Raw genomic sequence first — 46,422 nt, forward strand, 5'->3', positions numbered from 1 at the left:
ACCAAGATCGTCAACTCGGTCGGTGACGTCGTGACCAATCTCGACGGCCGTACGACGGCCAACGAAGGCGATATCAAGAAGCTCTCGAACGACATCGGCAGCGGTACGGTCGGCCTCGTCCAGCAAGCCGCCAAGGATGACAACATCACCGTCGGCGCGAAAACCGGCGGCCGCGCCGTCGACTTCACCGGCTCGGACGGCACGCGCAAGCTCACGGGCGTCGCGGCGGGCGACGTGTCGGCAACCAGCACCGAAGCCATCAACGGTGCGCAACTGCATGGCGCGTCGGACAGCGTCGCCTCGGCCATCGGCGGCGGTGCAACGGTGAACCCGGACGGTTCGATCTCCGCCCCGTCCTTCACCGTCGGCGACGGCAGCGGCGGCACGAAGATCGTCAACTCGGTCGGCGATGTCGTCACCAACCTCGACGGCCGCATGACGACCAACGAAGGCGGCCTGAAGAAGCTCTCCGAGCAGCTCGAAAACGGCTCGCTCGGCCTGGTCCAGCAAAACCCGGCCGGCACGATCACCGTCGGCGCGCTGGCCGGCGGCACGTCCGTGAACTTCACCGGCGCCGATGGCGCACGCGTGCTGTCCGGCGTCGCCAACGGCGTGGACGACGACGACGTCGTAACCGTGTCGCAGCTCCGCGCGACCGGCCTGATCGACTACACGGGCAAGGAAGTCGGCGCGGTCACCTACGACTCGGGCCTGAATTTCGACACCGTGACGTTCGCCGGCACGTTCGGCACGAAGCTGCAGCGCGTGGCCGCCGGCGAGATCAGCGCGACGAGCATGGACGCCGTCAACGGCAGCCAGTTGTTCGATTTGCAGGAGCAGTTCGCGAAGCAGTACGGCGACCTGAGCGGCCAGCTCGGCGACCTGTCGAGCCGCTTCGGCGACCTGTCCGATCGCCTCGGCGATCTCGAGGCGAACCCCGGCACGGGCGGCCCCGGCACGGGCGACGGCTCGACCGTCGTCGGCGAGGGCGCGGTGGCGTCGGGCGAGAACAGCTCGGCGATCGGCGACAGCGCGCTCGCATCGGGCGAAAACGCATCGGCGGTCGGTCAGGGCGCGATCGCATCGGGCAACAACGGCTCGGCCATCGGCCAGGGCTCGGTTGCATCGGGCGAGAACGGCTCGGCACTCGGTCAAGGCGCGGTCGCGTCGGGCGAAAACGGCACGGCGCTGGGCCAGGGCTCGGCGGCATCGGGCGCGAACGGCACGGCCGTCGGCCAGGGCGCGGTCGCATCGGGCGAGAACAGCACGTCGCTCGGCCAGGGCGCGTCGGCCACCGGCAGCGGCTCGGTCGCGATCGGCCAGGGTTCGGTCGCGACGGAAGCCAACACCGTTTCGTTCGGCGACGGCACGGCAGAAGGCAACCGCCGGCTCGTCAACATCGCGGACGGCATCAACGCGTCCGACGCGGCAACGAAGGGGCAGCTCGACCGTGCGATGGAATCGGTCGACGCACGCTTCAACGACACGAACCGCGCGATCAACGACGTCGCGAAGAACGCGTACGCCGGTATCGCGGCCGCGATGGCGATGCCGAACATGACGCCGTCGCAGCCGGGCAAGACGGTCGTCGCGGTCGGCGCCGCGAACTTCAAGAGCGGCTCGGCGATTGCCGCCGGCGCCACCTATCGGTCGCGCAACGGCAACTGGCTGGTGAACGGCGCGACGTCGATCACGTCGGTCGGCGATGTGGGGGTGCGTGCCCAGGTCGGCTACGAGTTCTGACCGGCGCGCTCCGCGCAAGCGGAGCGTCGACCCGAAGCGGAAGGGCGCGAGCCCTTCCGCTGTTCGGCCGACGGCCAGTGGCGATTCATCCGAGTCACCACCGGCCGTCGGCGCGACGGGATCGCGTCCGGCCAGCCGTTTCGCCGCGACCGATCGCGCCCCGCGCCGGCCCCAATCCGCGTCAACGACGCCGAGCGCGTGCCGTCAGGCACCGCGCAACGCGCGAGAAACCCATGAACAGAACCTTTCCCATTCGCATCGCGATCGCCGACGATCATCCGGCGGTCGTCATCGGCGCCCGCTACGAGCTGTCGGCGACGAACACCGTCGCGGTCGTCGCGACCGCGCACAACTCGACGGAACTGATGGACGCGCTGTCGAACCATCCGTGCGACGTGCTGGTGTCCGACTACGCGATGCCGGGCACCGAATACGGCGACGGCCTCGCGATGTTCACGACCATCCTCAAGCGCTTTCCCGGCTTGAAGATCGTCGTGATGACGATGATGGAAAACGCGGTGGCGCTGCGCGCGCTGATCGATATCGGCATCGCATGCATCGTCAGCAAGTCGGACATGCCCAATCACCTGACGATGGCGATTCACGCGGCCTATACGAACGGCCGCTACCTGTCGCCGTCGATGGACCGGATCCTGCGCAATACGGGCAGCGTCGGCGGCCGGGCGCCCGCGCTGTCGGTGCGCGAGGTCGAGGTGATCCGCCTCTTTTCGTCGGGGCTGTCGGTCAACGAGATCGCCGACAAGCTGAACCGCAGCAAGAAGACGATCAGCACGCAGAAAAGCTCGGCCATGCAGAAGCTCGGCATCGAGCGCGACGTCGACCTGGTGCGCTATGCGATCGCGTGCGGGCTCGTCACCGACTACGGCTACGCGCCGCCCGCGCGCGGCGATGAAGCAGGCGGCTGAAACCGCCGCCGTGACCTGAAACGAAAAACCCCGGCAGCCGCGAGGCGCCGGGGTTTCGGTGCGCCGGTACGATCCGGCGCGTACACCTTCCTGCATGGCCGCCATCCCGCGCGGCCGGCATCGTCGCGCGTGCCGTCAAGCCGGATCGACGCTGCCTTCCTCTTTCGTGTCGCCGCCCCGCCCTTCGCTGGCCGACGCGGCGACGATCCCGTGCTCGATCGCGTAACGCAGCAGGTCGATGTCCTTCTCGATCCCGAGCTTTTCCATCGCGCGCGCCTTCTGCGTGCTGATCGTCTTCTTGCTGCGGCTGAGCTTGTCGGCGATCTCGTTGACGGTGAGGCCCGACGCATAGAGCCGCACGACTTCGAGCTCGCGGTCGCTGAGGTCGCGCTTCTGGTCGGCCGCGCGGGCGCTCGAATGCGACGTGAGCGTGCGCACGACCTTCTCGACCGACGGCGAGAAATACGTGCCGCCCGTCGCGGCCGCGTGAATCGCGGGAATCAGGTGATCGATCGTGTCGGACTTGCTGACGATGCACTCGATGCCGAGCCGCGTCAGCGCGCCGATCACGGCCGGGTTGTCGAGCATGGTCAGCACGACCAGCTTCACGGCCGGGTGATTGCGCTGGAGATAGGAGAACAGCGTGATGCCGTCGCCGTGCGCGCTGCCGGGCATCGCATAGTCGGACACCACGACGTCGCACACACCGGCCTCGACGAGCCGGATCAGCTCGGTCGAATTGACGGCCTTGCCGGTCAACTGGATCGTCGGCACCGACGACAGGCCGTGCTCGACGCCGACCAGCATCGCCGGGTGGTCGTCGGCCAGTACCACGCGTATCAGATAGCTTCCCATAGTCGTCCAGATGTGCGCGGCAATCGTCGCGGCCGGCTCGCCGCCTGGCGGGCGGCGACGGCGCGCATCGCGGCGTCGTGGATCGTAATTGGGCGCTATCTTCGCATGAAACCGGGGCGGCAACCATGGATCGCGCGGCGGGCCGCAGCCCGGGCCGGGCGCCGGCACGAAAAAAGCCGCCGGCGCATCGAGCGCCGGCGGCTTCGAACTTCTTCCGGGGACAGCAGGCCGGCATCAGCCGGTCATGCCGCCCCAGCCTTACTGCGCGTCGATCCGGACCTCGACGCGGCGGTTCTGCGCGCGGCCTTCGGCCGTCGCGTTGGACGCGACCGGCTCGGCGGCACCCTGGCCCTGCGACACGAACGACTGCGCCTTCAGGCCGTTGGCGCTCAGGTAGTTCATCGCGTTGCGCGCGCGCGAAGCCGACAGCGCGAGGTTGTGCGTCGCGCTGCCCGTCGAATCGGTGAAGCCGGTGACCGTCACGCGACGGAATTCGACGCCGCGATTGACCTCGATGAACCGGTCGAGATTGCTGCGCGCCTGCGGCGTCAACACCGCGCTGTCGAGCGCGAAATTCGCATCGCCCTGCAGCAGCACCTGGCGCTGCGGGACCGGCGCGGGCCGCGGCTGCGGCTGCGGTTGTGCGACCGGCGCCGCCACCGGGGCCGGCTGCGGCTTGCCGCACATGAACGTGATTTCGCGCGGGTCCTTCATCGGCGCACGGCTGTACACGCGGTCGATCATCTCGAGCGGCGTGAAGCCCTTGCCCTGGCAGAATTCTTCCGCCGCGCGGGCACACGCGTTCGCGCTGCCCAGCAGCCCGTCGCAGCTCACGCGGAACACGTTGTCCGGCTTGCCGGGAATCGACACCGCACGGATGTCGTAAGTGACGCCCGATTGCGTCGTGCACGCACCGAGCGCCATTGCGATCGCGCCGATCGACGCGGCGCGCAACAACAAGGTTTTCATGGTCATGATGAAACGCCCGCCACGAAGGCGGGCGCGTAAAAAAGTTGAATGAGGGAAGTCGGGGCGGGCGGGGCAAGCTGCTGCCCCGCCCGGCGCGTTACCACTGATACGAAGCGCCCACGCCGACCGTATTGCCGCCGCTCGACATACCTACGCCGGCCTTCATCTTCAGGTTCTGCGTGATGCGGGCTTCGCCGCCGAACGCCACCGCCTGATAGCCCTTGTAGGTCGCGCCGCCGATACCGAACGAAATCGTCTTGCCCGGATCGACGCCCGGAATCATCGTCAGCGCGGTGGCCGCGGCGATACCCGAGTACGCGTTACGCGACAGGTCGTTGACCTGGCCCTGCATGCCGCCCATGGCCCGGTCGAGCTGACCCTTCGTCGCGACGTCGGTCGCGTTCACACCATCCGACACGTTCGAGATCGTGCGGGTCCGGTCGATCGAGCCGACCGACACGGTGTCGTCGCTGTACGCGGTCGAACCGGCACCCAGCGCGACCGAGTTCGAACCCGACGCGTTCGCGCCCGAGCCGATCGCGACCGACTGGTTGCCCGATGCGTTCGAGCCGCTGCCGATCGACGTGGCGCCTTCGGCCGCGCTCTTCGCGCCGGAGCCGATCGCGACGCCGTTGCTCTGCGACGCACCCGCGTTCGAACCGATCACCGTGGCGTTGTTCGCGCCCGTGCCGATCGTCGCGCCCGAACCGGCGGCCGTGTTGCCCGTACCCGCGCCTGCGTTGGCCGGCGTCGTGCTGCCCGTGCCCACATCGGTGCCGGCGAAGTAGTCGTTACCCGAACCACCGTTGCCCGGACCACCGCTGCCCGGCGGCCGCTGCTCGAGATCGCCGACACGATCGTCGAGACCGCCGATACGGTCGCTCAGCTCGCTCAACTGGCCGAAGTTCACCGCGTCGTACTGGCTCGCGCCGTCCGCCACGTTCGTCAGTCGCACCGGCGCCGCGCCCGTGCCGCCCAGCGTCACCGAACCGTAGTTCGGCGTGCCGTCGCGGTTCAGGTCGTAACGCACCGCGAGCGAATCGGTCGCGCCGTACTGCGCTGCCGCCTGCACGGCTTCGGCCACGGTCTTGTACTTGCTGCCGTTCACCTCGATCGACGTATCCGCGAGCTTGCCGTCGGCATCGACCGTCGTCCCGCCGCCGATCACGTCCGCCACGCTCTGCGCGGTGCCGTGCAGCTGCGAACCGTTGACCGCGTCGACGCTCGTCGCGCTCACCGCGCCCGCCGCCACGCCGGTCAGCACGCGGTTGCCCGCCGTGCCCGCGAAGTTCACGGTCGTGCCGTCCGTGTCCTTCGCGACCGTGATGTCGCGCGTCGTATCGTCCTGCTGAACCAGGCCGATCGAACCGTGGACGAGGCTGTTCGAGATGTTCTCGATCGCATCGCCGACGTTGTCGAACGTCTTGTCGCTGACCTTATACGACGGGTTCGTCACGTTGCCGTCCGCGTCGACGCTCGCGCCGCCGCCGAGCGACTTCGCGACGCTCTGCGACACGCCGTGCAGCTGCGCGCCGTTGATCGCGTCCGTGCTGGTGGCCGATACCGCGCCCGCCTTCACGTTCGAGATCGTCGTGCCGTTCGCGCCGGCCAGCGTGACCTGGTCGAAGTTCGCCGAGCCGTCGGCATTCTTGCCGTACGTCACCGCGAGCGAAGCCAGACCCGCACCCGGGTTGGTCGGATCGACCGGCGCCACCAGGCCTGCGTCCTGCAGCTGACCCAGGTTGATCGCGTCGTGACGGTCCGTACCGTCGGCAACGTTCTTCAGTGCAACCGGAGCCGTCGCGCCCGCGCCGCCCAGCGTCACCGAACCCATGTTCGGCGTGCCGTCCGCATTACGGTCGTACGTCACCGCCGCGATCGACTGACCCGTGACCGGATCGACCAGACCCGATTCGGCAAGCTGCTTGTTGATCACGGTGATGTTTTCCGTGTTCGTCACCGTACGGCCATCGAGGTTCGACAGCGCATCGCCCACGTTGTTGTACGCGACCGACTTCGACGCATCGGCCGGATCGGCCAGCGAGTACGTCGGGTTCGTCACCTTGCCGTCCGCGCCCACCGTCGAGCCGCCGCCCAGCGAATCGGCGACGCTCTGCGCGGTGCCGTGCAGCTGCGCACCGTTGATCGCGTCCGTGCTGGTGGCCGTGACCGCGCCCGCCTTCACGTTCGTCAGCGTCGTGCCGTCCGTGCCCTTCAGCGTGACCACGTCCTGCGTCGCGCTGTCGTATGCCACGGCGAGCGACGTCAGCCCCTTGCCCGGATTCGTCGGATCGACCGGTGCAACCAGGCCCGCGTCCTGCAACTGGCCGAGGTTGATCGCGTCGTTGCGGTCCGTGCCGTCGGCGACGTTCTTCAGTGCGACCGGCGTCGTGGCGCCCGCACCGCCCAGCGTCACGGCATCCTTCGCCGCGCTGTCGTACGTCACCGCCATCGACGTCAGCTTGCCCGAGCCGTCTTCGCCCACCAGGCCGGCGTTCTTCAACTGGCCGAGGTTCAGCGCATCGCCGTCGTCCGTCGCGTCCGCGACGTTCTTCAACTGCGTCGGACCCGTGCCGTTGCCGAGCGTCACCGAACCGTAGTTCGGCGTGCCGTCCGGGTTACGGTCGTACGTCACCGCGGCAATCGACTTGCCCGTCGACGGATCGATCAGGCCCGCGTCCTTCAACTGCGAAACGTTCACCGCGTCCATGTCGGCCACACCGGCCTTCACGTTCGACAGCGTCGTGCCGTCCGTACCCTTCAGCGTGACGACATCCTTCGCCACGCCGTCGTACGCGACGGCCAGCGACGTCAAGCCCGCACCCGGGTTGGACGGATCGACCGGCGCAACCAGGCCCGCGTCCTGCAACTGGCCGACGTTGATCGCGTCGTGACGGTCCGTACCGTCGGCAACGTTCTTCAGTGCCACCGGCGCCGCTGCGCCCGTGCCGCCCAACGTGACCGTGTCCTTCGCTGCACCGTCGTACGTCACTGCCATCGACGTCAGGTTGCCCGCGCCGTCGTCGCCGACCAGACCGGCGTTCTTCAACTGGCCGAGGTTCAACGCATCGCCGTCGTCCTTCGCGTCCGCGACGTTCTTCAGCGCCACAGGCGTGGTTGCGCCCGCGCCGCCCAGCGTCACGCTGTCCTTTGCCGCGCTGTCGTATGTCACTGCCGCAATCGGCTTGCCCGTCGACGGATCGATCAGGCCCGCGTCCTTCAGTTGCGAGACGTTCACCGCGTCCATGTCGGCCACGCCGGCCTTCACGTTCGACAGCGTCGTGCCGTCCACGCCGGCCAGCGTCACCTTGTCGCGTGCCGCGCCGTCGTACGTCACCGCCATCGACGTCAGGTTGCCCGCGCCGTCGTCGCCGACCAGACCGGCGTTCTTCAACTGGCCGAGGTTCAGCGCGTCGCCGTCGTCCTTTGCGTCCGCGACGTTCTTCAGCGCCACAGGCGTCGGTGCGCCCGCACCACCCAGCGTCACGGTGTCCTTCGCCGCGCTGTCGTACGCCACGGCCAGCGGATTGCCACCGCTGTTCTTGTCGAGCGCGCCGAGGGCATCACCCACGTTGTGGTAATCCTGGCCGCCGACCGAGTACGTCGGGTCGGTGATCGAACCATCCGCGCCGACGCCCGCGCCGCCGCCGATCTTGTCCGCGACGCTCTGCGACACCGTGAACAGCTGCGAGCCGTTGACTGCGTCGTGGCTCGTCGCGTTCACCGCACCGGCTGCGACGTTGTGGATCGCGACCGGCACGCCGGCGTTGCCCAGCGTCACGCTGTTCTTCGCCGCGCCGTCGTACACCACCGCCAGCGATTCGCCCGTCGTCGGGTCGATCACGCCGCCCTTCTCCAGCGAATCCTTCAGGTCGCCGAGGTTCTGGTTCGTCGCGAACAGCTGCGAACCGTTGACCGCGTCCTTGCTGTCTGCGGCGAGCACGCCATCGGCCACGTTGTGCAATGCGACCGGCGTGGTCGCGCCTGTGCCACCCAGCGTCACGCTGTCCTTCGCCGTGCCGTCGTACGTCACCGCCATCGACGTCAGGTTGCCCGAGCCGTCGTCGCCGACCAGACCGGCATCCTTCAGTTGGCCGAGGTTCAGTGCATCGCCGTCATCCGTCGCATCCGCGACGTTCTTCAGCTGCGTCGGACCCGTGCCGTTACCGAGCGTCACCGAGCCGTAGTTCGGCGTGCCGTCCGCGTTACGGTCGTACGTCACCGCCGCGATCGCCTTGCCCGTCGACGGATCGATCAGGCCCGAATCCTTCAGCTGCGAGACGTTCACCGCGTCCATGTCGGCCACACCGGCCTTCACGTTCGACAGCGTCGTGCCACCGGCACCAGCCAGCGTGACCACGTCCTTCGCCGTGCCGTCATACGTCACGGCGAGCGTCGTCAGGCCCGCACCCGGGTTCGTCGGATCGACCGGCGCCACCAGACCCGCGTCCTGCAACTGGCCGAGGTTGATCGCGTCGTGACGGTCCGTGCCGTCGGCGACGTTCTTCAGCGCCACCGGAGCCGTCGCGCCCGCGCCGCCCAGCGTCACCGAACCCATGTTCGGCGTGCCGTCCGTATTACGGTCGTACGTCACAGCCGCGATCGACTGACCCGTGACCGGATCGACCAGACCCGAGTCAGCAAGCTGCTTGTTGATCACGGTGATGTTTTGCGTGTTCGTCACCGTACGGCCGTCGAGGTTCGACAGCGCATCGCCCACGTTGTTGTACGCGACCGACTTCGATGCATCGGCCGGATCGGCCAGCGAGTACGTCGGGTTCGTCACCTTGCCGTCCGCGCCCACCGTCGAGCCGCCGCCGAGCGAATCCGTCACGCCCTTCAGCTGGCCGACGTTCACCGCATCGGTCGTTTGCGTACCTGCCGCGACGTTGACGATCTGGCGTTCCGCGCCTGCACGGCCGACCGACAGCGCGTTCGCACGATCCGAGAACGCGTTCGCGCCGAGCGCGATGCTGTTGGCCGCGCCTGCGGTTGCGTTCGCGCCGAGCGCCATCGCGCCTTCGACGCTGCGCGCGACGTTCGCACCCGTACCGATCGCGACCGCGTTGGTCGCGCCGGCCCGCACGTTCGCGGCGTTACCGACCGCGATCGAGCCGTCGCCGATCGCCTGCGCACCGTTGTTACCCACTGCCAGCGCGTATTCGCCGTTCGCCTGCGCGTTCGCCCCCAGCGCGACGGCTTGCGTGCCGTTCGTCTGGACGTTCGAACCCACGGCGACCGAGTAGTCCTGGCCGGCGCCGGTCTGCGCGAAGCTGCCGATCGCGACCGAGTTGTTCGAACCCGCGCCGCTCTGGAGGCCCACGGCCACCGCGTTGGCGCCGCTCGCCGCCGTCGACGAGCCGATCGCGGCCGCCGTGGCCTTGGTCGGGTCCGCGCCGTTCAGCGAAGCGACGTTGTTGCCCTGCAGGCCTTCGATCGCGACCAGCGGGTCGCTGACGTCCATCGGCTGCATCGAGCGCGCGCTCACCTCGTCGATCGCGGCCTTCGTCTTCTTGTCGAGTTCCGACGAGAAGGTGTCGATGGCCTGCTGCGTCTTCGACGTCACCGACGTCGACAGGGTATTCAGCGCCGCGTACAGCTGGCCGCCGTTGACGGCGTCCGTGCTCTGGAATGCGACGTCGCCGTCCGCCACGTTGACGACCTTGCGTTCACGGCCCACGTCGCCAACCGACACGACGTTGTTCTGGTTCGCGACCGAGTTGTAGCCGATCGCGACCGAGCCGTTGCCGGTCACGCGTGCGCCGCTGCCGAGCGCCAGCGAGTTCGCGCTGGTGGCACGGGCGTCGGAACCGATCGCGACAGCCAGCGCGCCGCTTGCGACCGCAGGCGTGCCCGTGAACGGGTCGGCATTGACCTTGACGAAGCGCAGGTTGCCGCCCGACATCCGGTCTTCGAGGTCCGACAGGCCCGTGTTCAATTGCTTGACGTTGACCGCGTCGAGGTCGTCGACGCCCGTCGCGACGTTCTTGATCTGCGTCGGGCCTGCGCCGTTGCCGAGCGTCACCGTGCCGTAGTTCGGCGTGCCGTCCGGATTACGGTCGTACGTCACCGCGGCGATGGACTTGCCCGTCGACGGATCGATCAGGCCCGAGTCCTTCAGTTGCGAGACGTTCACCGCGTCCATGTCGGCCACGCCAGCCTTCACGTTCGACAGCGTCGTGCCGTTCGTGCCGGCCAGCGTCACGGTGTCCTTTACATTGCTGTCGTACACCACGGCCAGCGATTCGCCCGTGACCGGGTCGATGACGCCGCCCTTCCCGAGCGAATCTTCGAGATCACCCACGCGCGTGTTCGTCGCGAACAGTTGCGAACCGTTCACCGCGTCCTTGCTCGTCGCCGAAAGAACCCCGTCCGCCACGTTGTGCAGCGCCACCGGTGCGGTCGCGCCCACGCCGCCCAGCGTCACGCTGTCCTTCGTCGTGCCGTCATACGTCACTGCGAGCGACGTGAGGTTGCCCGAACCGTCGTCGCCGACCAGGCCTGCGTCCTTCAATTGACCGAGGTTCAGCGCGTCGTGATCATCCGTCGCGTCCGCGACGTTCTTGACTTGCGTCGGACCTGCGCCGTTGCCGAGCGTCACCGTGCCGTAGTTCGGCGTGCCGTCCGCATTACGGTCGTACGTCACCGCGGCGATCGACTTTCCGTCGTCCCCGATCAGGCCCGAACCCTTCAGCTGCGAAACGTTCACCGCGTCCATGTCGGCCACACCGGCCTTCACGTTCGACAGCGTCGTGCCGCTGGCGCCAGCCAGCGTAACCGTGTCCTTCGTGTTGCTGTCGTACACCACCGCCAGCGATTCGCCCGTTACCGGGTCGATGACGCCGCCCTTCCCGAGCGAATCTTCGAGGTCGCCAACACGCGTGTTCGTTGCGAACAGTTGCGAGCCGTTCACCGCGTCCTTGCTGTCGGCAGCAAGCACACCGTCCGCTACGTTATGAATGGCGACCGGCGTCGCGCCGTCACCCAGCGTGACTGCGGTCTTCGTCGCATCGTCATACGTCACTGCGAGCGACGTGAGGTTGCCAGCGCCATCGTCACCGACCAGACCGGCGTCCTTCAATTGACCGAGGTTCAGTGCATCGTGGTCGTCCGTCGCGTCCGCGACGTTCTTGACTTGCGTCGGGCCCGTGCCGTTGCCAAGCGTCACCGTGCCGTAGTTCGGCGTGCCGTCCGCATTACGGTCGTACGTCACCGCGGCGATCGACTTGCCGTCGTCTCCGATCAGACCCGAACCCTTCAATTGCGAGACGTTCACCGCGTCCATGTCAGCCACACCGGCCTTCACGTTCGACAGCGTCGTGCCGCTGGCGCCGGCCAGCGTGGCCGTGTCCTTCGTCGCATCGTCGTACGTCACCGCGAGCGACGTCAGGTTGCCCGCGCCGTCGTCGCCGACGAGGCCCGCGTTCTTCAGCTGGCCGAGGTTCAGTGCATCGTGATCGTCCTTCGCGTCCGCGACGTTCTTCAGCGCGACGGGCGCCGTCGCAGCCGTACCGCCCAGCGTCACGGTGCTCTTGGTCGCATCGTCGTAAATGACCGCATTGGGATTGCCGATACCGCTCGCGGCCAGCGCATCAAGCGCATCGCCGACGTTGTGATAGTCGGTTCCGCCAACGTTGTAGGTCGGATTCGTGATGCTGCCGTTTGCACCGACGGCCGCGCCGCCGCCGAGCGCCTTCGTCACGCCCGTCAGTTGGCTCACGTTGACCGCGTCGGTCGCGCCCGTACCGGCGGCCAGGTTCACGATGCGCCGTTGCGTCGTGGCATTACCCACCGAAACGGTATTCTGTTGGTTGGCCAGCGACCCGTCGCCCAATGCGACGCCGAACTGGGCGGTCACCGAAGCGCCGTCGCCCAGCGCGACGCCGCGCTGCGTGGTGGTTGCGCCACGCCCGATGGCAATCGCGCCACCGGCAGCCGCATTCTGAGTCGATGCGCCATCACCCAACGCCAACTGCCCGAAACCGCCCGACGTATTGGCCCGCGCGCCAATCGCAATATTGGTCTGCCCTGCGGCGGTAGCCGTGTTGCGCGCGATCGCGCCATCGCCGATTGCGATCGAACTCGCGCCCGTCGCGTTCGCGGCGGTCGTGCCGCGTGCCGCGACGTAAGGATTGGCCGCGTTCGAGATCGCCGTATTCAATTGCCCGACGTTCACGGCGTCCGTGTTGGCCGTACCGGCGGCCAGGTTCGTAATGCGTCGTTGGGTCGTCGTGGAGCCGACGGAAACGGTGTTGTCGGCGTTCGCGATACTCCCCGTGCCCAGTGCGACCGAATTGCGGCCGCTTGCCTGCGAACTTGAACCCAGCGCCACACCTGCCGTCCCTGCGGCCGAGCTGCCGTATCCGAATGCCACGCCAGCGCCACCGCCCATCGCGCTCGCGTTCGCACCCAGCACCGTCGCGCCGGAGCCTGCGTGTCGCGCGTTCGTCCCGATCATGATCGAGTCCGTACCGCCGGCGGCAGCACCGTTGCCGATCGCGATCGATGAATTGGCGCCCGTCACACCACCGGTCGTGACCGATGCGTTCGGGCCGATCGCGATCGAGTTCGTGGTGGCCGCATTTGCCCCCGTAGCCGTGCTGTTGATTCGCACGTACGGGTTGCTTGCGGTCGCAGCGGAAGCAATCGCGGAATTCAGCTGGTTGAGGTTGACCGCATCGGTCCCGGCCGTACCCGCGGCCAGCCCCGTGATGCGGTGGTTCGTCATGTTGACGTTGTTGTTGAAATCGGCGGGACCCATGATGTGAACCCCCGCTCCGCCGAGCAGGGAAAGGTGGCCGTCCCGACTGCCCTGGATACCGGCCTCCGTCCCCGCGCTCCCGCGTGAGCCCGTTGACGTGCCGTTCGCCGTGGCGTTGTTGTAAAGCATGAACGAAGTCGTCCTGTTGCCGAATACGGGGTTCGCTACTCCGCACGACGTCAACGCAGTGCCGGAGCTATTGCCACCGCCAAAAGACGTACCGGGTCTCGATGACCCGGACGGTGAACACAATGACAGAGATCCGTTGCCGTTCGATGCAGCCTGCGCCATCGCATCGACAGACACGGTCCCGCCCCCGACCCCGGCCATCACCGCGACAGCCGCCGTCACCGACGAGCGCATCGTCGAGTTCGCTTTCGATTTGGTGCGCATCCGCGCCGTTTCGGGCGCCGCCGCCCATGTGCCCGTCGTCGCGTTCCAGACGGTCCGATATGACTTGTTCACGTTGATAGCCCCTGTAGAAGAGAAGTGGGAAGGACGAACCTCGTCCACAGTTGCCAATGTATTGATCGCCTGTCATTTCGATAATCAGACGGCTGGACGTGCGATGACTTATTTTGTAGGCCCAGTCCTAACATGACGTTGCTTGACAATCGGTCATGCAAAACACGCCCCGACGCACCGTTCGCTTGATCGATTCCGTTTGACACATCCGCGCGTCAGGCCTTATATACGCAGCGCGCAACCGATTGCATGAATAGGACTGGTCCTATCCATCGCGCGCGAGTGTTTCGGACTGCCCTACATACAGGCCCGTCCGCTATCCCGATAATTTTCCCGTTCCCCGAGCCGGCAACGCATTGCGCTGCCATCAGCATGGCTCGCGGATATCGTCCGCGTCCCGGCCTCGCCGCGGCTCTTGCCGCGCGCGCCGTGCGTGTCTCACGATTTGCGCATTGATTCACCGGTCTTCGTCTCATGCCCATCCGCCATCTCTTCGCGTCCCACACGGACGCCAGCGCGCCGTTCGCGTCGATCGACGACGACGCGCGCGACCTGAGCCTGCTGAACCGGTATCAGCGCTTCACGCTGTACGGCGGCGCGGTCGTGCTGTCGCTCGTGATCCTGATCACCGCCGGCATCCTGCTGGTCGGCTCGGTGCGCGACTACATCGCAGAGCGGCGCGACCTGTTCATCACGCACAAGGCGCTCGTGCAGCTCGAAATGGACGCGAAGCAGGCGTCGATGCGCCGCGCGGTGATCAACGCCGAGCTGTTGTGGAACGGCCATCCGCCACATGCGTGGGAAGCGTCCGACGCGCTGCGCAAGGACGGCCACGTGCTGCTCGCGCCGATGCGCGGCGTGAGCGAGATCTTCCTGGCCGCGTCACCCGCCGCGCTGGCCGACAACGAAACGGATCGCTACGTGCAACTGATGGAGCGCCAGACGATTTCCGTCGCGGCCGCCGAGCGCCAGACCGGGCGCGCGGTGCGCGGCTACGCGTACAGCCCAGACCGCAACGTGATCGCGATCACGCCGCCGCCGTCGATGCCATATCACGACGTGCTCGCGCGCATCGGCGTGCCGGACACGCACGCGCTGATCCAGCACCTCGCGTTCGACGTCGCCGACTGGTCCGATCCGGCGATCGCACGCTACTGGCGCCTGTCGCGCCGGATCGCGTGGCAGGCGCCGGCGATCGATCCGCTGACCGGCAAAACGGTGTTCCGTCTGGTTGAACCCGCGTTCGACGGGCAGAAGCATTTCATGACGTTCGTCAGCGACTTCGACGTCGACGTGATCGCCGACCGGATGAAGCACGCGCCCGACGATGCGGTCGCGATGCTGATCGACGAGAACGGCCGCGTGCTGCTGCACGTCGATCGCACCGGCGACGCGGAAGACGGCGCCGCGCTGATGAAACACGCGCTCGCCGAAGGCACGTGGCGCCGTGGCCTCGTGAATTTCGACGAAAGCTACCGGCACGGCGTGTTCACGATCACCGACCGGATCTCGGATACCGGTTACGCGATCGTCTATGCGTATTCGTGGCACACGATCGCCTATGCGATCTGGTCGACGATGCTGCGCGAATTCGGCACGACCGCGACCATCCTGATCGTGCTGTGGACGCTCGTGATCGCATTCGACCTGCGAGTGTTCGCGCCGCTGTTCCGCCGCTCGCGCCGCGTGTTCGAAAGCGAGCGGATGAGCCGCACGATCGTCGCGACCGCGCCGTTCGGCATCGGCCTCGTCGCGCCCGACACGCACCAGGTGCTGCTGCGCAACCGGATGCTCGAGCTGTACGAGCGCGAGGCCGGCGACCCGCCGCTGCACGAACGGCTGCTGGCGCGCTACCGCGAGCATGCGGATGCGTCGCCGGTCCAGCTCGACGTCGAACTGCCGGTGACGCTCGACGACGGCCGCGCACGCGACCTGCTCGTCAATTTCGTACGCGTCCGCTACAAGGGCAAGGACGCGCTGCTGTGCAGTTTCTCCGACATCACGACGCGCGCCGATGCGGAGCGCGCGCTCGACAGCGCGAACCGCGCGAAATCGACGTTCCTCGCGACGATCAGCCACGAGATCCGCACGCCGCTGAACGCGATGCTCGGCAATCTCGAATTGCTCGACAAGGCGCCCGACCCGAGCCGCCAGAAACCGCGGCTGCATGCGGTCACGTCGGCCGCACGGATGCTGCTCGACATGCTGAACAACGTGCTCGACATGACGAAGATCGAGGCCGACCGGATGACGCTCGAAGCGACCGGTTTCCGGATCGACGAACTGATGCGCGACGTGGCGGATCTGTTCGAGCCGGTGGCCGGCGCGAAGGGCATCGCGCTGAGGATCGACGTCGATCCGGCGGTCACGCATACGTATCTCGGCGACCCGATGCGCGTGCGGCAGATCGTCGTGAACCTGGTCAGCAACGCGATCAAGTTCACCGACCGCGGCGCGGTGGCGTTGTCGGTGTCGGCGCCGTCCGGTGGCGACGCGACGCCCGTGACGATCCGCGTCAGCGATTCGGGCATCGGCATGACGGCCGATCAGCTGGCGCACGTGTTCGAGCCGTTCGCGCAGGCCGACGAGTCGATCGCGCGCCGCTTCGGCGGCACGGGCATCGGCCTCGCGCTGAGTTACAAGCTCGCGGAATCGATGGGCGGGCGCATCGAGGCGAACAGCGTGCCGGGCGTCGGGTCGACCTTCGTCGTCACGTTGCCGCTGCCGCTCGACCGTCAGCCGGGCGCCGCTCAGGCGCTTTCGGGCGAGGATGCGCCGAACGTACGCGTGCTGTTCGTCGACGACAACCCGGTCAACCGTTCGCTCGTCCACGATCAGCTGGACGTACTCGGCTATCAGGCCGATATCGCATCGAATGTCGCGGAAGCGCTCGACCTGGTGGATCGTCACGACTACGCGGTCGTGCTCACCGATCTGAACATGCCGGGCCTCGACGGCTACGCGTTCGCCCGCGTGCTGCGCGAACGCGGCCGCGTGCAGCCGATCCTGGCAGTGACCGCGCATGCCGAACCGGACGAGTTGCGGCTGGCGTGGGAAGCGGGTATCGACGAGATCGTCACGAAGCCGACGTCGCTGAAATCGCTCGAACAGGCGATCACGAAGTACGCGGGGACGTGGCGGCGGCCGGTGTATCCGCCCGCGCCGCCACGCGCGCCCGGTCCGTTGCCGAAAGACCTGCACACGGTGCTCGTCGATGCGACGCGGCGTTCGAGCGCGACTATCGCGCGGGCGTTGCAGGACGGCGACCTGAAGGTCGCGCGATCGGAGATTCACAGCATGCGCGGGGCGTTCGCGATGATCGGCGAGCGGGAGATTTCGGGGCTCTGCGCATCGATGGAAGCGCTCGCGCTGGCGGGGGATGCGGCGGCGTTCGCGCGGGAGTTCGAGCGCTATCGGCAGAGCGCGAACGAGATCCTCATGCGGCGTGCGGCAGGCTGATCGAAACCGTCGATTGAAACGATTTCTGACATATCGACGATGAAACGATGGTGCGTTCGGCCAATGCGAATGGCCCGGAACCGTTATGCAGCAAGCATTCGACGCGTTGACCGGATGGTCAATGCCAATGAATTCGTACGTGACTGGTGCCTGACGCCGGATGTTCTCGGCTACAGTGGCTGCACGTTTTCGCGAAGACTTTCGCGTCATTTCGACATGCCAAGCATGTGATGGAGCGACGATCGAAATCCGCTGCGAAAACGAGCGCGGCCCGCAGGTGAAAACAGCACCTGCGGGCCGCTGACCACAACCAACTCCACACAGGAGAGTTAATCATGGCTGGCGCGAATCATAACGCACCGACGTATTTCCGCGATCGTTTTGTCTCCCCTCGATCGTCTCTTCAATCCCGCCGTATCGTTCCGCACCTCCGGCTCGCAGACATGGCGCCGCCTGTCATGCATCTGTGGATGAAATTGTCCGGCCGCTGGATCGAAGCAGCAGGCTTCGATCCCGAGCAGCGCCTGCGAATCGAGGTGTCCCATCAGCGGCTGGTGATCACGCCGATCGACGATGCGGACTGCGATCCTAGCATGCAAGAAGGATTCCCCGATATCGATCCGGCGGCGATGCGACAGCAGCTGCGACTTTCGGTCACGACGGAGGAAGCGTAATGAACCACGATGCCTCGAACCCATACCCCGACGACGTGCCGGACGATTTCGACTACTACGACGTCGGTGAACTGGCGGCCAAGTCCGTACTCGTACTGAAACTCAACGCATTGATGGCGTCGCGCGGCCTGACCGAAGAAGAGGCTGCGGCGCTCACCGAAATGGCGCGGCCAGTCGTCACCCCCGAGCAGCGCGAGCGGCTCCGGAACGTGACGCTGGATCAACTGATGCTGACGCTGGCGTCGTTCGGCCAGCATGTGGAGATCGTGGTGAAGCCGGCGGGGGAATTCGGGCCGGCGGGGATTACGGTTTCGGTCTGACGGCCTGCGACGCAGGCTTAAAGAAGTGTGTGGCGGCCGGAAGCGCCTCGGCGCTCGCATGAGGCAGCGTTAGGAGTAGGTGCTATCAAACACATAGCATGACGACGGCCGGGCCCAACGGCCGCCGCCGAAGCGGCTCCGGCGCCACACTCGATCAATTTAACGTGGCGGATTGTTACAGCCAATCAGACCAGGCTGATTTTGAAAACCGGCTGACGTATCAGCAACGCTGGCCGGACATGATTGCTTCGATGCTCATTGGCCCGAATTCCGAATGGGTGTATCAACTTTCCAGTAGAGGGGTGTTTCGCGATGCCATTTAAGCAACCCACTGGCGGCCGTACAACGGCGACGAAATCGAACAGGCAACATGTTGATTCAAAGAGATGGGAAGCGGCCTACGGCGACATCAAGAATTCTCTCGATCAATTCGATGTGCCCGAACTACGCCGACTGATCGGTAAAGGGATGGAAACCAACATCGTCTTACGGATCGCAACCGACTTTCCGCATGAACCGATCGAGACGTTATTCGTAGGCCCGAGACTCCCATATTCGACGACCCTGCGCAGTATCGTCGAAATGGAGCACCTCTCTCCCGAGGAATCGGATCGCATCGCACGCACGATTTACATATTTGGCCAAGCGATTGACGTGTTCGAAAGCAAGGGGCTTGCCGCCGCATGGATGCAACTGCCGCGCGCAATGCTCTCCGGTTTGCGCCCGCTGGATATGCTGGATACACAAACGGGATTTGAGCGCATGCGCGATCTGCTGACGCGGATCGCTCATGGCGTCAGTGCCTGACTCCCGCACGCTCAATCAAACGAAAACATGAATCGTAGAGAACATCCTCACGGCACGGACAATGTGCTCGCCGATCTGCATTTCGACGACGCCAAGGAACTGACCACCAAGGCCGCGCTCGCGCTCAAACTCAACGACCTGATCGATAAGCGAGGCCTGAGTCAAATGGAAACGGCAGCAATCACGGGTATGACGCAGCCGAAGATGTCGCAGATCCGCCGCTATAAGCTCCAGAACATTTCGCTCGAGCGATTGATGGAGGCGCTGGTGTCACTGGACCAGCATGCGGAAATCGTCGTTCTGCCCGCAGGGCGCACGCGTTTGGCGGGCATCACGGTAGTCGGCTGAAGAAGCATGCGGCGACGTGATGCGCGCAACGCTCACATCACGCATCGCTTCACCCGTTGAGCTGGACGCGACGCTAACCGCAGCACGCTTCAGGCTCGGTCACGCAAACGAGATAATGAGCTTCTTTCCGCATGCTGCAGCGTATTTGCGCAGCGTCGAAAACGACGGTGAATGTTTCTCGCTCGACAGCGAGGCCTCAAGCCTGGATACGGCGGATGTCGTGGTTCCCATTCGCTCAGCGACTTGCGCTTGCGTCAAGCCCGCTTCTTTACGCGCATCGAGCAATGCGCGAAGCGCGGTAAATTCTTCTTCCAGCGCGTCGTACTCTGCCTTGATGACCGGGTCAGAGAGCAAACGAGCGGTATCTTCGGCAGTGTGCCGGACAGGTACATACCGATCCTCGTTCGCACGTGCGGGGCGAGCCTTAGCCATTACTTTGTACCTCCTTCATTCGCCGACGGGCGATACGCAATTCGTCTTCAGGCGTTTCCTGCGTCTTCTTGACGAACGAATGCAGGATGACGAGTTCGTATCGAACCTGTACGCAATAAAACACGCGTCCGATACCTTCACGACCTCGCGGGCGCAATTCAAACAATCCTGCCCCCATTGCGCGCGAACGTGGCATCCGTAGATCGGCACCGTGTTCCTCCATGGTTTCGAGCAGACGAAGGTAGCTCGCAAGAATGCCCTTGGGCAACGCAAACACATCACGCTTCACACGCTCGTCGTAGTACAGGATCGTCCAGTTCTTCATCGTCATATTAGCAAATATGCTAACACCCATCAAGCCAGTGAAGTGCCTCCGGCCAACGAGCTGCACGCGCGTGGCCACCCTGCGTGTATTGCGACTTCTACGACAACGCAACATGCCTGCCATCGGCTCCAGAGCCTTGATCGGAACCTTCTTGTCCGACCAGGCGAGCAAGACGTCCGGCCTCTATCCGTCAAGTCATCCTCTACACGCTTCCTTCAGACTTTAGGGCGACGTCTTCGCGATTCGCTAGCTAGCCGAACGATCTACCCTCCTACGCCACGCCGCACGCGCTCGACAAAAAGAAAAAACCGCCGCCGTCACAAACGGCAGCGGCTACCCCGGCGAATCACCCGATCCACCGTCTTCCTGATACACCCGCTTACTGCTGAATCGTCGCCTGCCCGGCCAGCTTGTCCACCAGCGCCGTCATCGCACGCTGCTGCGCTTGCGCTTCGAGCTGCTGACGCAACACGTTCTTCGCCGCCTCGAAGGTCGGCACGACCGTCGCGCGCTTCTCGTCGAGTTTCACGATCGCGAACGCGTTACCGACGCGGATCGGACCCGCGACAGCACCCGGCTGCAGCGACGTAATCGCCTGCGCGAGCGGCAACGGCAAACCGCCCGTCTTCCCTTCGGCCACCGGCGTACGCAACTCGACCCACTGCGCGACACCGCCGTTCGGCGTCGTGTTGTACTTCTTCGCCACCGCGTCGAACGCCGCGCCCTGCTTCAGCTCCGCGACCAGCGCGTTCACTTCGGCCGGATCGGCCACGGCGATCACGTCCGCGCGATATTCGAACTGCGCGGCATTCGCGACGACGTCGTCGTAACGCGCCTTCACCTGCGCATCGGTCACCGCTTGCGGGTGCACGTTGTCACGCAGGTAGAGATCCGTCGCCGCGACCGTGCGCGCACGCATCACGACGCGGTTCACTTCGGGGCGGCTGCCGTAGTTGGCCTTTTCCGCCGCCTGCTCGACCAGTTGCTGGGCGATCAGCTCGCGCCTGGCCTGCTCGCGCAGCGCCGGCGTATCGGCCTGACCCCATTGATGAATCAGGACGTCCACGTCGCTGCGCGCGATGGGGGTGTCGTTGACGACCGCTTCGACGCCCGACGGCAGCGGCGTTTCGGTTTTCGTGCCTGCGGCGCGCGCGACGGGGGCGCCGCAGGCGCACGCGAGTGCGATCAGGGTGGAAACAATGGAAATGTGATGCTTCTTCATGACGATTCCTTCATCGATGGAGGGAGGTGCCGCACGCGAGGGCGGCCGTGAGGAGATGCGGCAGCTTCACCGCGGGCAGCCGACCGGGTCGGTGCCAGACAGGCCGCGCGCGCGATCGCGTCGCGGCCGGACCTGAAGCGCGAACCGGTCGAACCGGCCGCGCGTTGCCGTGCAGGGTCACCGCCGTCGGCGAGACACGGGTGACCGACGGAGGGAAAGACAGAGATGAATGCCCTGCGCTCGCATGAGGCAGCGTTCTCCCAACCTGCGACCCGAATGGGGCAGACGCGACCGAGCCCACCGGTCGCCGCAAGGCATTCATGTCTTTCGATCCAGACCGGCCGCGCAAGCAACGGCGTTCGCTTCGGCCGCTCGCGGAGAAAAATACGCCGCCCGACGAACGGGCAGCGCGTCCAACGAAGCATGGCTTCGGATACGAGGTATCGGGCGCGTACCATGCAGCCGCCCGACCTTCGCATTGTCGAAGCGCATACCGCGTCCGCACAATCAGTCTGGTCCTATTCCGCACGACGTCACCGTTGAATCGTCGACGTCTCGCGCACGTTCATCGTCACGGCGAGCGGCGGAAATGCAGCGACGCTGCGCATCGCGCCATAAAACTTGTTCATCGCGACGTCGATCCCGTAGTTCGGCAGCGTGCGGCCGAGCCCGTGCGAGAACAGCGTCTCCGGTTGCAGCGGAAAGCACTGATCGAGCAGGAAGCGCGCACCGGCCGGCGAGATCGTGTACGCGCAGATCCCGTAGAACTCGAGCAGGTCCATCACGAGCACTGGGCCGCGGTCGGTGCGGAAATCGTCGACGGACTGCACGAGCGCCGCTTCGTCGAAGCGCATCGTCACCGGCGTGCGGCTGTTGAAGATCGCACCGCGCAGGATCGAATCGAAGTTGTAGCCCCACGCGACGAAGTCGTAACGGCCGGCATGCGCGGCAAGAAACTGCATCGCCGTCTCGTCGAAGTCCGGGCGGAAGATCGCGTCGTCCTCGACGATCGTGACCAGCTCGTTGCCTGCGGCGATGTCGGTCCACAGGCGATGCGTGGTCATCGCGATGCCGATCGCGCCGCGTGTGTACGGCAGCGCCGGCGCGAACAGGCCGCTTCGTGCGATATCGTCATCCGACAGCGCCCGGCCGTCGACTGCGTCGACGAATTCGAATGCGAGCGCCGGATGGTTTGCACGAAACGTCTCGCGGCGGCCACGCTCGCCGCGCAGCGAAATCACGCGAAGCGTCTTGCAGACGGTCGGCGCATCGATCGCAGGAACACTTGCGGAAGCCATGGCCGCGTCGGTTCGGTCGGTAACGGGCATCGACATCGTCACCACCCCGTCACGATCGAAATGCCGAACACGATGCCGACGACGATACCGATCGTCCGCCCCTGCAGCATCGGCTTCAATGCCGCCGGCTCGTAGAACGGATCGACCACATCCTTGCGGTTGCGCCATGCGGTAACGAGCGGCGGCACGAGCAGCAGCATCGCCATCAGCAATGCGGTCGCCATCGTCACGACCATGCCGCTCGACGACCAGCGCGTGCCGAACTCGACCGCCACATGGACCATCCCGACCGTGGCCGCGCTCGCGACCATTCCGATCACCGTGCCTTTCACCAGAAAATCCGCTGCGCTCATCGTCAGTACTCCCTGTCTGATTGTTGCCGAACGACGTCGGCCGGAATACTGCGTATTACAAAGATCGCCGGGCGCGATCTCTATCAGACGGGTCTTATTACCGAACGCCAAACCCAAAAATAGGACTGGGACTACAAACGTGACGAAGCACGCGTTCGGCTCCCGTTGTATCGCACAGTGCGATCGATTCGGACTGGTCTTATTCAGTTGCCGGATGCGGATCCATACAGTGGATGTCAAGCCGGCGCCACGCTGCTTGTACCCCACACACAAGCCGCCGGCGCCTCACGACGAACCCGCCACCGGCCGCTGCCTCGACAGGCGGCCGGCCCTTCGGAGCCCCGACATGCAGATCACGCCCCACGACACGCCCACGCTCGACCACACCGACGACACGATGCTCGCCACGCCGGCCGATGCCGCCTCGCTCGATATCGACGACGACGCCGTGGCCACCGCCACGCAAACGCTGATCGATCGCGGTGACACCGCACGCGCCGCCCGACTGGCCGCCGCGCATTGGGACCTGCGCCCGAAATCGCCCGCAGCGGCATTCAACTGCGGCTACGCGATGCAGATGGCGGGACGTCACGCGGATGCGATCGCGCCCTATCGCCGCACGCTCGAACTCGCGCCTGCGTGGCCGTCGCTGAAGAACAATCTCGCGCTCGCGATCCGCCTCACGGGCGGCGATCCCGAGGTGGAATTCGCGCTCATCGAAGGCGCGCTCGACGACGACCCGGGCGACGCACGCGCGTGGACCAATGCGGTCATCACGCGCATCGACCGTTTCGATCTCGACGGCGCACTGCGCGCAGCCACCCGCGCGGTCACGCTGGCGCCCGACAGCGCGCTGGCCGTCAACAACGCGGCGACGGCCATGAAGGAAGCGCAATGGTGGGGCCAGGCCGAACAACACGCGCAACGCGCCGTCGAACTCGCGCCGCACAACCTGACCTATCGCCACAACCTGTCGCTGCTCCAGCTCGCGCGCGGCGATTTCGCGGCGGGCTGGGCCAACTACGAAGCGCGCTGGGAGGGCTCGGCCGAGCTGCGCGGCAACCTGCCGGCGTTTGCCGGCCCGCGCTGGCGCGGCGAGTCGCTGAAAGGCAAGACGCTGCTCCTGTGGGGAGAACAGGGCCTCGGCGACGCGCTGCAGTTCTGCCGCTACGTGCCGCTGCTCGCGGAACGCGTGCATCGCGAAGGCGGCCGGATCGTATGGAATGCGTTTCCTGTGATGGGCGACCTGTTCGGGCGCAGCCTGGCGCGGCACGTCGACGTGTTCGACACCAGCATGCGCATCGAGGATCTGCCCGCGTTCGACGTCGAGCTGCCGCTGATGAGCATTCCGGGCATGCTCGGCCTCGACGGCGATGCGCTCGCCACGACGGCGCCATACCTCCACGCCGATGCGGCCGCCACCGACGCGTGGCGCACGGCGCTCGCGGGCGAACGGCGGCTGAAGGTCGGTCTCGCGTGGACCGGCAGCCTCTCGCACCAGCGCAACCGCTTTCGCCGCGTGGGCCTTGAGCGTTATGCCGAAGCATTCGGCCACCTGCAGCAGAACGTCGCGTTCTACTCGCTGCAACCGGGCGCGCAGCACGACATCGAAGCCGCCCGCTCGGCAGGCTTCGTCGTGAACGACTGCACACGCGACTGGCGAACGATCGACGACACCGCCGCCTTCGTCGGCGCGCTCGATCTCGTGATCACCGTCTGCACGTCGGCCGCGCACCTGAGCGGCGCGCTCGGCCAGCGCACGTGGGTACTGCTCGACGCGAACCCGCACTGGGTCTGGCAGCACGATCGCCGCGACAGCCTGTTCTACCCGAGTGCATCGCTGTATCGGCAGAAGACGTTCGCGGACTGGCAGCCGGTCATGGACGCCGTCGCCGCCGATCTTCGCCACCTGGCCGGCTGACGGTCGCCCCCGACAGGAGATTCGTGATGGACTACAACCTCTGCATCGTCCGCCCGCGCGGCTACGCGCACGCCGGCGCCTTCACCGAACTCGCCGAAGTGATCGCGTACGGGCTCGAGGATCTCGGCCACGCGGTTCACTTCAACGAGAACAGCATGATGTCCGACGCACGGAACATCCTGATCGGCTGCCATCTCGCCGATCCGCGCGTGACCGAGCATGTGCCGGACGACACGATCGTCGTCAACACCGAGCAGCTGCATGTCGACGAGCAAGCGTGGAACCAGAACATCTATCGCTGGGCGTCGCGATACGAAACCTGGGATTACAGCGCACGCAACCTCGCGAAACTGCGCGGCCTCGGCATCGGGCATGCGCGCTATCTGAAGCTTGGCTTCCATCCGAAGCTGCGGCGCATTCCGGATGACGTCGAGCAGGATATCGACGTGCTGTTCTACGGCACGATCGGCCCGCGCCGCGCGGCGATCCTCGATGCGTTGCAGGCGTGCGGGCTGAACGTCGGAATCGTCAGCGGCGGCATCTACGGCGCCGAACGCGACGCCTTCATCGCGCGGGCGAAGGTCGTGCTGAACCTGCATCACTACGCGTCGCATATTTTTGAAGTCGTGCGCGCGTTCTATCTGATGACGAACGGCAAGGCGATCGTCGGCGAGGTGTCGCCGACGACGTCGGTCGATCCCGATTACGCCACCGGTTTCCGCGCGGCGCCGTATGACGGACTGGTGGATGCCTGCGTCCAGCTGGTGCACGATACCGCGCAGCGCCGCCGGCTCGAAGCGGCCGCGCTGGATACGATCGGACGGATACCGCAGGCGAAGTCGCTCGCGCCGCTGCTGTCGTGGGAGCCGGTGGCGGCATGACGGTGCGGCGGCGAGGCGACCACGCCGCCGTTACGCCTTCTTCTTCCCCCTCAACACGAACGCCGCCGCCGTACACCCGATCATCGCGATTCCCGCGATCAGGAACGTATCGCTGTACGCCATCAGCAGCGCCTCGCGCATCACCCGCTGGTTCACGAGCCCGAGCGCCAGCTCCTGCACGCCGGAGATCGACCCGCCGGGCAGCACGTCCGCGCGCGGCGCATGCACGCGGGAAAGCAGCCGCGCAAGCATCGCCATGCGCTCCTGGAACGCTTCGGAGAACGGCGTGACCGCCTCGCCGATGCGCATCGCGTGCAGCTTCTGCCGCTCGACGACGATCTGGCTCATCACCGCGATGCCGATCGCGCCGCCGACGTTGCGGACCATGTTGAACACGCCGGACGCGGAGCCGAGCTGCGCCTTCTCGATCCCGTCGACGGCCATCACGGCCAGCGCGATCACGACGAACGACTGCCCGATCCCGCGCACGATCAGCGACGGGACGATCACGTTCGACGCCGCATCGGCGTCGAGATGGATGTTCATCAGGCAGCCGGCCGCGACCAGCACGAAGCCGAGCACGATCGTCGTGCGCGGGCTGGTGCGGCGCATCAGCGGCGGCGTCAGGAACGACATCGCGAACTGCACGAGCCCGTACGGAATCATCGCGAGGCCGATGTCGCGCGCGCTGTAGCCGTGCAGCTCGGCAAAGTAGTTCGGCACGAGGAACACCACGCCGAACACCACCGCGCCGAACAGGAACTGCATCAGGCTCGCGATCCCGAAGTTGTACTGGCCGAGCAGCCGCAGGTTGATGAACGGCTCCTTGCGCCGCAGCTCGATCGCGACGAACGCCGCCAGCCCGAGCGCCGCGACGATCGACAGCTCGACGATCAGATCCGACGCGAACCAGTCCTTGCGCCCGCCTTCCTCCAGCACGATCTGCAGCGCGCTCAGGCCGACCGCCATCGTCGCGATGCCGAACCAGTCGGCCCGCCTGAGCATCCCGAGCTGCACCGGCACGGGCCGGATCGCCCAGCCGATCGCCGCGACCAGCGCGATCGCCGGTGGAATCTGCAGATAGAAGATCCAGCGCCACGAATACATGTCCGTCAGCCACCCGCCGACCGACGGCCCCGCCGCCTGCGCGACGTTGTTCGCGATCGCGAACAGCGCCATCCCGAGCGGATGTTTCGACGGCGGCAATTCGGTGACGATCAGCTGGAACGACAGCGGGATCAGCACGCCGCCGAACGCGCCCTGCAGCGCCCGCGCGATGATCATCGTCGAGATGCTCGGCGCGACCGAGCACGCGAGCGAGAACGCGAGAAAGCCGGTCGCGCCGACCAGCAGCACGCGTCGCGCGGAAAACACCTGCACGAGCCAGCCGGTGAGCGGAATCACGACGATCTCCGCGACCAGGTACGCGGTGGTGATCCACGAGCCTTCCTCGAAGCTCGCGCCGAGCGAGCCGCGGATGTCGGGCAGCGACGCATTGGTCACGTGCACGTTCATGCCGGCCATGAAACAGCCGAACACGCCGCCGAGCACGGCGACCCACGCGCGCAGCGAAACGGTGTCTTCGTGCGCGGCCTGCGCGGTCGTCGTGCTCACGTGCCGGCCCCCTGCGTGCCGCGCGTGTCGACGCGCGCGATCACCGACATCCCGGGCCGCAGCACGACGCCGGCCGGCGGCGCATCGACGCGGATCTTCACCGGGATGCGCTGCACGATCTTCGTGAAGTTGCCGGTCGCGTTGTCAGGAGGCAGCAGCGCGAACTGCGCGCCCGAGCCCGGCGCGAGGCCGATCACGCGGCCGTGCAGCGTATGGCCCGAATAGGTGTCGACGTCGATCTGGACGGGCTGGCCGTCGTGCATCGCGCCCAACTGCGTTTCCTTGAAGTTCGCCACCACGTACACGTCGCTCAGCGGCACCACCGCGAGCAGCGGCATCCCGACTTCGACGTACTGGCCCGCCCGTACCGCGCGCTGGCCGACGCTGCCGTCGCGCGTCGCGCGGATCACCGTGTGGTCGAGATCGAGCTGCGCGAGCGCCAGCTTCGCCTGGGCGGCTGCAAGCCGGGCGCGCGCCTGCGCGATCGCCGCAGTGCTCTGTTCACGCCGGCGCTGCAGCACGGTCTGCTGGTCGGTCTGCACCCGCACGGCCGCGCCGGCGCGGGTCAGTTCGGCGCGCGCCTTCAATGCGTCCGCGTGGGCCTGCTCCCAGCGCTGTCCGCTCGCGGCGGATTCGGCCAGCAGTTGCTTGTAGCGCGTCGCATCGGCGTCGCGCCGCGCGGCTTCGGCGCGCGCGGCGGCCGCATCGGCGTCGGCCTGCGCGATCTGGCTGCGCTGCTGGCCGATCTGCGCGTCAAGCGTCGCGGCCGCCGCCTGCTCGGCCTGCAGCGTCGCGTCGGCCGCCGCGACGGCGGCCTGCGCATCGTCGACCTTCGCGCGATAGTCGCGGTCGTCGAGCCGCACGAGCACGTCGCCGCGCTTCACCGGCTGGTTGTCGTCGACGGCGACCTGCGTGACGTAACCCGACACGCGGGAGCTGACGGTCACGACGTCGGCGCGGACATACGCGTCGTCGGTGCTTTCGATGAAACGGCCGACGGTCCACCAGTGCCAGCCGAACACGGCGAGCGCGATGACGGCGAGCACGACGCCCGCGGCGATCAGTTGGCGCCGGGAGAACCGGGCGGTTTTGGCTTTTTCGGGTACGGCAGTCGTGCTCATGATCGGAATGATGAGTTGGCGTGCAAGAGAACGGACAGGGACACTGCGAACGCGGCCGGCTACGGTTGCCAGCCGCCTCCGAGCGCCTTGAACACGGCGACCTGGTCGAGCGAGACCTGCTGCGTCGACTCGGCCAGCGCCGAATCGACCGCGACGAGGCTGCGCTGCGCGTCGAGCACGCCGAGGAAATCGAGTGCGCCGGCCTCGTAGTTCAGCTCGGCGAGGCGATAGGCGCGCGCATGCTCGGCGCGCGCGGTTTCGAGCGCGGCGCGGCGGCGCCACGCGGCGCCGTAGCGAGCCAGCGCCTGCTCGGTTTCCTTCAGCGCGCGCAGCACCTGCGCATCGAATTGCGCACGGGCGAGCGTGTCGTCGGCGCGGGCCTGCGCGAGCCGCGCGCGGCTCGCCGCCATGTTCGGAAAGCGCCACGTGATCAGCGGGCCGACGCCCCACGCGATCGCGTACTTGTCGCCGAGCGTCGACGGATCGCCGCCGGTCGACAGCCAGTTCACCGAGCCGCCGAGCGAAATCGACGGATACAGCTCGGCCGTCGCCACGCCGATCCGCGCATTCGCGGCGGCCAGCTGGCGCTCGCTCTCGCGCAGGTCCGGGCGGCGGCGCAGCAGCGACGCGCCGTCGCCGACCGGGAACGGCCGTGCCAGCACGGGCGCGGTGCGGCAATGCGCGGCGGCGGCGGGCAGCGCACCGGGCGCGCGCCCGGTCAGTACCGCCAGTTCGTACAGCGCCGCGCGCCGCGAGCCGACGAGCGCCGGCAAATCGGCGCGCGTGTCGTCGGCGAACGCGCGCGAGCGCGCCACTTCGAGGTCGGACACGAGCCCGTGCGCGCGCTGCTTCGCGGTCAGCGCGGCCAGCCGGTCCGCGATGCCGACCGACTGCTCGGCCACGTCGATCCGCTCGCCGTACGCGCACACCTGCGCATACGCGGCCGTCGTCTCGGCGGCCACCACGACGCGCATCGCATCGGACGCGGCCTGCACCGCGTCCGCATCCGCCTGCGCGGCATCGACCAGATGGCGCACGCGGCCCCACAGATCGACTTCCCACGACAGCGAGAACGACGGCGCGAAACCCCAGCGCGTCCGCGCATCGGTGTCCTTGGCCGCCGCGACGATCTGGTCGGGCGCGTGCTTGCCGTAGTCGACGCCGAAGCCGGCCGTCGTGTCGGGCAGCCGCGCGGCGCCGGCCTCGTCGAACACGGCACGCGCACGCTCGACCCGTGCGACGGCCGCCGCGAGATCGCGGTTCTGCGCGAGCGCATCACGCACGAGACCGTCGAGCACGGGATCGTCGTAGAGGCGCCACCAGCGTTGCGGCGGTTCGCCGGCCGCCGCGGCCGGCACGTCGGCCACCGCGTCGAACGGCCCGGTGCGCGTTGCGTCGGACACCGGCGGCCGGTACGGCTCGCCGACCGAACACGCGGCCAGCGCGGCCGAGGCCAGCAGCACGGCCGCACAGGTAGCGCGCCGAACGCGCGGCGCGCGGGCATCGACGGCGGGAGAAACGGGCGAAGCGGACGGAAGGGACGGAACGCGCATCGGGTGGCAAGGAGGTCGAACAAACGATGGGCTTATGGTAATTTCGACCTATGCGGTCGATCTCGCGCGTAAAGCGCATTCGTCGTCGAGAAAAGGACAATCCCGATCAATTGGAAAATTTCTTCATCGCACTCGAGCGCCAGGCGCGCGACAAGCAGATCGCCGTCGTCGCCTCCGACTCGCCGGCGGGCATGGCGTACCCGCCGCATTCGCACCGTCAGGGCCAGCTGATCCACGCGATTTCCGGCGTGATGATCGTGCACGCGGACGCGGGCAGCTGGGTCGTGCCGACGGGCCGCGCGGTGTGGGTGCCGGGCGGCACGCAGCACGAGATCCGCTCGGCCGGCGACGTGCAGATGCGCACCGTGTTCGTCGGTCCCGAAGTGCGGCCGAGCCTGCCGGCCGAATGCCGCGTGATCGAGGTCGGCACGCTGCTGCGCGAACTGATCGTGACGGCCTGCGACCTGCCCGCCGACTACGACCTGTCGCACCGCGCGGGCCGCGTGCTCGCGCTGATCCTCGACGAGATCGAGATCGCGCCGTCGCTGTCGCTGCACGTGCCGATGCCGCGCCATCCCGCGCTCGTCGCGCTGTGCACGCGGCTCATCAACGACCCGTCGTCGGCCGTCACGCTGCAGGCTTGGGCGCGCGACGCGCACATGAACGAGCGCACGCTCGCCCGCGCGTTCAAGCGCGAAACGGGCATGACGCACGGCGCATGGTGCCGCCACGCGCGGCTGCTGTTGAGCCTGCCGCGCCTCGCCGCCGGCACGCCGATCCTCGAACTCGCGCTCGAACACGGCTACGACAGCCCCAGCGCGTTCGCGGCGATGTTCCGCAAGGCGCTCGGCGTCGCGCCGAGCGAATACTTCCGGCGGCGCTGATCCGCGTCGATTGTCCGTTTTGCGACGATCGATCGCTGATGCGCGCGCGCGGCGTGCCGCGGCCGTCGCTACAGTAGCGGCATTGCCATACGGCCAGCCGGAGGTTTCGTTATCCCGATGGATCTGATTCAAAGCATGCAGGCGTTCGTCACGCTCGCGGACGCGGGCACCTTCACCGAGACCGGCAAACGGCTCGGCATCACGACCGCGCACGTCAGCCGGCTCGTCGCGTCGCTCGAGCATCGTCTCGGCATCCGGTTGCTGAACCGCACGACGCGCTCGATGTGCCTGACCGAAGCGGGCGAGCGCTATCTCGCTCGCGCCCGCGACATCACGCTGGCCGTCGATGCGAGCGAGCGCGAGGCGCGCGACGCGCGCGTGCATCCGCACGGCCGGCTGCGCGCGCATTGCAGCGCCAGCATCGCGAACCATTTCGTGATTCCGCTGATCGGGCAATTCCAGGCGCGCTACCCGGACGTCAGCGTCGACCTGACGCTCGCGCCGCACCTGCCGAAACTGGTGCGCGACAGCTACGACGTCGCGGTGATCGCGATGCCGAGCCTGCCGAGTTCCGAGCAGGTCGCGATCGACGTCGGCCGGATCCGCAGCGTGCTGTGCGCGTCGCCCGCGTATCTCGATGCGCACGGCATGCCCGATTCGCCGGGCGCGCTGGTTCACCATCGCTGCGTGCAACTGGTCGCGCCCGCGTATCACGAGCGCATCTGGACGCTGTGGAACGGTGCGGAAGCGCAGACCGTGGACGTGGATCCGTCGATGACGGCCGACGTCGCCGCGTCGCTCGCGATCGCGGTGCGCGAAGGCGCGGGAATTGGCTTGCTGCCGGACTTCGTCGCCGCGGCCGACCTGCGCTCGGGCGCGCTGGTGCGCGTGCTGCCCGACTACCAGGCGGAAGAAATCGGCGTGTTTCTGGTGTACGCGTCGCGCCAGCATCTCGATGCGAAAACGCGTGCATGGGTCGACTTCATGAAGGCCGCGCTGCGCGATGCGTTCGCCCAGGTCCACGACGACGCATGCGCATCACCGGCGGGGAAAAAAAGCCACGCGCCGGGCAAGGCCGGCGCGTGGGCCGGCGCCGCCGCATAGCGGCACGGCGCCGGCGGGCGATGCACGGTTACTGCGGCTTGAACAGCGCGCGCAGGTTCGTCATCGCCATGTCGAGAAAGCCGGTGACGAACGCGTCGAATTCCGGCTGGCGCGCGGCGCCGCCGTGCGACGGTTCGCCGGCGATGTCCCACGTCACCGTGCAGGCGTGGTCGCCGCGCGGTTCGACGCGCATCAGCGCCCACAGATTGCCGATGTCGAACGACGTATGGATCAGGCTCCACGTCATCACCATCGCTTCGTCGTCGTGGCTGTTGAGCTGTTCGACGACGACGTTGCCGTCCGCGAAATGCTTGATGCGCAGCGAGCGCACGCCTTCGCCGATCATGTCGGTATGGTCGAGCCCCGTGATGAAGCGCGAGAAGCCGGCGAAATCGCCGACCACGCGCCACGCATCGCGCGCCGGCACGTCGAGATCGGCCGAGCCGGACAGGATCGGCGTTTGCGGCGCATAGACGAGCGTGGACGGACGGGGTTGCGTTGCAGTACGTTGCAGCATGATGCCTCCTTGATGAATGATGCGATGACAGCGATTGATCAAACGGGGTACGTCTTCACCACGCGGGTTCGGGCTCGGCGTCGCGGCGGGCGTCGTTCGCGCGCGGCGCCGGCTCGGGCGGCGGCGGCATGAAGCCGCATTCGGCGAGATAGCCGAAATGCGCATCGAGCAGCGCGTCGTCCTTGTCCGGATACGTGACGCCGAGCCGGCGCAGCGTCGCCTCGGTGCGCGCGTGATCGATCACGGCCATGTCGCCGATATCGTCCTGCCGGTCGTCGAGATAGAACGCGACGACGTCGAACAACGCATTCGATTCGTCGATCGACAACAGCCGCTCGCGCCAGACCTCGGGCGCCTCGAATCGCAGCGGATAGCCGCGCCGCGCGAGTGCGCGCAGGTAGCCGGCCCAGTCGAGCGGACGCGGGTTGTGCAGATGGAACACGCGCTCGGTGCGCGCACCGTCGAGCGTGCACGCGACGATTGCCCGCGCCAGGTAGTCGACCGGGCTCAGGTCGAACAGCCCGCCCTCGCTCGCGAGCGGCGCGCAGCCGAGCTGCACCGCGCCCTTGAGCAGCAGCAGGATGCGGTTGCGTCCCGGCTGGCACAGCCCCGTGCGCGAATGGCCCGTGATGTTGCCGGGCCGCAGGATCGTCGTGTCGATCCCGCGCGCAGCCGCTTCGGCAACGAGATGCTCGGACACCCACTTCGTCAGGTTGTAGCCGTTGTTGACGAAGGCAGGGCCGGCCTCCGACGGGGCCGCCTCGATCAGGCGGCCCGTCGGGCCCGTCGCGCTCGCCGCGGATAGCGTCGATACGAAATGCAGCGCCTTGCGGCGGCCGCTGCAGCACAGGCGGAGCAGTTCGAGCGTCGAGCCGACGTTCTCCGCGTGCAGGTACGGGTAGTCGTACACGTGGTTCACGTGTGCGCCGTTGTGATGAATCGCGCCGACCTCGGCCGCGAGCGTCTGCCACACCGCATCCGACAGCCCGAGGCGCGGCGCGCCGAGATCGCCGCGCAGCACCCGCACGCGCGGATGCCCGCACAGATGGCCGAGCCCGTTGACGAACGCCGCTTCGTCGAGCCGCCGGCGCGCGCTCGCATCGTCATCGCCGCGCACGACGCAGTAGACGATCTGGTTCGTGCGGCTGATCAGTTCGCTGAGGATGAAGCTGCCCAGGAAACCGTTCGCGCCGGTCAGCAGCACCGCGCCGGGGCCGTCGCCCGCCGGCTGGCCGGCCGGCAGTCGCACGTCGTCGGGCAGGCGGCGATCGTCGTGCACGCGCGCCGGCACGTTCGCGCCGCGCTCGCCCGTTTCGTCGGTCAGCAGCGCCGCGAGCGCGGCGATGGTGGGCCGCTCCATGAAACGCGCGAGCGCCGCGTTGCCGCCCAGCTCGCGCTTCACCGCCAGCATCAGCCGCGACACCAGCAACGAATGGCCGCCCAGTTCGAAGAACGACGCGTCGCGACCGATCTCGTCCGGCGCGAGTTCGAGCAGCGTCGCCCACATCGCGGCGAGACGAAGCTCCAGCGCGCCACGCGGTGCGTCGCGCGTGTCGCTCCCCGCACGCGACACCGGCAGGCGCGCGAGTGCGGCGCGGTCGATCTTGCCGTTCGGCGTCGCGGGCAATACGTCGAGCGCCGTGATGCCGTACGGCACCATGTAGTCGGGCAGCGTGGCGGCCAGCACGGCGCGCAGCGCGTCGGGCGTCGCCGCCGCGTCGACCGGCTTCGCGGCGAACAGGCGGATGCGCTTGCGCTCGTCGGGCACCACCGCGCACTGGCGGTACAGCCCCGCGGTCAGCGCGGCCGTCTCGATCTCGCCCGGCTCGACGCGAAAACCGCGAATCTTCAGTTGCGCGTCGCGGCGGCCCACGTAACGCAGCGTGCCGTCCGGCTCCCAGCTCGCGATGTCGCCGGTCCGGTACATCGTCGCGCCGGGCGCACCGTACGGATCGGCGACGAAACGCTCGGCGCTCAGGTCGGGCCGGCCGAGATAGCCGAGCCCGACGCCCGCGCCGGCGATGCACAGCTCGCCTTCCTCGCCGGTGAGCGTCGGACGGCCGTCGGCCGCGAGCACATGGCAGCGCGCGTTCGCGATCGGCCGGCCAATGCGCCGGTTGCTGTCGCCGGCGCGCAGTTCGCCCGTCGTCGCGAGCACCGTGCATTCGGTCGGCCCGTAGATGTTGTGCAGCCGCCGGTTCGCGCTCCAGCGCGCGATCGTGTCGGGGTCGCACACGTCGCCGCCGGTGACGAGATGCGCGAGCGCGGGCCAGTCGCAATCCGGCAGCGCCGCGAGCAGCGCGGGCGGCAGGAACGCGTGCGTGATGCGCGCGTCGGCGACGAGCGTCGCGAGCGCGTCGAGTTCGCGGCGCTGCGCTTCGCTCGGCGCGACCAGCGTCGCACCGGCGAGCCAGGTCGGGAACATGTCGAGCAGCGACGCATCGAACGCGACCGTCGAGAACTGCAGCACGCGCGACGACGCATCGAGCGACACGTGCGCGCGATACCAGTGGCAGAACTGCACGATGTTCCGGTGCGACAGCATCACGCCCTTCGGCACGCCGGTCGAACCCGACGTGTAGATCGCGACCGCGCAGCGCGCATCGCGGTCCGCATCCCGTTCGAGCGGCCACTGGCCGGCCAGCGCATCGGGTGAGGCGTGCGCGTCCGCTTCCGCGTGCGCGCCGCAGTCGATCACGTCGAGGTCGAATCCGTCGAGCAGCGCCGGCTCGACCGCCCCGCCGACGACGAGCGCCTGCGCCCCCGATTCACGCAGGATCGTCCGGGCCCGTTCGGGCGGAAACGCCGTATCGAGCGGCACGCAGGTCGCGCCGGCGCCCAGCACACCGACGAGCGCCGGATACAGCGCGACGCCCTTGTCGAGCCGCACCGCGACCACGCGTGGCGCGGCCGGCCGCGCGGCGATGCGCGCGGCAACCTGGCGGGCGCGCGTGACCAGCTCGCGATAGGTCAGTTGGCCGTCGGCCGCGACGAGCGCGCAGGCGTCCGGCGCAGCGGCCGCCGCACGCGACACGAGTTCCGGCAGCGACGGCTCGCACGGCCATTCGGCCGCCGTGTCGTTCGACGCGTGCCAGCCGGCCAGCCGTTCGAGATCCAGCACGATGTCGGCCGGCCCGGGCGGCGTCGCGCGCGGCGCGTCGTTCGGGTCGCTCAGCTCGCGGGCGATCCCGCTCGCGACTTCGTGCATCAGATCGACCGCGCACGCGGCGATCTCGTCCGCGAGATCGGCGCCGTTGAGCGCCGCGCCGAACGCGAGCGTCGCGTCGGCCAGCACGCGCGTGTCGCCCGGCGCCGCGTCGGTCAGCCACGCGACGCGTACCTCGCGCGGCGGAAACGCATCGGCGACGATCTCGCAATGCAGCGGCCGTGCGTGCGCGCAGTGCACGGCGGGGTCCGGCGCGCCGCAGACGATCGACCACTCGGCCGCGTTGCGCAACGGTTCGGGCGCCGGCGCCGGCAGCAGCAGCGCATCGGCCGCGTCGCGCAACGGGCCGTCGCGTCCGTCGGCGATACAGACGGTATGACCGGTCGCCTCGAGTTCAGACGCCAGCCGTGCGGCGAGACGGGTCTGCCCGCCGATCGCAATGATGATCGCTTTCATCGACGTGACTCACAGGTAGTCGGACAAGGCCGCGCGGGTCGGCGCGTGATCGAGCAGGCCGCTCATCCGGAAGAACTGCCGGATGTTGACGATCATCGGATGCTGGCTCGTGATCGGATACGCGCCGACCATGTCGTCCGCGATCCGCGCGCGCTCGGCGGCCGGCAGGTCGAGCGCATCGATCAGGCGGCGATCGAACTGCAGTTGCAGGTCGGCGCTCAGGTATTCGCGCAGGAAGCACGGCAGCCCTTCGCCGAGCGCGAGCCGCGCGGGTTCGTCGATCTCCGACCAGTACAGCTTCACGAGATTGATCCAGAACGCCGAGTGACGGCCTTCGTCCGCGAGGTGATCGGCCATCACGCCCTTCACCGAGCGCTTGAGCGTCGCGTCGCGCGAGAACGCCGCGACTTCCGCCGTGACCGTGTTCTCGGAGATCGCGACGCACAGCAGCTCCATGCCGTCGCGATACTGCGCGCCGACCCGCTCGACCGCGCGCGGAATCGCCCGCGACAACTCGATCTCGCTGTTCGGCGGCAGCGGCGCGATGCCGGTGGCCTCCTCGACCTGCCGCAGGTAGTCCATCGCGACGTACGCGTGGTAGTCCTCGTCGATCACCACCGTCATCGCATCCTGCCGGCACGCGAACGGAAACGGATGCGCGAAGCGGCCGCGCGCGATCCGCAACGCGGTGGCGTTGACGATCTCCGTCTCGAAGATGATCACGTCCTGGATGTACTTGTAGAAGCTTTGCAGCAGGACGAAATCGCGCACCGCATCGCCCGCGTCGACGATCGCCGGGTGCGCGCACAGCGGCTGGCGTTCGAGCGGGTAGTAGCGCAGTTCGTCGTCCTCGACGATCCGCCGCGGGCGCGATCGCACGGTCGCGCGCGCCTCCCAGCGATCGACGTGGCTCACGTAGGTGACGGCGGTCGTCATCGCGTGTCCTCCGGGGAACCGTAGTAATGGATTTCGAGCAGCAGGCAGCCCGCGTCGCTGCGGAACGGGCCATGCGGCGTGCCGGCCGGACGCACGAAGTAGCTGCCTTCCCGATACGTCGCGCGATACTCGCGCGTCGCGACGTCGACCAGGCTCTGGTCGCCGTCGATCAGGTGCACTTCCTCGTGGTAGTCGTGCAGGAACGGCACGCGCGTGCCCGCGCCGGGATCGAACCGCACGATCCGGGTCCGGATGCCGCGCTTCGCGTGCTCGTCCAGCGTATCGACGAGCACGACCTGGTCGATGCCGTCGTCGAACGCCGCCGGGTGCTCCCACTCGAGCGCCGCGAAATCGACGATGCGCTCCGACAGCCCGCGCGCGTTCATGCCGGCACCACGTTGCGGGTCTGGCCGAGATGCGCGAGCAGCCCGTCCCACAGACGCATGCGCTCGTCGATCGCATCGAGCCCGGCCTGCAGCGCTTCCTCGAGCTTCGCCGCGTCGCCGTCGGCCGCCTCGCGGATCATCGCGCGCGCCGCCGGCCCGTGCTCGCCCGAATCCACTTCGATGTGGCGGTCGAGGTAATACACGAGCAGCGGGATCGACGAGCGCTCGATCTTCCATTCGTCGAGCAGCGTGCGGAACATGTCGGGAATCACGTTCTCGCGGCCGTAGAAGAAGTTGCCGAGCACCTGGTGCGTCGCGCCCGACGTGCACGCGGCCATCGTCGCCTCGACGAAGCGGATCACCGGCTCCGGCGCATCGACGGCCTTCAGCGCGGCCGACACCGAGAAGCCCGAGCGCACCAGCGACACCATTTCCTCGATGCGCGAGGTCGACGCGCCGACATCGCGCATCGCGTGCAGGTACAGGTCGTAGTGGCTCATGTGGCCGTTCGGCGTTTCGTCCGATTCCTCGCCGAGCACGATCTCGTTGATCAGGCGCGACGCGTTCGCGTTGCGCGGCGCGACCCACGGCACCGCGACGGTGGTCAGGTCCTGCTGCAGCCGCTTCACGAGCGACATGAAATCCCACACGGCGAATACGTGCCATTCCATGAACACGCGCAGCTCGTCGATGGTACGGATCGATCCGAACACCGGATGATGCGCGAGCCGCTCGTGCTGCTCGCCGATTTTTCGCTCCAGCCCTTCCAGTTGATTCACGGGACTCTCCTAGTAATGTCCGCTCGCGCCAGCCCACTGCGCCGGCTTCCGGCGCCGGAAACCGTTTCCGGCGAATTGCCTGCATGCCGTTTTCGGCTTGCGCAGCAATTTCAGGCGTCGATGCTAAATAAGCTGCCAATTTGCCGCCTATTCAAAACGGACATTCTCATATTCTTTCCGGACCAGACTACTCACCCATCCATCAGAGCCTTTACCGGTAAGGCTTTGACGCATTACCAACAAAACCGCATGGAATTGACAGCCGCAAATCGGGCTGTCTAGGATAAGAATTGCGATTCATCAAAAATGAAATGCACGATGCGAATATGTATTTTCATTAAACAAATACGCGCATTTAATTCATCCACCGGAATAAGCTTTCCAGGAGAAACGACGTGACCGATTCGACGCTTCAATTGCCGCTGTCCGCGCCGCAGCGGGATTTCTGGGAGGCCGCGCTCGCGTATCCCGTCCCGTCGACGCATATCTACGCGGCCGAGTATTTCGACATTCGCGGCGCGCTCGACACCGGTGCATTCGAACGCGCGCTGCGGCAGGTGATCCGCGAGGCGCAGACGCTGCACACGACGCGGATCGTGCTGGATGGCGACACGCCCGTGCGCGTGCTCGATGCTGCGCTCGCCGACGACTGGACGCTCGAACACGTCGACCTCGCCGGCACGAAAGACGCGCACGCCATCGCGCTCGCCGGCATGCGCGCACACTGCACGGGCGCGATCGAGCTGGCGCGCGGGCCGTTCTTCCGCCATACGCTGTACCGCATCGCGCCGGATCACTACTACTGGTATCACGGCTACGCGCACATCCTGGTCGACGGCTATTCGGGCAGCCTGATCGCCACGCGCGCCGCCGAGCTGTACAACGCATTCGCCTCGGGCGCCAAGGCGCCGCCTGCGCGCTTCGCGTCGCTCGCGGAGCTGCAACTGGACGAAGACGCGTACCGCGCGTCCGAACAGTTCGCGCACGATCGCCGCTACTGGCTCGAGCGCTTCGCGGACCAGCCGCGCACGGTCACGCTCGCCGGCCCCGCTCGCTTTCCCGAGCGCGACGACGGGCCCGACCTGCGCGAGACGCGCCTCGCCACCGCAACCGAAAGCGCACGCCTCGAGGCGGTCGCCAGGGATCTCTTCACGTCGACGGTGCCGCGGCTCGTCACCGCGCTGACCGCCGCGTACCTGTACCTGAACACCGGCGCGCACGACATCGTGCTGTCGGTCGCCGCGATGGCGCGCACGTCGGCGCGCGAGCGCCGCACGCCGGCGCAGTGCGCGAACATGCTGCCGCTGCGCCTGCACGTCGAGCCGGGCCACACGCTCGACGATCTGTGCCGCCAGGCGAACCGCGAGATGATCGCGCTGCGCCAGCACCAGCGCTACCGGATGGGCGACCTGCACCGCGAGCTGACGTCGCTCGACAACGGCCAGGGCGTGTTCGGCCCCGAGATCAACATCATGGCGTTCGACTACGACCTGCGGTTCGGCGACTGCGTGACGACGTCGCACAACCTGTCCGTCGGCACCACCGACGACCTGATGGTGAACCTGACCGACCGCCGCAACGGCGAGCCGCTGCGCTTCGACTTCGACGCGAGTCCGCAGTACTACAGCCGTGATGCGCTGAACGCCCACGTCGGCCAGTTCCTGACTGTCATGCGTGTCGCGCTCGACGAACCGTTCGCGACGCTCGGCGCGCTCGAGAGCCGGCTCGACTTTCAACCGGCGGCGCTCGCCGGCTGAGCGCCACCTGCGTCACCGTGTTGCCCCGTCAAACCGAATCACTACGGAGTCCTGTCATGTCCTATTCGGAATCGCGCTTCTGGCATCCCCGGCAACATCCGCTCGCCGCGTCGCGCCCGCCGGTCCGCATCACGCGCGGCGAAGGCTGCTATCTGTACGACGACACCGGCCGGCCGTATCTCGACGCAGTCGCGTCGCTGTTCAACGTGTACGTCGGCCACGGCCGGCGGGAAATCAAGGAAGCGATCATCCGGCAGCTCGACGAGCTCGAATATCACCCGGTGTTTGCCGGGTTCAGCCATCCGCGCGCGGAAGAACTGTCGGCGCGGCTGGTCGGCATGCTGCAGCCGGAAGACATGAGCCGCGTGATCTTCGGCTCCGGCGGCTCGGACGCGGTCGAGGCCGCGCTGATGATCGCGCGGCAGTACTGGAAGGTGTCCGGGCAGCCCGAGCGCACCAAGTTCATCGCGCTGCGCCAGGCCTATCACGGCTCGCACTTCGGCGGCAGCTCCGTCACGGGCAACACCGTCTACCGCCGCAACTACGAGCCGACGCTCGCCGGCTGCTTCCACGTCGAGACGCCGTGGATCTATCGCAACCCGTTCACGCACGACCCGGAAGAGCTCGGCCGCCTGTGCGCGTCGCTCGTCGAGCGCGAGATCCTGTTCCAGGGCCCCGATACCGTGGCCGCCTTCATCGCCGAACCGGTGCAGGCGACGGGCGGCATCATCGTGCCGCCCGCGAACTACTGGCCGCTGGTGCGCGAAGTGTGCGACCGCCACGGCGTGCTGCTGATCGCCGACGAGGTGGTGACCGGCTTCGGCCGGACCGGCGCGGCGTTCGGCAGCCGCGGCTGGGGCGTCGCGCCCGACATCATGTGCCTGGCGAAGGGCGTGTCGTCAGGGTATCTGCCGCTCGGCGCGACCGTCGTCAACCGTCGCATCGAGAACGCGTTCGCGTCCAACCCGGGCGGCATCGGCACGCTGATGCACGGCTACACCTACTCGGGCCACCCGATCGTCTGCGCGGCCGCGCTCGCGAACCTGCAGATCATCGTCGACGAGGATCTCGCCGGCAACGCGGCGCGCGAAGGCGCGTACCTGCTGGAACGGCTGCAGCCGCTGGTCGACCGCTATCCGGTGGTCGGCGACGTGCGCGGCAAGGGCCTGCTGGTCGGCATCGACCTCGTGAAGGACAAGGTCACGCGCGAATCGATCGATCCGTCGGACGGCTATGCGGCCGCACTGGCCGACGCGGCGCGCGATGCCGGCGTGCTGATCCGCTCGCTCGGCAACCGGCTCGCGATCGCGCCGCCGCTCGTGATCGGTCGCGAGGACGTCGACCGGATCGTGCATGCGATCGAGCATGCGTTCGAAGCGGTGCCGCGCTGGACCGCCCGCTGAACGCGGCAGCAGGGGCGGCAGTGGCGGCGGTCAGCGCGCCGCCGCTTCCGCCGCCGCGAGGTACTGGCTCGGCGTGACGCCGAACGCGCGCTTGAAGGTGGCCGCATAGGTGGTCGGGCTGCGATAGCCGACCTGGTGCGCGGCCTGCGTGACGGGCATGCCGCTCGCGAGCAGCGCGAGTGACATCGACAGCCGCAGTTGCTGGCGCCACGCGGCCACGCTCATGCCGGTCTCGCTGCGAAACAGGCGCGCCAGATGGCGCGCGCTCAGCGCGGCGTCGCGTGCGAGCGTGTCGAGCGGCAGTTCGCAGTGCGGCTCGCGCTGCAGTCGCTCGCACAGCTTCAGCAGACGCCGGTCGCGCGGCAGCGGCAACGTGAGCGGCGTCTGCGCGAGTTCGCTCAGTTCGTCGGCGAACAGGCGCACGAGCGGATCGTGGTCGACGCTGCAATCGAACGGATGCGACACGCGCGTGGCGAGCTCGCGCAGCAGCGGCGAGACGGTCATCGCGCACAGCGTGGCCGGCAGCCGCGCGCCGAGCGCGTCGCCGAGATAGAGCGAGCAGAGCTGGACGTCGTCGGCCACGCGCATCGCATGAACGGTGCGCGCCGGAATCCAGATCGCGCGCAGCGGCGGGGTGATCCAGCGCTGGCCTTCGACGTCGAGTACTAATACGCCGCGCGTCGTAAACAATAGTTGCCCGGCCTGATGCGCGTGCGGGGCATACTCGTGAGCAAGCGCGCGGGCGGGGGCCGACGCGCAGGGCGGTTCGATCGCGCGGATCCCGCCGAAGGCGAACGCGCGCGCACCGGCGCGCGCGAGGAGAGGCACGTCTTGAACGCTGGTCATGGTCGATCAGTCCTGATACGAAACCGGAGGGGTACCGCAACACGTGAAACGACGGGGGGACAGTGCCCGCGCAAGCGGGCCCGTCGTGCGAACAGCCGCCATTAAACCGGCGTCGGCTTCGCCTCAAAACTGTCCTTTTGAACAGGATACGCGCGGGCCGCAATGTACGGCCCGCCCACACCGACGAGGATCACCGATGGACCTGACAATACTGCACGACTGTTTCGACGCACTACAGCGCGCACCCACCGCGGAAGCCGCGTTCCCGCCGATTGCCGCCGCCGCGGCCGCGCTCGGATTCCGGTATTGCGTGTACGGCTTGCGCCGCACGCTGCCGCTCGCCCGGCCCGACATGCAGATCGTCGGCAATCATCCACGCGAATGGGAACACCGTTATGTGAAATTCGGCTACGTCACCATCGATCCGATCATCAAGCGGGTCGCGAGCCAGCCGCGGCCGGTCGTATGGAATGCGTTCGACGAATCGGGCGACACCGCGTTCTGGCACGACGCGGCGTGCTTCGGGATGCGTTACGGCTGGTCGCACGGCGGCTACGACCGGGCCGGCAACCTCGGCGTGCTGACGCTCGTGCGCGACACGACGCCGCTCGACGCGGACGAAATCTCGCGGTTGCGCGCACCCTGTGCGAGCCTCGCGCATGCGGCGCATGCGTACCTGATGCCGCGCCTCGCCGATCCGATCGCGCCGGTCGGCACCGGGCTGACGCTGCGCGAGCGCGAGGTACTGGCGTGGACGGCCGACGGCAAGACGGCCTACGAGATCGGGATGATCTTCGGGATCGCGGAGCGGACGGTGAAGTTCCACCTGCAGAACGCCGTCGTGAAGCTCGACGCGATGAACAAGACGCATGCGGCCACCAAGGCCGCCATGCTCGGGCTGCTGCCCTGACGGCGCGCACGCGCGCGCCGTGATCTGAAAGGAAAACCCGGGCGGGCTCTGCCGCCCGGGTTTCGACCCGATTATGCGACGGCCTGCACCGCCGGCTGTCCGGCAAAGAAGGTTGCCTGCACAACCTCATCCGCGCGCGCATACGCACGGTTCACGCCGCTGATCACCGCACGAATCGACGCGGTCGTCAGGTTCGCATCGACACCGACACCGAACGCGCTGCCGCGCACGCCCGTACCGGCCAGTTCGGCGATCGCGATCGCCTTCGCATCGGCGCCCTGCGACAGCGCGCGTTCCTCGTAATGCTGGATCCGCAGCGGCGTGTGCAATGCATGCATCAGCGCGTCGAGCGGGCCGTTGCCTTCGCCACGCAGCACGCGGCGCTCGCCGTGCACGTCGGCGGTCAGCACGATCGTCTCGCGGCCGTCGCGCTCGGTCAGCTCATGGCCGACATAACGCAGCGGCGTGTCGCTTTCGACGTATTCCTGCTGGAACAGCGCCCAGATCTGCGCGCTCGTCACCTCGTGCCCGCTCTCGTCGGTCAGGCGCTGCACGGCCGCGCTGAAATCGACCTGCATGCGGCGCGGCAACGCGACGCCGTAGCCCTGTTCGAGCAGGTATGCGATCCCGCCCTTGCCCGACTGGCTGTTCACGCGAATGATCGAATCGTACGTGCGGCCGAGGTCGTTCGGATCGATCGGCAGGTACGGGACTTCCCATACGGTGTCCGCGCGCTGAACCGCGAAGCCCTTCTTGATCGCGTCCTGGTGCGAGCCCGAGAACGCGGTGAACACGAGGTCGCCGACATACGGATGGCGCGGGTGGACCGGCAGCTGCGTGCACTCCTCGGACGTGCGCGCGACTTCGTTGATCTGCGAGAAATCGAGGCCCGGATCGACGCCCTGCGTGTACAGGTTCAGCGCGAGCGTCACGAGGTCGACGTTACCCGTGCGTTCGCCGTTGCCGAACAGGCAGCCCTCGATCCGGTCGGCGCCGGCCATCACCGCGAGCTCGGCCGCCGCGACCGCGGTGCCGCGGTCGTTGTGCGGGTGCACCGACAGGATCAGCGAGTCGCGGCGCGCGAGGTTGCGGTGCATCCACTCGATCTGGTCCGCGTAGTAATTCGGCGTGCCGATTTCCACCGTGGCCGGCAGGTTCACGATCGACTTGCGCTCGGGCGTCGGCTGCCACACGTCGAACACCGCGTCGCACACTTCCTTCGCGAAATCGAGTTCGGTCGCCGTAAACGTTTCCGGGCTGTACTGCAGCGTGAATTGCGTGTCGGTCGCCGCATCGGCGCATCGCTTGATCGTGCGCGCCGCGTTCACCGCCAGTTGCTTCACGCCGTCGCGATCGAGGCTGAACACGATCTTGCGGAATTCCGGCGCGGTCGCGTTGTACAGGTGCACGATCGCGCGCTTCGCGCCGCGCAGCGACGCGAAGGTGCGCTCGATCAGGTCGTCGCGCGCCTGCGTCAGCACTTCGATCGTCACGTCGTCGGGAATGTGGCCGCCCTCGATCAGTTCGCGGACGAAGTTGAAGTCGGTTTCGGACGCGGACGGGAACGCGACCTCGATCTCCTTGAAGCCGATCGCCACCAGCGTCTTGAACATCCGCATCTTGCGCGTGGCGTCCATCGGCTCGAACAGCGCCTGGTTGCCGTCGCGCAGGTCGGTGCTCATCCAGATCGGCGCCTGCGTGATCGTGCGCGACGGCCACGTGCGGTCGGGCAGGTTGACGGGCGTGAACGGTCGGTATTTCGTCGCGGGGTTCTTCAGCATCATGATGTCGGTCCTCGGTCTGTTTGTCGGTGAAGCGCGGCGCGGCAGCCATCGGCATCAGGAGCCGGCGACGTGCGCAGCGGTGAAAACGGCAAAAAAGCGGCACAACGGCAAAGCGGTACGGCAAACGACGGCCTTGGCGGTTGGGCGACCGGGACGGAGCGGAGTGGTGACGGAAGAAAGACGAACTCAGGCGCCGGTCGACAACCGGGGCCAGGTCGGTGATGCGGGGAAAATCTGGCGCTTCAGGAAAGAAGCAGATGGAAAGCGCGCAGCCGCAGACCCAGCCCGGAGAAACGGGCTAGTAGTCGTAGCGAGAAGAGGAACTGGGCGGCGTGCATGACCGGCATCAAATCACAGGGTGGCCACGGCTGTCAACCGGGCGCATTCATTCCGCGTCGTCCCCCGACACGCGCGTTGGCGCAGAATCAGTCCAGTCCGATAGGCGGCGGCTGGCCCCATCGATATGCTTCACGGGTGCGGCGCCGGTGAGGCCCTATTCATGTTCGGAGTGAGTCGGTCCATCCTCTTCGCCGGCGCCGCACACCCCTCCCTGCAATCGGGCTTCGGTGTGGGCGTTCGACGGTGGCCGGTGGGCGCGGCCACGACAGAGATGCTGATGTTGAAACGAAACGCTGCCATATGCGAACGCCGAGCGTCTGCTCCGAAGTCCGATTGCCCTCCGCCTCTCCCGCCCCGCTCGCGCATCGTTCAGGAAAACGATACACGCATCGATATAATTTCTCGAATATATCGAAATCCACTTCATTAATTACTTTTCGCTCAATCGATTGGCATTGCTTTTCGATTTACTGAACAATAGCCATTCACGTACGAATATTTTTTTATTTATTTTTCGTCATGCTCGGTACGTCGCGTTTCAAACGGCAAACGTTTGCGCGACGAGGCCCCTGGCCTTACCTAATAATCCACAGGAGAAAAGCATGGCTGATTCTCAAACGTCATCCAACCGCGCCGGCGAATTCTCAATTCCGCCGAATACCGATTTCCGCGCGATTTTCTTCGCGAATGCCGCCGAGCAACAGCACATCAAATTGTTCATCGGCGACAGCCAGGAACCCGCCGCGTATCACAAGCTGACGACGCGCGACGGCCCGCGCGAAGCCACGCTGAATTCCGGCAACGGCAAGATCCGTTTCGAAGTGTCGGTGAACGGCAAGCCGTCGGCGACCGACGCGCGCCTCGCGCCGATCAACGGCAAGAAATCGGACGGCTCGCCGTTCACGGTCAACTTCGGGATCGTCGTGTCGGAAGACGGCCACGACAGCGACTACAACGACGGGATCGTCGTGCTCCAGTGGCCGATCGGCTGACCTGACGCACATTCGACGACCGACCGCCGCCGGCCGCGCCGCGTCCGCGCCGGCCGGCGGTTTGCGCCCGGTACGGCGGCGCCTCGCCCCCGACCGGCCCCGCCCTCCCTCCGGAG

General features: G+C 67.3%; 34 protein-coding genes and 1 pseudogene (1 of these 35 running past the window's edge). 16 read left to right on the forward strand and 19 right to left on the reverse strand.

Annotated features, from left to right (window positions below):
• Together H0X90_RS28135 and H0X90_RS28140 are read left to right on the forward strand one after the other, a co-directional pair.
• On the forward strand, nucleotides 1-1,743 hold the end of the coding sequence (locus H0X90_RS28135) for an ESPR-type extended signal peptide-containing protein (RefSeq protein ID WP_077231270.1). The gene continues 2,391 nt to the left of window position 1, outside the view; the window shows 1,743 of its 4,134 coding nt (coding positions 2,392-4,134); its start codon lies off the left edge, out of view; it ends in the stop codon at nucleotides 1,741-1,743.
• A 233-nt stretch (nucleotides 1,744-1,976) separates the two neighbouring features.
• A complete protein-coding gene (locus H0X90_RS28140; protein ID WP_027809340.1) occupies nucleotides 1,977-2,669 on the forward strand; it encodes a response regulator in 693 nt (230 codons plus the stop codon).
• A 135-nt stretch (nucleotides 2,670-2,804) separates the two neighbouring features.
• On the opposite strand, the gene H0X90_RS28145 is transcribed toward H0X90_RS28140, so the two are convergent.
• The 4 genes and pseudogenes from H0X90_RS28145 to H0X90_RS36330 form a co-directional block, all read right to left on the reverse strand.
• Nucleotides 2,805-3,524: a response regulator transcription factor gene (locus H0X90_RS28145; protein WP_074804593.1), complete on the reverse strand. Its 720-nt coding sequence runs from the start codon at nucleotides 3,522-3,524 to the stop codon at nucleotides 2,805-2,807.
• A gap of 258 nt (nucleotides 3,525-3,782) precedes the next feature.
• The gene (locus tag H0X90_RS28150) at nucleotides 3,783-4,499 is read right to left on the reverse strand and encodes an OmpA family protein (RefSeq protein ID WP_069230515.1); all 717 of its coding nucleotides are present in this window, start codon (nucleotides 4,497-4,499) and stop codon (nucleotides 3,783-3,785) included.
• A gap of 91 nt (nucleotides 4,500-4,590) precedes the next feature.
• Nucleotides 4,591-13,254, reverse strand: coding sequence for a YadA-like family protein (locus tag H0X90_RS28155; RefSeq protein WP_155123387.1), 8,664 nt, complete (start codon nucleotides 13,252-13,254; stop codon nucleotides 4,591-4,593).
• 390 nt (nucleotides 13,255-13,644) lie between these two features.
• Nucleotides 13,645-13,767, reverse strand: a pseudogene (locus tag H0X90_RS36330) (ESPR-type extended signal peptide-containing protein); the annotation flags it as partial.
• Nucleotides 13,768-14,193: 426 nt separating this feature from the next.
• On the opposite strand from H0X90_RS36330, the gene H0X90_RS28160 reads away from it, so the two are divergent.
• The 6 genes from H0X90_RS28160 (at nucleotide 14,194) to H0X90_RS28185 (ending at nucleotide 19,327) form a co-directional block, all read left to right on the forward strand.
• Nucleotides 14,194-17,178, forward strand: coding sequence for an ATP-binding protein (locus H0X90_RS28160; protein WP_077189764.1), 2,985 nt, complete (start codon nucleotides 14,194-14,196; stop codon nucleotides 17,176-17,178).
• A gap of 335 nt (nucleotides 17,179-17,513) precedes the next feature.
• The gene (locus tag H0X90_RS35840) at nucleotides 17,514-17,852 is read left to right on the forward strand and encodes a SymE family type I addiction module toxin (protein ID WP_227739722.1); all 339 of its coding nucleotides are present in this window, start codon (nucleotides 17,514-17,516) and stop codon (nucleotides 17,850-17,852) included.
• Entirely contained in the window at nucleotides 17,852-18,172 is a 321-nt protein-coding gene (locus H0X90_RS28170; RefSeq protein ID WP_077189766.1) for a helix-turn-helix domain-containing protein, read from the forward strand. The genes H0X90_RS35840 and H0X90_RS28170 overlap by 1 nt, the downstream gene beginning before the upstream one ends.
• Nucleotides 18,173-18,270: 98 nt before the next feature.
• Nucleotides 18,271-18,495, forward strand: coding sequence for a hypothetical protein (locus H0X90_RS28175; RefSeq protein WP_125346558.1), 225 nt, complete (start codon nucleotides 18,271-18,273; stop codon nucleotides 18,493-18,495).
• Nucleotides 18,485-18,979 (forward strand): antitoxin Xre/MbcA/ParS toxin-binding domain-containing protein, encoded by a 495-nt coding sequence (locus H0X90_RS28180; protein WP_077189767.1) that lies wholly within the window; start codon nucleotides 18,485-18,487, stop codon nucleotides 18,977-18,979. The genes H0X90_RS28175 and H0X90_RS28180 overlap by 11 nt, the downstream gene beginning before the upstream one ends.
• 27 nt (nucleotides 18,980-19,006) lie before the next feature.
• Entirely contained in the window at nucleotides 19,007-19,327 is a 321-nt protein-coding gene (locus tag H0X90_RS28185) for a helix-turn-helix domain-containing protein (RefSeq protein ID WP_077189768.1), read from the forward strand.
• Nucleotides 19,328-19,426: 99 nt separating this feature from the next.
• On the opposite strand, the gene H0X90_RS28190 is transcribed toward H0X90_RS28185, so the two are convergent.
• The 5 genes from H0X90_RS28190 to H0X90_RS28210 form a co-directional block, all read right to left on the reverse strand.
• A complete protein-coding gene (locus H0X90_RS28190) occupies nucleotides 19,427-19,759 on the reverse strand; it encodes a helix-turn-helix domain-containing protein (RefSeq protein WP_077189769.1) in 333 nt (110 codons plus the stop codon).
• On the reverse strand, nucleotides 19,752-20,084 hold the full coding sequence (locus H0X90_RS28195) for a type II toxin-antitoxin system RelE/ParE family toxin (RefSeq protein WP_077189898.1): 333 nt from the start codon (nucleotides 20,082-20,084) through the stop codon (nucleotides 19,752-19,754). The genes H0X90_RS28190 and H0X90_RS28195 overlap by 8 nt, the downstream gene beginning before the upstream one ends.
• Nucleotides 20,085-20,463: 379 nt before the next feature.
• Nucleotides 20,464-21,306: a peptidyl-prolyl cis-trans isomerase gene (locus H0X90_RS28200; protein ID WP_077189770.1), complete on the reverse strand. Its 843-nt coding sequence runs from the start codon at nucleotides 21,304-21,306 to the stop codon at nucleotides 20,464-20,466.
• Between the two features lie 533 nt (nucleotides 21,307-21,839).
• Entirely contained in the window at nucleotides 21,840-22,604 is a 765-nt protein-coding gene (locus H0X90_RS28205; protein WP_227739723.1) for a glycosyltransferase family 25 protein, read from the reverse strand.
• A gap of 38 nt (nucleotides 22,605-22,642) precedes the next feature.
• Nucleotides 22,643-22,957, reverse strand: coding sequence for a hypothetical protein (locus tag H0X90_RS28210; RefSeq protein ID WP_006494471.1), 315 nt, complete (start codon nucleotides 22,955-22,957; stop codon nucleotides 22,643-22,645).
• A 346-nt stretch (nucleotides 22,958-23,303) separates the two neighbouring features.
• Here H0X90_RS28210 and H0X90_RS28215 point away from each other — a divergent pair, with 346 nt between their 5' ends.
• Both H0X90_RS28215 and H0X90_RS28220 read left to right on the forward strand, forming a co-directional pair.
• The gene (locus tag H0X90_RS28215) at nucleotides 23,304-24,878 is read left to right on the forward strand and encodes a hypothetical protein (RefSeq protein ID WP_077189899.1); all 1,575 of its coding nucleotides are present in this window, start codon (nucleotides 23,304-23,306) and stop codon (nucleotides 24,876-24,878) included.
• A gap of 26 nt (nucleotides 24,879-24,904) precedes the next feature.
• Complete coding sequence (locus H0X90_RS28220) at nucleotides 24,905-25,759, forward strand: hypothetical protein (protein ID WP_077189772.1); 855 nt, start codon at nucleotides 24,905-24,907, stop codon at nucleotides 25,757-25,759.
• Nucleotides 25,760-25,789: 30 nt separating this feature from the next.
• Here H0X90_RS28220 and H0X90_RS28225 read toward each other — a convergent pair whose 3' ends face one another.
• The 3 genes from H0X90_RS28225 to H0X90_RS28235 are packed head-to-tail and all read right to left on the reverse strand — an operon-like array spanning nucleotide 25,790 to nucleotide 29,957.
• The gene (locus tag H0X90_RS28225) at nucleotides 25,790-27,373 is read right to left on the reverse strand and encodes a DHA2 family efflux MFS transporter permease subunit (protein ID WP_077189773.1); all 1,584 of its coding nucleotides are present in this window, start codon (nucleotides 27,371-27,373) and stop codon (nucleotides 25,790-25,792) included.
• The gene (locus tag H0X90_RS28230; RefSeq protein ID WP_012338921.1) at nucleotides 27,370-28,494 is read right to left on the reverse strand and encodes an HlyD family secretion protein; all 1,125 of its coding nucleotides are present in this window, start codon (nucleotides 28,492-28,494) and stop codon (nucleotides 27,370-27,372) included. Before H0X90_RS28230 ends, H0X90_RS28225 begins: the two co-directional genes overlap by 4 nt.
• 59 nt (nucleotides 28,495-28,553) lie before the next feature.
• Nucleotides 28,554-29,957 (reverse strand): efflux transporter outer membrane subunit, encoded by a 1,404-nt coding sequence (locus H0X90_RS28235; protein WP_227739724.1) that lies wholly within the window; start codon nucleotides 29,955-29,957, stop codon nucleotides 28,554-28,556.
• Between the two features lie 200 nt (nucleotides 29,958-30,157).
• Between H0X90_RS28235 and H0X90_RS28240 the strand changes: the two genes are divergently transcribed.
• Together H0X90_RS28240 and H0X90_RS28245 are read left to right on the forward strand one after the other, a co-directional pair.
• Nucleotides 30,158-30,931: a helix-turn-helix domain-containing protein gene (locus tag H0X90_RS28240; protein WP_027813636.1), complete on the forward strand. Its 774-nt coding sequence runs from the start codon at nucleotides 30,158-30,160 to the stop codon at nucleotides 30,929-30,931.
• Between the two features lie 117 nt (nucleotides 30,932-31,048).
• Complete coding sequence (locus H0X90_RS28245) at nucleotides 31,049-32,035, forward strand: LysR family transcriptional regulator (protein WP_069353110.1); 987 nt, start codon at nucleotides 31,049-31,051, stop codon at nucleotides 32,033-32,035.
• A 28-nt stretch (nucleotides 32,036-32,063) separates the two neighbouring features.
• On the opposite strand, the gene H0X90_RS28250 is transcribed toward H0X90_RS28245, so the two are convergent.
• Genes H0X90_RS28250 through H0X90_RS28270 form a run of 5 tightly spaced genes read right to left on the reverse strand, consistent with a single transcriptional unit; the run spans nucleotide 32,064 to nucleotide 38,275 of the window.
• The gene (locus H0X90_RS28250) at nucleotides 32,064-32,552 is read right to left on the reverse strand and encodes an SRPBCC family protein (protein ID WP_006491040.1); all 489 of its coding nucleotides are present in this window, start codon (nucleotides 32,550-32,552) and stop codon (nucleotides 32,064-32,066) included.
• A 55-nt stretch (nucleotides 32,553-32,607) separates the two neighbouring features.
• Entirely contained in the window at nucleotides 32,608-36,174 is a 3,567-nt protein-coding gene (locus tag H0X90_RS28255; protein WP_077189775.1) for an amino acid adenylation domain-containing protein, read from the reverse strand.
• Nucleotides 36,175-36,183: 9 nt separating this feature from the next.
• Nucleotides 36,184-37,110 carry a diiron oxygenase gene (locus H0X90_RS28260; RefSeq protein ID WP_006479989.1) on the reverse strand — a complete coding sequence of 309 codons (927 nt, stop codon included), beginning with the start codon at nucleotides 37,108-37,110 and terminating at the stop codon, nucleotides 36,184-36,186.
• Nucleotides 37,107-37,496, reverse strand: coding sequence for a hypothetical protein (locus H0X90_RS28265; RefSeq protein WP_006490841.1), 390 nt, complete (start codon nucleotides 37,494-37,496; stop codon nucleotides 37,107-37,109). Before H0X90_RS28265 ends, H0X90_RS28260 begins: the two co-directional genes overlap by 4 nt.
• The gene (locus tag H0X90_RS28270; RefSeq protein WP_006479991.1) at nucleotides 37,493-38,275 is read right to left on the reverse strand and encodes a DUF3050 domain-containing protein; all 783 of its coding nucleotides are present in this window, start codon (nucleotides 38,273-38,275) and stop codon (nucleotides 37,493-37,495) included. The genes H0X90_RS28265 and H0X90_RS28270 overlap by 4 nt, the downstream gene beginning before the upstream one ends.
• A 395-nt stretch (nucleotides 38,276-38,670) precedes the next feature.
• Here H0X90_RS28270 and H0X90_RS28275 point away from each other — a divergent pair, with 395 nt between their 5' ends.
• On the forward strand, nucleotides 38,671-40,032 hold the full coding sequence (locus tag H0X90_RS28275) for a condensation domain-containing protein (RefSeq protein ID WP_077189776.1): 1,362 nt from the start codon (nucleotides 38,671-38,673) through the stop codon (nucleotides 40,030-40,032).
• A gap of 56 nt (nucleotides 40,033-40,088) precedes the next feature.
• Nucleotides 40,089-41,435, forward strand: a complete 1,347-nt coding sequence (locus tag H0X90_RS28280; protein ID WP_006490825.1) for an aspartate aminotransferase family protein — start codon at nucleotides 40,089-40,091, stop codon at nucleotides 41,433-41,435.
• A gap of 30 nt (nucleotides 41,436-41,465) precedes the next feature.
• On the opposite strand, the gene H0X90_RS28285 is transcribed toward H0X90_RS28280, so the two are convergent.
• Nucleotides 41,466-42,281 (reverse strand): helix-turn-helix transcriptional regulator, encoded by an 816-nt coding sequence (locus tag H0X90_RS28285; protein WP_006494483.1) that lies wholly within the window; start codon nucleotides 42,279-42,281, stop codon nucleotides 41,466-41,468.
• 196 nt (nucleotides 42,282-42,477) lie between these two features.
• On the opposite strand from H0X90_RS28285, the gene H0X90_RS28290 reads away from it, so the two are divergent.
• Complete coding sequence (locus H0X90_RS28290) at nucleotides 42,478-43,191, forward strand: autoinducer binding domain-containing protein (RefSeq protein WP_077189777.1); 714 nt, start codon at nucleotides 42,478-42,480, stop codon at nucleotides 43,189-43,191.
• 71 nt (nucleotides 43,192-43,262) lie between these two features.
• Here the strand turns inward: H0X90_RS28290 and leuA are convergent, their stop codons facing one another.
• A complete protein-coding gene (gene leuA, locus H0X90_RS28295; protein WP_171984153.1) occupies nucleotides 43,263-44,972 on the reverse strand; it encodes a 2-isopropylmalate synthase in 1,710 nt (569 codons plus the stop codon).
• Nucleotides 44,973-45,916: 944 nt separating this feature from the next.
• Here leuA and H0X90_RS28300 point away from each other — a divergent pair.
• A complete protein-coding gene (locus tag H0X90_RS28300) occupies nucleotides 45,917-46,306 on the forward strand; it encodes a fucose-binding lectin II (RefSeq protein ID WP_006479996.1) in 390 nt (129 codons plus the stop codon).
• Nucleotides 46,307-46,422: the final 116 nt, after the last annotated feature.

It is taken from the genome of Burkholderia sp. 9775_39, from assembly GCF_015712225.1.
GTDB lineage: Bacteria > Pseudomonadota > Gammaproteobacteria > Burkholderiales > Burkholderiaceae > Burkholderia > Burkholderia cenocepacia.

Coding starts and splice junctions, on each gene's coding strand:
- H0X90_RS28200 (WP_077189770.1), bottom strand. CDS start 21,306: ATGAAGAAGCATCACATTTCCATTGTTTCCACCCTGATCGCACTCGCG.
- H0X90_RS28185 (WP_077189768.1), top strand. CDS start 19,007: ATGAATCGTAGAGAACATCCTCACGGCACGGACAATGTGCTCGCCGAT.
- H0X90_RS28290 (WP_077189777.1), top strand. CDS start 42,478: ATGGACCTGACAATACTGCACGACTGTTTCGACGCACTACAGCGCGCA.
- H0X90_RS28260 (WP_006479989.1), bottom strand. CDS start 37,110: ATGACGACCGCCGTCACCTACGTGAGCCACGTCGATCGCTGGGAGGCG.
- H0X90_RS28210 (WP_006494471.1), bottom strand. CDS start 22,957: ATGAGCGCAGCGGATTTTCTGGTGAAAGGCACGGTGATCGGAATGGTC.
- H0X90_RS28160 (WP_077189764.1), top strand. CDS start 14,194: ATGCCCATCCGCCATCTCTTCGCGTCCCACACGGACGCCAGCGCGCCG.
- H0X90_RS28280 (WP_006490825.1), top strand. CDS start 40,089: ATGTCCTATTCGGAATCGCGCTTCTGGCATCCCCGGCAACATCCGCTC.
- leuA (WP_171984153.1), bottom strand. CDS start 44,972: ATGCTGAAGAACCCCGCGACGAAATACCGACCGTTCACGCCCGTCAAC.
- H0X90_RS28190 (WP_077189769.1), bottom strand. CDS start 19,759: ATGGCTAAGGCTCGCCCCGCACGTGCGAACGAGGATCGGTATGTACCT.
- H0X90_RS28175 (WP_125346558.1), top strand. CDS start 18,271: ATGACGACGGCCGGGCCCAACGGCCGCCGCCGAAGCGGCTCCGGCGCC.
- H0X90_RS28195 (WP_077189898.1), bottom strand. CDS start 20,084: ATGAAGAACTGGACGATCCTGTACTACGACGAGCGTGTGAAGCGTGAT.
- H0X90_RS28155 (WP_155123387.1), bottom strand. CDS start 13,254: ATGGGTCCCGCCGATTTCAACAACAACGTCAACATGACGAACCACCGC.
- H0X90_RS28255 (WP_077189775.1), bottom strand. CDS start 36,174: ATGAAAGCGATCATCATTGCGATCGGCGGGCAGACCCGTCTCGCCGCA.
- H0X90_RS28300 (WP_006479996.1), top strand. CDS start 45,917: ATGGCTGATTCTCAAACGTCATCCAACCGCGCCGGCGAATTCTCAATT.
- H0X90_RS28285 (WP_006494483.1), bottom strand. CDS start 42,281: ATGACCAGCGTTCAAGACGTGCCTCTCCTCGCGCGCGCCGGTGCGCGC.
- H0X90_RS28230 (WP_012338921.1), bottom strand. CDS start 28,494: ATGAGCACGACTGCCGTACCCGAAAAAGCCAAAACCGCCCGGTTCTCC.
- H0X90_RS28145 (WP_074804593.1), bottom strand. CDS start 3,524: ATGGGAAGCTATCTGATACGCGTGGTACTGGCCGACGACCACCCGGCG.
- H0X90_RS28265 (WP_006490841.1), bottom strand. CDS start 37,496: ATGAACGCGCGCGGGCTGTCGGAGCGCATCGTCGATTTCGCGGCGCTC.
- H0X90_RS28140 (WP_027809340.1), top strand. CDS start 1,977: ATGAACAGAACCTTTCCCATTCGCATCGCGATCGCCGACGATCATCCG.
- H0X90_RS28205 (WP_227739723.1), bottom strand. CDS start 22,604: ATGGCTTCCGCAAGTGTTCCTGCGATCGATGCGCCGACCGTCTGCAAG.
- H0X90_RS28170 (WP_077189766.1), top strand. CDS start 17,852: ATGAACCACGATGCCTCGAACCCATACCCCGACGACGTGCCGGACGAT.
- H0X90_RS28180 (WP_077189767.1), top strand. CDS start 18,485: ATGCCATTTAAGCAACCCACTGGCGGCCGTACAACGGCGACGAAATCG.
- H0X90_RS35840 (WP_227739722.1), top strand. CDS start 17,514: ATGGCTGGCGCGAATCATAACGCACCGACGTATTTCCGCGATCGTTTT.
- H0X90_RS28245 (WP_069353110.1), top strand. CDS start 31,049: ATGGATCTGATTCAAAGCATGCAGGCGTTCGTCACGCTCGCGGACGCG.
- H0X90_RS28150 (WP_069230515.1), bottom strand. CDS start 4,499: ATGACCATGAAAACCTTGTTGTTGCGCGCCGCGTCGATCGGCGCGATC.
- H0X90_RS28220 (WP_077189772.1), top strand. CDS start 24,905: ATGGACTACAACCTCTGCATCGTCCGCCCGCGCGGCTACGCGCACGCC.
- H0X90_RS28250 (WP_006491040.1), bottom strand. CDS start 32,552: ATGCTGCAACGTACTGCAACGCAACCCCGTCCGTCCACGCTCGTCTAT.
- H0X90_RS28215 (WP_077189899.1), top strand. CDS start 23,304: ATGCAGATCACGCCCCACGACACGCCCACGCTCGACCACACCGACGAC.